General features: G+C 63.8%; 52 protein-coding genes and 1 pseudogene (2 of these 53 only partly in view). 27 read left to right on the top strand and 26 right to left on the bottom strand.

Annotation, left to right across the window (positions count from 1 at the left end; genetic code table 11):
• Nucleotides 1-63 carry the beginning of an extracellular catalytic domain type 1 short-chain-length polyhydroxyalkanoate depolymerase gene (locus AC04SH_RS16530; protein WP_488575816.1) on the bottom strand. The gene continues 1,083 nt to the left of window position 1, outside the view, so the window shows 63 of its 1,146 coding nt (coding positions 1-63); the start codon lies at nt 61-63; its stop codon lies beyond the left edge, outside the window.
• Nucleotides 64-632: 569 nt separating this feature from the next.
• On the bottom strand, nt 633-2,483 hold the full coding sequence (locus AC04SH_RS16525; protein ID WP_488575815.1) for a phospholipase D-like domain-containing protein: 1,851 nt from the start codon (nt 2,481-2,483) through the stop codon (nt 633-635).
• A 259-nt stretch (nt 2,484-2,742) separates the two neighbouring features.
• On the opposite strand from AC04SH_RS16525, the gene rsgA reads away from it, so the two are divergent.
• Entirely contained in the window at nt 2,743-3,795 is a 1,053-nt protein-coding gene (rsgA, locus tag AC04SH_RS16520) for a ribosome small subunit-dependent GTPase A (protein ID WP_488576038.1), read from the top strand.
• A 50-nt stretch (nt 3,796-3,845) separates the two neighbouring features.
• Here the strand turns inward: rsgA and AC04SH_RS16515 are convergent, their stop codons facing one another.
• Nucleotides 3,846-4,094, bottom strand: a complete 249-nt coding sequence (locus AC04SH_RS16515) for a hypothetical protein (protein ID WP_488575814.1) — start codon at nt 4,092-4,094, stop codon at nt 3,846-3,848.
• Between the two features lie 239 nt (nt 4,095-4,333).
• Nucleotides 4,334-5,518, bottom strand: coding sequence for a Gfo/Idh/MocA family protein (locus AC04SH_RS16510; protein ID WP_488575813.1), 1,185 nt, complete (start codon nt 5,516-5,518; stop codon nt 4,334-4,336).
• An 85-nt stretch (nt 5,519-5,603) separates the two neighbouring features.
• On the opposite strand from AC04SH_RS16510, the gene AC04SH_RS16505 reads away from it, so the two are divergent.
• The 8 genes from AC04SH_RS16505 (at nt 5,604) to AC04SH_RS16470 (ending at nt 14,889) form a co-directional block, all read left to right on the top strand.
• Complete coding sequence (locus AC04SH_RS16505) at nt 5,604-6,485, top strand: MurR/RpiR family transcriptional regulator (protein ID WP_488575812.1); 882 nt, start codon at nt 5,604-5,606, stop codon at nt 6,483-6,485.
• Nucleotides 6,486-6,563: 78 nt separating this feature from the next.
• Complete coding sequence (locus AC04SH_RS16500) at nt 6,564-7,346, top strand: SDR family oxidoreductase (RefSeq protein WP_488575811.1); 783 nt, start codon at nt 6,564-6,566, stop codon at nt 7,344-7,346.
• Nucleotides 7,343-8,878: a mannitol dehydrogenase family protein gene (locus tag AC04SH_RS16495; protein WP_488575810.1), complete on the top strand. Its 1,536-nt coding sequence runs from the start codon at nt 7,343-7,345 to the stop codon at nt 8,876-8,878. Before AC04SH_RS16500 ends, AC04SH_RS16495 begins: the two co-directional genes overlap by 4 nt.
• A gap of 35 nt (nt 8,879-8,913) precedes the next feature.
• Nucleotides 8,914-9,828, top strand: a complete 915-nt coding sequence (locus tag AC04SH_RS16490) for a sugar phosphate isomerase/epimerase family protein (RefSeq protein WP_488575809.1) — start codon at nt 8,914-8,916, stop codon at nt 9,826-9,828.
• A gap of 85 nt (nt 9,829-9,913) precedes the next feature.
• Nucleotides 9,914-10,948 carry an ABC transporter substrate-binding protein gene (locus AC04SH_RS16485; RefSeq protein ID WP_488575808.1) on the top strand — a complete coding sequence of 345 codons (1,035 nt, stop codon included), beginning with the start codon at nt 9,914-9,916 and terminating at the stop codon, nt 10,946-10,948.
• A 236-nt stretch (nt 10,949-11,184) separates the two neighbouring features.
• On the top strand, nt 11,185-12,735 hold the full coding sequence (locus tag AC04SH_RS16480; RefSeq protein WP_488575807.1) for a sugar ABC transporter ATP-binding protein: 1,551 nt from the start codon (nt 11,185-11,187) through the stop codon (nt 12,733-12,735).
• The gene (locus tag AC04SH_RS16475; RefSeq protein ID WP_477233219.1) at nt 12,732-13,703 is read left to right on the top strand and encodes an ABC transporter permease; all 972 of its coding nucleotides are present in this window, start codon (nt 12,732-12,734) and stop codon (nt 13,701-13,703) included. Before AC04SH_RS16480 ends, AC04SH_RS16475 begins: the two co-directional genes overlap by 4 nt.
• 205 nt (nt 13,704-13,908) lie before the next feature.
• Nucleotides 13,909-14,889: an ABC transporter permease gene (locus AC04SH_RS16470; protein ID WP_488575806.1), complete on the top strand. Its 981-nt coding sequence runs from the start codon at nt 13,909-13,911 to the stop codon at nt 14,887-14,889.
• Nucleotides 14,890-15,221: 332 nt separating this feature from the next.
• Here AC04SH_RS16470 and AC04SH_RS16465 read toward each other — a convergent pair whose 3' ends face one another.
• Nucleotides 15,222-15,662, bottom strand: a complete 441-nt coding sequence (locus tag AC04SH_RS16465; RefSeq protein WP_488575805.1) for a hypothetical protein — start codon at nt 15,660-15,662, stop codon at nt 15,222-15,224.
• 407 nt (nt 15,663-16,069) lie between these two features.
• Here AC04SH_RS16465 and AC04SH_RS16460 point away from each other — a divergent pair, with 407 nt between their 5' ends.
• Complete coding sequence (locus AC04SH_RS16460) at nt 16,070-17,818, top strand: adenylate/guanylate cyclase domain-containing protein (RefSeq protein ID WP_488575804.1); 1,749 nt, start codon at nt 16,070-16,072, stop codon at nt 17,816-17,818.
• A 73-nt stretch (nt 17,819-17,891) separates the two neighbouring features.
• Here AC04SH_RS16460 and AC04SH_RS16455 read toward each other — a convergent pair whose 3' ends face one another.
• The gene (locus tag AC04SH_RS16455; protein WP_488575803.1) at nt 17,892-18,989 is read right to left on the bottom strand and encodes a polyamine ABC transporter substrate-binding protein; all 1,098 of its coding nucleotides are present in this window, start codon (nt 18,987-18,989) and stop codon (nt 17,892-17,894) included.
• A gap of 337 nt (nt 18,990-19,326) precedes the next feature.
• Entirely contained in the window at nt 19,327-20,208 is an 882-nt protein-coding gene (locus AC04SH_RS16450; protein WP_488575802.1) for a transcriptional regulator GcvA, read from the bottom strand.
• A 126-nt stretch (nt 20,209-20,334) separates the two neighbouring features.
• Between AC04SH_RS16450 and AC04SH_RS16445 the strand changes: the two genes are divergently transcribed.
• On the top strand, nt 20,335-21,060 hold the full coding sequence (locus AC04SH_RS16445) for an SDR family oxidoreductase (protein WP_488575801.1): 726 nt from the start codon (nt 20,335-20,337) through the stop codon (nt 21,058-21,060).
• A 31-nt stretch (nt 21,061-21,091) separates the two neighbouring features.
• On the opposite strand, the gene AC04SH_RS16440 is transcribed toward AC04SH_RS16445, so the two are convergent.
• The 4 genes from AC04SH_RS16440 to AC04SH_RS16425 form a co-directional block, all read right to left on the bottom strand.
• Nucleotides 21,092-21,403 (bottom strand): hypothetical protein, encoded by a 312-nt coding sequence (locus AC04SH_RS16440; protein WP_488575800.1) that lies wholly within the window; start codon nt 21,401-21,403, stop codon nt 21,092-21,094.
• Between the two features lie 137 nt (nt 21,404-21,540).
• Nucleotides 21,541-22,689 carry an amidohydrolase gene (locus AC04SH_RS16435; protein WP_488575799.1) on the bottom strand — a complete coding sequence of 383 codons (1,149 nt, stop codon included), beginning with the start codon at nt 22,687-22,689 and terminating at the stop codon, nt 21,541-21,543.
• Nucleotides 22,690-22,786: 97 nt separating this feature from the next.
• Nucleotides 22,787-23,218, bottom strand: a complete 432-nt coding sequence (locus tag AC04SH_RS16430) for a type II toxin-antitoxin system VapC family toxin (RefSeq protein ID WP_488575798.1) — start codon at nt 23,216-23,218, stop codon at nt 22,787-22,789.
• Nucleotides 23,219-23,221: 3 nt separating this feature from the next.
• Complete coding sequence (locus tag AC04SH_RS16425; RefSeq protein ID WP_477233225.1) at nt 23,222-23,431, bottom strand: hypothetical protein; 210 nt, start codon at nt 23,429-23,431, stop codon at nt 23,222-23,224.
• A gap of 212 nt (nt 23,432-23,643) precedes the next feature.
• Between AC04SH_RS16425 and AC04SH_RS16420 the strand changes: the two genes are divergently transcribed.
• Nucleotides 23,644-24,633 (top strand): GlxA family transcriptional regulator, encoded by a 990-nt coding sequence (locus tag AC04SH_RS16420; RefSeq protein ID WP_477233226.1) that lies wholly within the window; start codon nt 23,644-23,646, stop codon nt 24,631-24,633.
• On the opposite strand, the gene AC04SH_RS16415 is transcribed toward AC04SH_RS16420, so the two are convergent.
• From AC04SH_RS16415 to eglC, 3 genes are read right to left on the bottom strand one after another with little or no spacing between them, the layout of a single operon-like run.
• Nucleotides 24,620-25,939, bottom strand: a complete 1,320-nt coding sequence (locus tag AC04SH_RS16415; protein WP_488575797.1) for an HlyD family type I secretion periplasmic adaptor subunit — start codon at nt 25,937-25,939, stop codon at nt 24,620-24,622. The two genes, AC04SH_RS16420 and AC04SH_RS16415, sit on opposite strands and share 14 nt — an antisense overlap.
• 3 nt (nt 25,940-25,942) lie before the next feature.
• Nucleotides 25,943-27,715 carry a type I secretion system permease/ATPase gene (locus tag AC04SH_RS16410; protein ID WP_488575796.1) on the bottom strand — a complete coding sequence of 591 codons (1,773 nt, stop codon included), beginning with the start codon at nt 27,713-27,715 and terminating at the stop codon, nt 25,943-25,945.
• Nucleotides 27,716-29,140: an endo-1,3-1,4-beta-glycanase EglC gene (gene eglC / locus AC04SH_RS16405; protein ID WP_488575795.1), complete on the bottom strand. Its 1,425-nt coding sequence runs from the start codon at nt 29,138-29,140 to the stop codon at nt 27,716-27,718.
• Between the two features lie 417 nt (nt 29,141-29,557).
• On the opposite strand from eglC, the gene AC04SH_RS16400 reads away from it, so the two are divergent.
• The gene (locus AC04SH_RS16400; RefSeq protein WP_488575794.1) at nt 29,558-30,001 is read left to right on the top strand and encodes an SRPBCC family protein; all 444 of its coding nucleotides are present in this window, start codon (nt 29,558-29,560) and stop codon (nt 29,999-30,001) included.
• 78 nt (nt 30,002-30,079) lie between these two features.
• Here the strand turns inward: AC04SH_RS16400 and AC04SH_RS16395 are convergent, their stop codons facing one another.
• From AC04SH_RS16395 to AC04SH_RS16385, 3 genes and pseudogenes are all read right to left on the bottom strand, one after another.
• Nucleotides 30,080-31,045: a hypothetical protein gene (locus AC04SH_RS16395; RefSeq protein ID WP_488575793.1), complete on the bottom strand. Its 966-nt coding sequence runs from the start codon at nt 31,043-31,045 to the stop codon at nt 30,080-30,082.
• A 144-nt stretch (nt 31,046-31,189) separates the two neighbouring features.
• Nucleotides 31,190-32,692: a helicase HerA domain-containing protein gene (locus tag AC04SH_RS16390; RefSeq protein WP_488575792.1), complete on the bottom strand. Its 1,503-nt coding sequence runs from the start codon at nt 32,690-32,692 to the stop codon at nt 31,190-31,192.
• Between the two features lie 136 nt (nt 32,693-32,828).
• Nucleotides 32,829-33,471, bottom strand: a pseudogene (locus tag AC04SH_RS16385) (glutathione S-transferase family protein).
• 152 nt (nt 33,472-33,623) lie between these two features.
• Here AC04SH_RS16385 and AC04SH_RS16380 point away from each other — a divergent pair.
• Together AC04SH_RS16380 and AC04SH_RS16375 are read left to right on the top strand one after the other, a co-directional pair.
• Nucleotides 33,624-33,854: a hypothetical protein gene (locus tag AC04SH_RS16380; RefSeq protein WP_477233234.1), complete on the top strand. Its 231-nt coding sequence runs from the start codon at nt 33,624-33,626 to the stop codon at nt 33,852-33,854.
• Nucleotides 33,855-34,006: 152 nt separating this feature from the next.
• Nucleotides 34,007-34,261, top strand: coding sequence for a DUF982 domain-containing protein (locus AC04SH_RS16375; RefSeq protein ID WP_488575791.1), 255 nt, complete (start codon nt 34,007-34,009; stop codon nt 34,259-34,261).
• Nucleotides 34,262-34,285: 24 nt separating this feature from the next.
• Here the strand turns inward: AC04SH_RS16375 and AC04SH_RS16370 are convergent, their stop codons facing one another.
• The gene (locus AC04SH_RS16370; protein ID WP_488575790.1) at nt 34,286-34,771 is read right to left on the bottom strand and encodes a hypothetical protein; all 486 of its coding nucleotides are present in this window, start codon (nt 34,769-34,771) and stop codon (nt 34,286-34,288) included.
• A 187-nt stretch (nt 34,772-34,958) separates the two neighbouring features.
• Between AC04SH_RS16370 and AC04SH_RS16365 the strand changes: the two genes are divergently transcribed.
• Together AC04SH_RS16365 and AC04SH_RS16360 are read left to right on the top strand one after the other, a co-directional pair.
• Entirely contained in the window at nt 34,959-35,324 is a 366-nt protein-coding gene (locus tag AC04SH_RS16365) for a RidA family protein (RefSeq protein ID WP_488575789.1), read from the top strand.
• A 29-nt stretch (nt 35,325-35,353) separates the two neighbouring features.
• Nucleotides 35,354-36,580 (top strand): amidohydrolase/deacetylase family metallohydrolase, encoded by a 1,227-nt coding sequence (locus AC04SH_RS16360; protein ID WP_488575788.1) that lies wholly within the window; start codon nt 35,354-35,356, stop codon nt 36,578-36,580.
• A 135-nt stretch (nt 36,581-36,715) separates the two neighbouring features.
• Here the strand turns inward: AC04SH_RS16360 and AC04SH_RS16355 are convergent, their stop codons facing one another.
• On the bottom strand, nt 36,716-38,521 hold the full coding sequence (locus AC04SH_RS16355) for an NAD(P)/FAD-dependent oxidoreductase (RefSeq protein WP_488575787.1): 1,806 nt from the start codon (nt 38,519-38,521) through the stop codon (nt 36,716-36,718).
• A 401-nt stretch (nt 38,522-38,922) separates the two neighbouring features.
• Here AC04SH_RS16355 and AC04SH_RS16350 point away from each other — a divergent pair, with 401 nt between their 5' ends.
• The 6 genes from AC04SH_RS16350 to AC04SH_RS16325 all read left to right on the top strand — a co-directional run bounded on the left by AC04SH_RS16350 (nt 38,923) and on the right by AC04SH_RS16325 (nt 47,122).
• Entirely contained in the window at nt 38,923-39,012 is a 90-nt protein-coding gene (locus AC04SH_RS16350) for a K(+)-transporting ATPase subunit F (protein WP_023669708.1), read from the top strand.
• Nucleotides 39,013-39,036: 24 nt separating this feature from the next.
• Nucleotides 39,037-40,740: a potassium-transporting ATPase subunit KdpA gene (kdpA, locus tag AC04SH_RS16345; protein ID WP_488575786.1), complete on the top strand. Its 1,704-nt coding sequence runs from the start codon at nt 39,037-39,039 to the stop codon at nt 40,738-40,740.
• Between the two features lie 220 nt (nt 40,741-40,960).
• The gene (gene kdpB, locus AC04SH_RS16340) at nt 40,961-43,054 is read left to right on the top strand and encodes a potassium-transporting ATPase subunit KdpB (RefSeq protein ID WP_488575785.1); all 2,094 of its coding nucleotides are present in this window, start codon (nt 40,961-40,963) and stop codon (nt 43,052-43,054) included.
• Nucleotides 43,055-43,066: 12 nt separating this feature from the next.
• Nucleotides 43,067-43,630 carry a potassium-transporting ATPase subunit KdpC gene (gene kdpC, locus AC04SH_RS16335; protein WP_477233242.1) on the top strand — a complete coding sequence of 188 codons (564 nt, stop codon included), beginning with the start codon at nt 43,067-43,069 and terminating at the stop codon, nt 43,628-43,630.
• Nucleotides 43,631-43,697: 67 nt separating this feature from the next.
• Complete coding sequence (locus tag AC04SH_RS16330) at nt 43,698-46,433, top strand: DUF4118 domain-containing protein (RefSeq protein ID WP_488575784.1); 2,736 nt, start codon at nt 43,698-43,700, stop codon at nt 46,431-46,433.
• Nucleotides 46,430-47,122, top strand: coding sequence for a response regulator transcription factor (locus AC04SH_RS16325; RefSeq protein ID WP_488575783.1), 693 nt, complete (start codon nt 46,430-46,432; stop codon nt 47,120-47,122). Before AC04SH_RS16330 ends, AC04SH_RS16325 begins: the two co-directional genes overlap by 4 nt.
• Before the next feature lie 24 nt (nt 47,123-47,146).
• On the opposite strand, the gene AC04SH_RS16320 is transcribed toward AC04SH_RS16325, so the two are convergent.
• Together AC04SH_RS16320 and AC04SH_RS16315 are read right to left on the bottom strand one after the other, a co-directional pair.
• The gene (locus tag AC04SH_RS16320) at nt 47,147-47,452 is read right to left on the bottom strand and encodes a hypothetical protein (protein ID WP_488575782.1); all 306 of its coding nucleotides are present in this window, start codon (nt 47,450-47,452) and stop codon (nt 47,147-47,149) included.
• An 87-nt stretch (nt 47,453-47,539) separates the two neighbouring features.
• Entirely contained in the window at nt 47,540-48,118 is a 579-nt protein-coding gene (locus AC04SH_RS16315; protein ID WP_488575781.1) for an invasion associated locus B family protein, read from the bottom strand.
• Between the two features lie 195 nt (nt 48,119-48,313).
• Between AC04SH_RS16315 and AC04SH_RS16310 the strand changes: the two genes are divergently transcribed.
• Together AC04SH_RS16310 and AC04SH_RS16305 are read left to right on the top strand one after the other, a co-directional pair.
• On the top strand, nt 48,314-48,616 hold the full coding sequence (locus AC04SH_RS16310; RefSeq protein WP_488575780.1) for a hypothetical protein: 303 nt from the start codon (nt 48,314-48,316) through the stop codon (nt 48,614-48,616).
• Nucleotides 48,617-48,738: 122 nt separating this feature from the next.
• Nucleotides 48,739-49,215, top strand: a complete 477-nt coding sequence (locus AC04SH_RS16305) for an NUDIX hydrolase (RefSeq protein ID WP_488575779.1) — start codon at nt 48,739-48,741, stop codon at nt 49,213-49,215.
• A gap of 3 nt (nt 49,216-49,218) precedes the next feature.
• On the opposite strand, the gene AC04SH_RS16300 is transcribed toward AC04SH_RS16305, so the two are convergent.
• The 5 genes from AC04SH_RS16300 to AC04SH_RS16280 form a co-directional block, all read right to left on the bottom strand.
• Nucleotides 49,219-50,070, bottom strand: a complete 852-nt coding sequence (locus tag AC04SH_RS16300) for a citryl-CoA lyase (protein ID WP_488575778.1) — start codon at nt 50,068-50,070, stop codon at nt 49,219-49,221.
• Complete coding sequence (locus tag AC04SH_RS16295; protein WP_488575777.1) at nt 50,067-51,245, bottom strand: CaiB/BaiF CoA transferase family protein; 1,179 nt, start codon at nt 51,243-51,245, stop codon at nt 50,067-50,069. Before AC04SH_RS16295 ends, AC04SH_RS16300 begins: the two co-directional genes overlap by 4 nt.
• A 15-nt stretch (nt 51,246-51,260) precedes the next feature.
• Nucleotides 51,261-52,784: a tripartite tricarboxylate transporter permease gene (locus AC04SH_RS16290; protein WP_192259134.1), complete on the bottom strand. Its 1,524-nt coding sequence runs from the start codon at nt 52,782-52,784 to the stop codon at nt 51,261-51,263.
• Between the two features lie 4 nt (nt 52,785-52,788).
• Entirely contained in the window at nt 52,789-53,325 is a 537-nt protein-coding gene (locus AC04SH_RS16285) for a tripartite tricarboxylate transporter TctB family protein (RefSeq protein WP_488575776.1), read from the bottom strand.
• A 126-nt stretch (nt 53,326-53,451) separates the two neighbouring features.
• The gene (locus AC04SH_RS16280; RefSeq protein ID WP_488575775.1) at nt 53,452-54,429 is read right to left on the bottom strand and encodes a Bug family tripartite tricarboxylate transporter substrate binding protein; all 978 of its coding nucleotides are present in this window, start codon (nt 54,427-54,429) and stop codon (nt 53,452-53,454) included.
• 255 nt (nt 54,430-54,684) lie between these two features.
• Between AC04SH_RS16280 and AC04SH_RS16275 the strand changes: the two genes are divergently transcribed.
• Complete coding sequence (locus AC04SH_RS16275) at nt 54,685-55,437, top strand: IclR family transcriptional regulator (RefSeq protein WP_488575774.1); 753 nt, start codon at nt 54,685-54,687, stop codon at nt 55,435-55,437.
• Between the two features lie 333 nt (nt 55,438-55,770).
• On the top strand, nt 55,771-56,734 hold the beginning of the coding sequence (locus AC04SH_RS16270; RefSeq protein WP_488575773.1) for an EAL domain-containing protein. Its footprint extends 1,523 nt past the window's final position; the window shows 964 of its 2,487 coding nt (coding positions 1-964); the start codon lies at nt 55,771-55,773; its stop codon lies beyond the right edge, outside the window.

Raw genomic sequence — 56,734 nt, 5'->3', positions numbered from 1 at the left:
GGAGCCGACAGGCCGGCCGCGCATCGCGCTGAGGCGAGCGATCGTATCGGACATATTTCGCAAATCAGTATCCTTGCGCGCCGGAATGGCAGTCGTGCACAACGCACTCGCAGCAATATCGTTGCTGCACTGCACAATAACAAGCTGCACGGCGGATTAATGGCCGATCATACAATCCGTTGTGCGACGCCGGAACCAACACTCAAAACGACAGCTGCCTGAGCACCTTCAACCGGCGCTTGCGCAACCCACGCAACCCACCGGAAAACCACCGGTTGCAGGGCCTTTGGCGGCACCGAAGCGGCGATGCGAAAGCGCTTTTGCGCCAGTTCCGCGATCACACCATATGAACCGATCCAACCTCTGATACCTTGTTCAGCAGCGGGACTTGTCCCGCTTTGGCCGGTGCTTCAGGCAACCCCATCCCAACCCCCCGCCCCCTGTGGCGCCGGCCATCCCCTCCTCTCGCAAGAAAGACAGCGCGCCCAGGCGAGCGATAGAGCAGTTCACCGTTTCACGGAAACGGCGACCCGCTCTAACTCCTTGTTTTGACGCAATTCCCAAGGGAAAGAGCTACGCGCTTTTCCCGGGAAAACCGTTTCACACTTTTCCTGGAATTGCTGTAACTCCGCTCACCTCTGCGGCGGTTTCTTCTTTTTCTTGGCCGCGGCGCGTTCCTTTTCGTCCGCGAACGGATCGGGGTCGGCGGCCGCTTGATCGCTCCACGTCCCGACATCCGCCTCGGGGAAGAACAGCTGCCGGCGATTGTTCTTGTAGTTGGCCTCCTTGAAATTCGGGCCGATCCAGGCGCCGGTGGTGTCGAGCTCCAGCCACTTGTTGTGCTCACCCGCCTCGGCATTGTGGTTGATGATGTCGCGCGAGCGGAAGTGGCGGAAAATGCGATCGACCTCGGTCATGTAGATGTCGGCGACCCGCGTGTTGCCACGGATCAGTAGCATGTTCTCGTCGTTGGAGGTCAGCGAGTTGGTGGAGAAATTCGTCGATCCCGAGCAGATCAGCGGATCGTCGGACAAGGGATCGATCAGCAGCACCTTGGAATGGATGAAAAAGACGTGGCCGTTGTTGGTGGGGCGCGCCAGCTCCTCTTCGACGAACCATTCATCGAGATCGGAATTGGCGATCGGCACCACCTTGGCGCCGCCCACCTTGTACTTGATGAAGGATTTTCCCAGGATCGCGCCGTTGGAGAAAGCGAGCTTTCCACGATTGGCCTTTTCGGCGGCGGTGACCTCGGCGGCCGGCACGTCCTCGAGCACCACCAGCCGCATCGCATCCCGCTTCTTGCCGAGTGCGGCGAGAATGGTCTTGGCCACATTGAACGGGATCGTCATCATCGCCAGCGTCGTGGTGTCGGTGATCCGCTGGCCGTACCAGTCGAGCATGTTGTCGGCGATGCGTGGCGAGAAGAATGCGGCGATCGATTTTTTTGCAATGACGTTCGGCGGGTTGGGCGTCAGCTTGGTCGCGTTCTTCAGCGCGACGCTGTGGGTCGGATCGACGGACAATTCCGTCCAGTAGTCGAGATAAATCTTTGCCGTGTCGGCGTCCGTCACCAGATGGCCGACATTGGTCTGGCCGAAAAAGCCGGTGTCGGTGAAATTGGTCGAGCCGGTCCAGACCCGTTTCGGCTTGCCGCCGACGAGCTTGACGATGAACTTGTTGTGCGGGATCGGCGTGCGCGTGCGCCGGGACAATACCTGCGTCTCCTGCCCCCCGTGGACCACCTTGTCGGGAAGCCCGGCCTTGCCGATCGCCGCGCGGTTGGCGTCGTCGTCCTTCTTGGTGTCGTGATAGACGATCTGGACGTCGACGCCGCGATCGAGCGCGCGTTTCAGCGCCCGCAGGATCGGCAGATAGGTGAACTCGTAAGCGCAGACCCGAAGCCCTTCGCCGGGGCCAGTTGCGTTGATGTATTTCAGGCAGGCTTCGGCCAGGCCGCGCGACAGCCACTCGGTTTCCGGATCGAGCAGCTTGCCGTCGTCGCTGACATTGTCCGTCATCTCCTCGGTCAGCCGCTTGTTGTGAAATTTCGTCTCGAAAGCGTGGCTGGCGATGGCGCCGCGGTTGAACCAGACGCCGTGATGCTCATTGTCCTCCGCCTCGGTGCGGATCGAGAATTCGAGCGTGTGGCGTTCCTCGAACGCATGGATGTCGCCATAGAGCGCGACGATGGTGAAATCATAGTCCGTATCCGCGAATGCCTTGTAGTCGGACCAGAGAAAAGTCTGGAACGGCTGCTCGCGCGACGAATAATCGTCCTCGGGGTCGGGATGCGGCACCAGATCCCTAAAATATTTGGTCCCGCGCAGCCAGGTCTGCTCGTGTCCCTTGATGCCGCGTTTGACCGCGAAGCCGAGCAGGCCCTCGCGGGACGCTTCGTCCATATCGAGTGCCAGCAACACGACACGCGTGCCGGCAACCGCCTTCACCTTGAGATGATCATTGCCCTTAGTGACACGCATGGCTGCTCCCAATGGCCGGAGTTGAATGCTGAACAATGCAAGAATTGGATGACAGCCTCGCAAAAAGACACTGCGGTGCTCCGGCATCTTACGCCTCGCAGCAGGTGCTCCATCTATGAATTCGCTCACGCTCCCAGCAGAACGGAGGCCCTCACGCTTTTGATGGCCCGGCTTGCCAAATCCCGCCATGCCGCCCATAGAACGGCTGGATCATTGCCCAGCCTCGAGAAGCTGTTGTGCGCGCCCATTTGCCAAGAATATCTCCGATGCCTGTGAAGCCGTCCCTTTGGTCAAAGCTGTGACGGCTACCCTCGCAAGCCTGGGCTGGACTGAGTTCTTCGGCGATCAACTTGAGGCCGATGAGGCAGACCTCGTCCCGACGCGCATCGCCTCGGTGCACCGTGACCGCCTGTCCGGCCTGTCCCAGGCAGGGCCGGCAGACCTGACGCTGCCGGCGAATGCGAACACCGGCGACTATGCCGTCGGCGACTGGGTGCTTGTCGCGCCCCACACGCACCTGCTGCGCCGCCGCCTGACCCGCAAGACGGTGCTGGAGCGTCGCACCCAGGGCGGCAGGGTGCCGCAGCTGGCTGCGGCCAATGTCGACACACTGTTCATCGTCACCTCCTGCAATGCCGATTTCAACATCGCCCGGCTCGAGCGCTATCTGGCGCTGGCCAACGAGGCCGGAACGACGCCGGTAATCCTGCTGACCAAGGCCGACACGGCTGACGATGCCGAGGCGTACCAAAGCCAGGCTGCAGCCCTGCAACGGGGGCTGGCCGTGGTGACGCTGAACCCGCGCGTCGCCGATGCCGCAACCGCGCTCGCCGCCTGGTGCGGCGCGGGCCAGACTGTGGCGCTGGTCGGCTCCTCTGGCGTCGGCAAATCGACGCTGGTCAACACGCTGGCCGGATCGGCGCAGCAAGCGCCGCAACAGACCGCGGGCATCAGGGAGCACGATGCCAAGGGCCGCCACACCACCACGGCGCGGTCGCTGCACGCCATCGCCGGCGGCGGCTGGGTGATCGATACGCCGGGCATGCGCACGCTGCATGTCAGCGACGTCGCCTCCGGCATCGACACGCTGTTTGCCGAAATCACCGAGCTCGCCCCACTGTGCAAGTTTCGCGACTGCACCCATGTTCACGAACCGGGCTGCGCGGTGCAGGCTGCCCTGAAGGCCGGTACGCTCGATCCCGAGCGCCTGGCCCGCTGGCGCAAACTATCCGAGGAAAACCAGGGCAACACGCCGGTTCAGAGCGGCCCGCGCGGCAACAAGTCCCCCGGCAGTCGCCCAAAGCGGCGTTGAGCGGATAAGGCATTCCAGAAAGAGGATTCAGGAAGCCCGGCGATGTGCCTTCAAGTGCCCGGCTTGCGCCCGCAGATCAGAACGTAGCAATCATAGAAGCTTATATAGTCGGGCGTACCCTTGTCCGGCCATTTACCGCTGTCGAAATGGATTTTGAGAAGGCTTCTGCATTGCGCCACCTTCGCTGCATTGCTGTCTGGAAACAGGGTGACCAGCAGGCTTTGCGGCGCGCCAAAGGAAAACGCCGAGAGAACGAGGCAGCCAAGACTGGCGGCAAGGAACAGTTGGAAGTTGCGCATTGTTACCGAATACGGTCGGGCCGGTGTCCTGACAATGAACAAGCCAAATCATGATTAACACATGCGTAGCAGTGTTTTGTTTTTATCCAGTAAAGCCTCCGAAGAGTACTTGGCACCCAGATGCAGCCAGGTCAGCTGAACCGCTGTAGCGCCTTCGGCAGGACAATCGCGTAGGGCAGCGCCAGTACGCCTTCAGCGATTGCATATGCCGCTAAACCACAGCAGCCCACTATCTCGCCTCACCCAAACCGCGCCGCCGTCCACACCCCACCCGCTGCATTCGACTCCACTGCCGCCGCGACAAACTTCACGCCGCGCGCCCCGTCAACCACATCCGGCACCTGCGCCGCGCGCGCCGCATCGACCACCCCACCGGACCGATGGGCGCGGATGATATCCGCGGCGTCGCGGTAGAAATTGGCGAAGGCCTCGATATAGCCTTCGGGGTGCGCCGCCGGCATGCGTGACACACGCTGGGCTTCCGCCGTCGAGCCATGGCCGCCGCGCACCAGCGTGCGGGTTTCCTCGCCATAGACGGAGAAGCGCAATTCCTCCGGCCGGCCGCCCGACCATTCGAGCCCGGCTCTGTCGCCATAGATGCGCACGGAGAGGTCATTGTAGTGGCCGGGCGAGGTCTGGCTGGCGAGGATCGTGCCGCGGGGCCCACCGGTCCAGCGCACCAGCACATGCGCATTGTCGTCGAGCCGGCGCCCGGGCACGGCGGTGAACAGATCCGCCGAAACAGCCTCGGCCTCGCAGCCGGAGATATAGCTTGCCAGGTTGAACGCATGCACGCCGATATCGGCCAGCACCGCCGATTGCCCGGCGCGCGCCGGATCGGTGCGCCACTCCGCCTGCTTCTGGCCTTCGGCGTCGATCGGCTTCGTCAGCCAGTCCTGGATATAGGCGCCGTGCACGGAAACGATCCGCCCAAGTTCACCCGTCGCCACCATCTCGCGCGCCTGCCGCACCATGGCGTAGCCGGTGTTGTTGAGGGTGACCACGAAGCGGCGCTTCTTCGTCTTCGCCAGCGCCACCAGCGCCTCGGCGTCGCTGAGCGTCGTCGACAGCGGCTTATCGCAGATCACGTCGATGCCGGCTTCGAGAAAGGCGGTCGCGATCGGCGCATGCAAGTGGTTGGGCGTAACGATGACCACCGCCTCGATGCCGTCCGGCCGCGCCGCTTCGGCTCGCGCCATCTCGCGATAATCGGCATAGCTGCGCTCCGGCGCGATGCCGATCTCGGCAGCGGAAGCGGTGGCATTTTCCGGGTCGGACGACAGCGCGCCGGCGACCAGAACGATCTGGTCGTCCAGCCGCATGGCGAGCCGATGCACGGCGCCGATGAAAGCATTGCGCCCACCGCCGACCATGCCGACCCGCAGCCGCTTGCCCGCCGATCCGTCCGATGTTGCGTAGACCATTTCAAGCTCCTCCCGGCAGACCGCTTTCGAACACGATTTCCAATTTTCATATTGTAAAACGATCGTATCGCGCTAGCCTGAAATCATGAGTGGGGCAAGCAAGGGACGATCGATCGCCGACGAGGCGGCGACGCGCAAGCGCGGGCGCTCGCTGGCGGCACTCGGCTACATCCAGCCACAGACTTACGAGGAGCTGCGCGCGGTGCTGTCGTCGGGCACGGTGCATTTCCCCAAGCGGCTGCGGCAGGTGGCGATTTTCCTGTGGCAGCATCCGAGCGATGTCGCGCTCGGCACCATCGCGCAGGTGGCGGCACAGGCCGGCGTGCAGCCCTCGACGCTGGTGCGCTTTGCGCAGATCTTCGGCTATTCCGGCTTCTCCGATTTCCAGGGCCTGTTCAAGGAGCACATCAAGGGATCATGGCCGGAAGGACGCGGCGAGCCGCGCACCGAGACCGAGCCGAACCTGCATTTCCTGCATGGCATGGTCGGGGCGTCGCAGGCCTCGCTCGGCCGCATCGAGACCGGCTTCGACGCCGCGAGTTTCGACAAGATGGTGGCGCTGCTGGCGGATGCCGAGCTGATCTATGTCATCGGCTCCAAGCGCGCCTTTCCCGTCACCGCCTATCTGTCGCTGACCCTCTCGCAGCAGGGCGTGCGCAACGTGCTGGTCGACAATGTCGGCTCCTCAGCGCTCGACCAGATCGGCTGCATCGGCACAAAGGATGCGGTGCTCGCCGTCTCCTTCAGCCCCTACAATTCAATCACTCCCGATCTGGTCGCGGTGGCGCATGAGCGCAAGGCGCGCATCGTCACCGTCACCGACAGCACCTTCAGCCCGCTGATCCCGCTGTCGGATGCCTGGCTGGAAGTGGTGGAATCCGACTTTGCCGGCTTCCGCTCGCTGGCGGCGTCGCTCGCTGTGGGCATGGCGCTGGTCCATGGGGTGGCGGCACGGCGCGGGGAATGAGCCGCCGCTGGCACAATTGACTATCGGGAATTACCGTTCCATATCTAGAAAAATAGAAACTTTGTTCCGGGAGGAGGAATGGAGATCCGGCTTGACGGCAAGGTGGCCTTGGTCACCGGGTCGACGCAAGGCATTGGCCGTGCCATTGCCGAGACGCTGGCGCGTTCCGGCGCCGCCGGCCTTCTCGTCACCGGGCGCGAGATAACGCGTGGCAAGGCCGTGGCGGCAGAGCTTTCGCAATTGGGCACGCCGACCATCTTCGTTGCCGCCGATCTTGCCGACCCGGAGGCCCCCGCCCTTCTGGCGCAAGCCTGCATCGAGCGCTTCGGCCGCATCGATGCCCTCGTCAACGCTGCCGGCCTGACCGACCGCGCCTCCTTCCTCGACGCCAGCCTCGACGACTGGGCGGCGCTGTTTGCCGTCAACGCGCGAGCGCCGTTCTTCCTGATGCAGGCGGCCATTGCCGACATGAAGACGCGCGGCCAGGGTGGCGCTATTCTCAACATCCTGTCGATCAACGCCCATTGCGGCTCACCGGAGCTTGCCGTCTATTCCGCCACCAAGGGTGCGCTGGCGACACTGACCAAGAACGCCGCCAATGCCCACCGCTTCGATCGCATCCGCGTCAACGGCATCAATGTCGGCTGGACCGACACGCCGGCCGAACGCATCATGCAGGCCGAGACTTTGGGCAACGGCCCCGGCTGGCTCGACAAGGCCAACGCCGCGCAGCCTTTCGGCAGGCTGCTGACGCCGACCGATATCGCCAGCCTCGCCGTCTTCCTGCTGTCCGACGCTGCCGGCCCGACGACCGGCGCGGTGATCGACCAGGAGCAAGCGGTGATCGGGGCGAACCGGTGAGTGCCTCCGCCGAGACACTTGGGCCGGGGCTGCTCGACCGTTTGCCGGCATCGGTCCAGACACCGTCCTACGACCGCACGATGCTGGCGCCAGGCATGGCCCATCTCGGCGTCGGCGCTTTCCACCGCTGCCATCAGGCCGAATACACCGACGATCTCATCTCGCTGCGCTTCGACCGCTGGGGCATCGTCGGCATCAACATCCGCCCGCCCAGCCTTGCCGAAACGCTGGGACGGCAGGGCGGGCTCTATACAAGGCTGATCCGCGAAAACAGCCATATCGAGGCACGCGTCATCGGCAGCATCGTCCGGGTGGTCGACAGCGAGGAGAGTGCGGCACCGGCGCTCGGCGTGCTGGTGTCGCCTGACATCGAACTGGTGACGATGACGGTGACCGAAAAAGGCTATTGCCACATCCCGTCGAGCGGCGAGCTCGACCTTGGCCATTCCGACATCGTCCACGACCTCGCCAACCCCGAGAACCCGCGCAGCGTGCCCGGCCTGTTGGTGCGGGCGCTGGAGCTGCGCATGGCCACGCATGGAAGGCCGCTGACGCTGCTCTCCTGCGACAACATTCCGACCAATGGCGTCATCCTCGGCAATGTCGTGCGCAGCTTTGCCGAACGGCGCGGCAATGGCCTGGCGGATTGGATCGCGGCCAATGTCGCTTTCCCCTCAGCCATGGTCGACCGCATCGCGCCGGCGGTGACGCAGGCCGACCTCGACAGCGTCGAGCAGTGGTTCGGTTATCGCGACGGCGCTGTCGCCGTCGGCGAGCCGTTCCGGCAATGGGTGATCGAGGAAAAATTCGCCGGCCGCATGCCGCGCTGGGATCTGGTCGGCGCCACCTTCGTCGACGATGTCACGCCGTTCGAGCATCTCAAGATGCGGGTGCTGAACGGCGCCCAGACGACGCTTGCCACACTCGGCGTGCTGGCCGGGCTCGAACACACATCGGATGCCATGGCCGACCCGCTGCTGTCGGACTTCATCAGGCGCATGCTGGTCGAAGAAACGCTGCCAACGCTGATGCCGGTGCCCGGCATCCTGCCGCTCGCCTATGTCGAGCAGAGCCTTGCCCGGCTGAAGAACACAGCTATCCGCCACCGCAACCACCAGGTCGCCACCGACGGTTCGCAAAAGATCGTCCAGCGCCTGCTCAACCCGATCCGCGACCGGCTGAGCCAGGGCGCCAGCATCGGGCTGCTGTCTGTGCCGGTCGCCGGCTGGATGGCCTATCTCATCCAGGCCTCTGACCGCTTCGGCAAACGCTGGCCGGTGTCGGATCCCTATGCCGATAAGGTCGCCGACATCGCCGACATGACCGGCCATGATGCGCAGGCGCTGGCGTCCGCCATCCTCGCCATCGACGGGATATTCGACCCCGGCCTCGCCGCTGACGAGACGTTCCGCGCGGCCGTCACATCGGCGCTGGGCGACCTGCTATCGGACGATCCGACGGCGGCCGTTCGGCACAGTCTTGAACGAGATGAGGTCGCACGGTTGAAGCGATCCAAACAATCGGCATTATAGGTTCCGGTCGTGAAGCCACGACCAGGGGAGGCACTATGAAACTTGGACTGCTGACCGCACCGTTTGCGGAGACGCCGCTTGCCAAGGTCGCCGGTTGGGCGCACTCCGCCGGCTTCGAGGCGCTGGAGATTGCCTGCTGGCCGAAAACTTCCGGCGCGACGCGACGCTACGCCGGCACCAGCCACATCGACGCTGCTTCGACCTCGCCTGCACAGGCCAAGGAGATCGTCGCCTCGCTGACGGAGAAGAAGCTGACCGTCTCCGGCCTTGGCTACTATCCGAACCCGCTGCATCCGGACCCTGTGCATCGCGAGGCCGTCATTGGCCATCTGAAGAAGGTCATCGCGCTGGCCGTCAATATGGGCGTGCCTGTCGTCAACACCTTCTGCGGCGGCGATGCCTCGAAGACCGTCGACGTCAACTGGCAGGATGCACTGAAAGTCTGGCCCGAAATCGTCGCCTATGCACGCGACCATGGCGTCAAGCTTGCCTTCGAGAATTGCCCGATGATCTTCAGCTATGACGAGTGGCCGGGCGGGCACAACATCGCCTATTCGCCGCAGGTCTGGCGCCGCATCCTGGAGGCCTGGGGCGGCGAGGTCGGCATGAATTTCGACCCCTCGCATCTGGTCTGGCAGATGATCGACCAGGGCCGCTTCATCAGGGAATTCGGTCCCTACATGCTGCATGTCCATGCCAAGGACCTGATGATTGATCATGATGGACTTTATGAGCGCGGGATCCTCTCGGCCGGGATAGGGTGGCAGGTGCCGCGCATGCCGGGGTTGGGCGATGTCGACTGGAGCGGCTTCTTCTCCGGCCTCTACCGCGCCGGCTATGACGGCTCGGTCATCATCGAGCACGAGGACCGACGCTTTGAAGGCAGCGATGATCAGGTCAAGCGCGGTTTCCTGCTTGCCCGCGACGTGCTGCGTCCCTTCGTCAAATGACGAGGCAACAACTTGGTTTTGATCCTGTCGCAATCCGGCGGGAGCAAAACCCTGGAACTGAAAAACAATGTGGAGGAGTACTGACATGAAGAAGATACTGACCATGGTCCCGCTGCTTGCGGGCGCTGCCTTGCTGGCCTCGATGGGCGTCTCGTCGGCCGAAGGCAAATACACGATCGGCATTTCCAACACCGTGCAGGGCAATGGCTGGCGCGAGGAAATGGTCTGCGCCATGAAGGCGCAGGCGCTGGCGTCCGGCGAAGTGACAAAACTCAACATCGCCCACCGCAACACAGACGCCGCCGGTCAGCTCGAAGACATCCGCAATCTGATCAGCGCCAAGGTCGACGCTATTGTCGTCAACCCCGCTGACCCCGCCGGCATCAAGGCGGGCCTGGAGGAAGCCACCAAGGCCGGCATCGTCGTCGTCGCCGTCGACCAGGCGGTCACCGAACCGTCGGCCTACATCATCTCCAACAACCAGGAGCAGTATGCCTATCTCGGTGCCAAATGGCTGTTCCAGCAGATGGGCAGCAAGGGCGAGGTGTTTTACATGCGCGGCGCCGCCGGCGCTTCGGCGGACTCCGATCGCGACAAAGGTTTCAAGAAGGCGCTGGCCGAAAACCCCGACGTGAAGGTCGCGCAGGAAGTCTTCACCGGCTGGCAGCAGGACCAGGCCAAGCAGCAGATGCTGTCGTTCCTCGCCACCGGCACGCCGTTCAACGGCATCTGGACCTCGGGCATCGACAACGTCATCGTCGACGCGCTGGTCGAATCGCAGGCGCCGCTGGTGCCGGTGGTCGGCGCCGACAATGCCGGCTTCGTCGGCCAGCTGAGCTCGGTCAAGGGTCTCGTCGGCGCTGCCGTCACCAACCCCGGCTCGATCGGTGGTGCCGGCGTGACGCTGGCGCTGCAGATCCTCGACGGCAAGAAGCCGGCACAGCAGACCGTGCTGGTCGACCCGCAACTGTGGGACAACGCCACCGACGAAGGCAAGGCCAAGCTGAAAGCCGCCGCCGACCCGTCGCTCAGCCCGGAATGGCCTGTCTCGATCTCGATCCCGGAGTGGACGACGTACACCAAGGAGCAGATCATCGCGTGCAAGGGGCCGGGGGAGTAAGCAGGTTTTTGCTGACGACTATCCGTCGGCGCTGCCCCCCGGCATCCTCTCCCCGTATAGTGACGGGGAGGGGACGCTCGTCGCCGATTTCGCCAACCTTCAACGTTGCAGGAAGGGCGCCGGCGCTGCGGCCAGCTTCTCTCTCCCCGTTCACGGGGAGAGATGTCCGGCAGGACAGTGAGGGGCGGCGCTGACATTCGCAATTATTTGAGCACAGAAATCGAGACCCAAACCATTTGACCACCAGCCCCCTCCTCGACGCCACCGGCGTCGCCAAGAACTACGGCGCGGTTGCAGCGCTGCGCAACGCGTCGCTGTCGGTGCTGCCGGGCGAGGTGCACGCCTTGATGGGCGCCAACGGTGCCGGCAAGTCGACGCTGGTAAAAATCCTGACCGGCGCCATTCCGGCCAATGCCGGCCGCATCCTGATCCGGGGCGAGGCGCGCGACATACGCTCGCCCGCCGCCGCGCGCCGCGCCGGGCTGCTGCCGGTCTACCAGGAGCCGTCGCTGATCCCCGATCTCGACGTTCTGTCCAACCTCAGGCTGACCAGCACGCCGGTCGAGCCGTTCCGCGCCTGGGTGCGCGAGCTCGGTATCCTTGACCTCGACCTGCGCGACACAGCGCGCGATATTCCGCTGGCCGTGCTGCGCGTGCTCGACCTGGCACGCGCGCTGGCCGTCGAGCCCGATGTGCTGCTGCTCGACGAGATCACGGCGGCGCTCCCCGCCAACCTCGCCGAAAAAGTGCTGGAAGTGGTGCGCCGCCAGGGCGACTCGGGCCGGGCCGTGATCTTCATCTCGCACCGCTTCGTCGAGATTTCGGCACTGTGCGACCGCGCGACCGTGCTGCGCGACGGCGAGACCGTCGGCGTCGTCGACATCGTGCCGGGCGTCGAGGAAAAGATCGTCGAGCTGATGCTCGGCACCCGCATTGTCAAAACCCATGTCGCCGCCCGCAGCGCCGCCGAGAAGGCCGCGCCCGGCCCTGCCCGTCCGCGCATCGCCGTGCAAAACTTACGCGTCGGCACCAAGCTCAGCGACGTCTCCTTCGATCTCGCCGATGGCGAGGTCGCCGGCGTCGTTGCGCTCGAAGGCCAGGGCCAGGACGAATTGTTCGCCGCCCTTGCCGGCTCGATCCGGCCCTCCGGCGGCACGATCGAGGTCGATGGCGCCCCGGTTAAATTCTCGCACCCGATCGACGCGATCCGCGCCGGCATTGCCTATGTGCCGGGCGACCGTTCCGAAGCGCTCGCCATGCAGCGCTCGGTCCGTGAAAACATCGCCCTGCCCTTCTCTGCCGCGCTCCGCAACTGGGGCCCGATCAACATGCGCCGCGAGCGCGCCACGGTGCTCAGCGCCATCGAACGGCTGCAGATCGACACCCGCGCGCAAGGCGAAGTGCAGCGCCTGTCCGGCGGCAACCAGCAGAAGGTGACCATCGCCCGCTGGATCGCCGCGGACGCCCGCACCATCCTGTGCTTCGACCCGACGCGCGGCATCGATGTCGGCACCAAGCAGGAGATCTACAAGCTGCTGCGCGAACTCGCCGGCAACGGCAAGTCGGTGCTGTTCTACACCTCGGAACTGGAAGAGGTGCAGCGCGTCTGCGACCGCGTCATCGTCATCTTCGGCGGCCGCCTGGTCGACATTTTCCCGGTCGAGGAGGCCGACGAGCCGGCGCTGATGCGCGCCGCCTACGGCCTGCCGCGTGGCGCCAAGGCCGATATCGGCATTCTGGCGGATCCCACCGCCCATGCCTCCGATGCGCCGGAGGCGACGCCATGAGCCATTTCCTGCGCCGCCAGGGCTGGGTCGTCGGCCTGTTCGCCCTGCTCATCGTCCTGTTCATCGCCACCCGGATCATCCAGCCGGCCTATGGCAGCAATGATTTCGGCTCGCTCGCGCGCGCTGTGCTGCCTTACGCTTTCGCCGTCGCCGCGCAGACCGTCGTCGTCATCGCCGGCGGCATCGACCTGTCGGTCGCCGCCATGATGGCGCTGACCAGCGTCACCGCCGCTTCAATGATGAATGGCGCATCGGAAGAATACGCGCTGTTCGTCGTGCCCTTCGTGCTCGCCATGGGTTTCGTGCTCGGCGCGCTCAACGGCCTGCTCATCGTCGTCACCCGCGTGCCCGACATCGTCGTCACGCTCGCCATGCTGTTCGTGCTGCAGGGCGCCGCGCTGCTGGTGCTCGACGCGCCGGGCGGTGGCATCGCCGAATGGCTGAAGGCGCTGATCTCCGGCACCGCGCCGATCCCCGGTCTGCCCGACGCCATCGACGCCTGGCTGCCCAAGGCGCTGCTGGTGCTGATCGTCTGCCTCTGCATCATCTGGATCCCGCTCAGGCGCTCGCGTCTCGGCCTCTCCCTCTACGCCATCGGCTCCAGCGAACTGGCGGCGTTCCGCTCAGGCGTGCCGGTCAAGCGCACCCGCATCATCGCCTATGCGCTGTCGGGCCTGTTCGCCGCCTTTGGCGGGCTGGCGCTGACCATGAGCACCGGCATCGGCGCCCCCATCCCCGGCCCCTATCTGCTGGCCAGCGTCGCTGCGGTGGTGCTGGGCGGCGTCGCGCTCGGCGGCGGCAAGGGCGGCCTGCTCGGCCCCATCGTCGCCGTCTTCGTGCTGCGCCTGGTGCGCACGGACCTGACGCTGCTCGCCATCGATCCGAACGTCACCGCCATCATCGAAGGCTTGATCATGGTGGCGGTGGTGATGTTCGGCGCGTTTATCACGATGCGGGGGCGGCAATGATGGGAGGGCGCGCCCTTCTTCCTTCCCCCCTTGTGGGGGAAGGTGGCCTCGCGAAGCGAGGTCGGATGAGGGGTGTTCCAGGGAACGCCGCCGTCTCGTTCCATCACGCACCCCTCATCCGTCTCGGCGCTGCGCGCCGATCCACCTTCTCCCACAAGGGGAGAAGGCAAAGATGCGTCGCGCCACCCCAATCGCGAGCCACCCCATGAGTATATCAGCTGTCACCCCCGTCCCCTTCGGCCGCCGCCTAAAACGCTTCATGGCCGACCGGCCGCTCATCCCGCTGGTCATCCTGCTCATCATCCTGGTGGTGATCCTGCAGATCCTGCGCCCCGGCATCGTCAACGAGCGCTGGATCGCCAACACCATCAAATTCGCCATTCCGCTGGCGATCCTGGCGGGCTGCCAGACCATGACCATGCTGACCGGCGGCATCGACCTGTCGGTCGGCACGGTGGCGACGATGAGCGCCTTCATCATGGCGACGCAAGTGGTCAACCAGGACCCGGCGGTGGCGTTCCTTTTGGCGATGATGCCGGCCGTGCTGATCGGCTTCGTCAACGGCATCGGCGTCGGCGTCTTCCGCGTTCACCCGCTGATCATGACGCTGGGCACCAGCCTGATCGGCACCGGCTGCCTGCAGGTCTACCAGCGCACGGTGATCGCCTCGGGCGCCAAAATCCCCGACTTCCTCGCCTGGCTCGGCACCGGCGTCACATGGGGCTTCCCCAACGCGCTCTTGCTGTTCGTGCCGCTGGCAGCCCTCATCGTCTTCACGCTCGCCCGCACCGGCTTCGGCCGCCTGCTCTACGCCGTCGGCGACAATGAGCGCGCGACCCGCCTGTCGGGCGTGCAATACTGGCAGGTCATCACCGCGCTCTACGTCACCTCCAGCGTGCTCGCCGGCATCACCGGCCTGCTCTATGTCGGCCTGATCAAGGCCCCCTCGCTGTCGCTCGCCGAACCGCTGGTGCTGCCCTCCGTCGCCGCCGCCGTCATCGGCGGCACCTCCATCTTCGGCGGCCGCGGCGGCTACACCGGCACCATCATCGGCGCGCTGATCCTCACCGTGCTGACGACGCTGCTGACGATCCTGCAGATGCCGGAGGGCGCGCGGCGGATCCTGTTCGGGCTGATAGTGCTGTTCGTGACGGCGGCGTATCTCAGGATTGTCGAGGAGAGGTAGGCTGGCGTTGCAGTCGAGCGCGACGCTGCAAGCCAAGTACCCGCCCAGATGCAGGCCAACCGCCTATGGCAGCGCCGGCCCCCACTCCGTCTCGGCTTCGCCGAGCCACCTCTACCCCCACAGTGGGGGAGAGGAAAGCCCAAGCTTTTTGACGGTGAGGAAACCCAAGCTTTTCGAAGCCGCGACCTCGGAGATTAGCATTTCCTCTCCCCCACGAATGTGGGGGTAGAGGTGGCTCGGCGAAGCCGAGACGGAGTGGGGGAGCACCCTATGCGATTGCCACGGTCCAGGACGGTCGTACCAACCCAGGACGCGACGAACTGGTGTCACCCCTACTTCAACGAAATCGCCATCCCGCTCAAATCCGCATTCACCTGCAGGCCCACCTGCCGGCCCGTGAGCTCGAGCGTGGCGCCCTTGTCGTTGGTCATGACGATCACCTGCGCGCCCTTGCCGAGCGCGCCGCCACCGCCCGCCGCGCCGTAAACCCCGGTCGCATCGCGAACCCTTCTGATGTGCCGCACGGTGCCCCGGAAATAGGTCTTGGAAACGCCGAAGGCGAAGCCGCCCGAGACGCCGCCGATCGAGATGGGATAGGTGCGGCCGTGGAAGGTCAGCGTGCCCTCGCCGCCGGAGCCGCCGACGAAGAAGGCCGCCTTGTAGACGGCAAAGCGGATCGTGCCGCTATCGGCATGCGCGGCACTGGCAGCGCTGACGGCAACGGCGGCGATGGCCGCAACCGCAAGCGAACGAAAGCTGGATGAGATGGTCATGATGCAAGCTCCTCAAGTGCGCCGCTTACCCAACCGGCAGGCGGCGTCGAATCAAACTTGAACAGTTTAGGCTGGGATTTGGTTCCAGGGAGGGAGGCTGGATGCGGGAGATCGCCACGAAACAAGGACAAGCGCTTATGCGGGCATACACTGATTGGAACGCCGGCGACGCCAGCGGAGGGGAAAGGTGTAGAGGATGGTAGGGGGACGGACGAGTTAATGGCTGAACTGGGCCGACAGCGGACTGGCGGCTTTTGGTGTCCGAAGAACGATAGCGGACGTTCAGCTGGTGGGACCAAGGTCTGAGCTGGCCCAAAGCGGGCGTTCTATGGCGACTAGTTGCGCATAGACGCGAGTGCTACGTTCCCAGCAAACCCACGTGACGTCTTTGTAGTCCAGGAGGCATCGTGGCGCGCCCGGAACGAAAGCTTGTGGCGGTTTTGGCAGCGGACGTAGCTGGCTACTCGCGTTTGATGGGGGCCGATGAGGCCGGGACTCTCTTCCATCTAAAGGCACTGCGCGCCGAAGTGATCGATCCAAAGATCGCGCAATTCAGGGGTCGACTGGTCGGCACCGCGGGTGACAGTTTGCTGATCGAGTTTCCCAGCGCCGTCGATGCGTTGCAGTTCGCAGTCGAGACGCAAGAACGCATAGCGACACGCAATACGGATCTTCCTGAAGACCGGCGCATGGCCTTCAGAATGGGGGTCAACGCTGGTGAGGTTATCCTGGATGAGACGACGATCTACGGTGACTGCGTAAACGTGGCCGCCAGGCTGGAAAAGGTCAGTGAGCCCGGAGGTGTTGTCATTGGACGCAGCGTCTATGATCAAGTGAAGGGAAAGATTCCCTATACGCTCGTCGACCTGGGCGAGCATACGATGAAGAACATTGCTGGGCCTGTGCGTGCCTACCGGGTTCAAACAGAACAGCGCGATGATCCAGAACCTTCAGCGTCAATTGCTTCAGCGGAGGATTTGCCGCTCCCGTTCAAGCCATCGGTGGCGGTCCTTCCGTTCACAAACATGTCTGCAGACCGCGAGCAGGATTATTTCTCGGATGGAATAGCCGAGGACCTGATCACCGAGCTCAGTCGCAGTCAGAGTCTGTTCGTGATCGCGCGCAATTCCTCGTTCGCTTTCAAGGGTCAATCCGTAAACATCACCGAGGTCGGAAGGAAGCTCGGTGTTCGGTATGTCGTCGAGGGAAGCGTTCGAAAGGCGGCTGCACGCGTCAGGATCACTGCGCAGTTGATAGAAGCCGCCACTGGCAATCATGTCTGGGCCGAGCGCTACGATCGAGACCTCGATGACCTTTTCGCCGTTCAAGACGAGGTGACAGAGAGGATTGCCTGGGCACTGGTGGGCAAGGTGGGCGCTGCTGAGATCGTTCGAACCAGGCAAACGCAAACGAACCTCAGCGCATATGACGCGTTCTTGCGCGGCATCGATGCTATGCACCGATTCACCGAGAAGGACACCGTCGCTGCTGTCGAGTTCTTAAAGTTGGCTCTTGGCTGGGAGCCTAATTTGGCGCGGGCGCATGCATGGCTCGCGGACGCCTACGCGACCCTTTCCGTTTTCCGAGCGGACGGAGACATGAAGTTGTTGGCTATGCAGTCGGCCCTGCGGGCCATCGAACTGGGCGACGCCACCGGAGTGGCAGAGGCGGTCGTTGCCGCTCTGCATGGATGGAAAGGGGAGTTCGAGGTTGCCGAGACCCATTGGCAACGCGCACTCGCGACAGGCCCGACAAACCCGAACGTACTCGTCTGGGTCGGGTACATCTGCCTTTGGAGCGGTCAACTCACGAAGGCCCGCGAGATCGGCGAGCGGCTCAGACGGCTGAGTCCGCTCGAACACCGCGATGTCCACGAGCTACTCGCATTCGCTTACTATCTGCTCGGTGAATACGAGGCTTCGCTGGATTCGTTCCGCCGTTGGGACAACGACAACTATGATCGCGGGTTCGCCAATCTGGCTGCGTGTTTGGGACAGCTAGGACGCATCAACGAGGCAAGATTGGCGTGGGGGAGGTGCCTCGAGCGCAAACCTGGTTTCACTCTGGGTGAGTACAAGCGCGGCTCTCCATATCGCCGCGAGAAGGACGTGGAGCATTGGCTAGATGGCCTGCGGAAAGCAGGCATTGCGGATTGACGGATGACCGATGACCGATGACCGATGACCGATGAACAATCGGGCGGTTCGCCGGAAGTGTAACTGCGGTCAATCACTGACCCGTGACGATTTTAGTCCACGTGCGCGTCGCCACGCGCTGCGTCTTCCGGTCGTACGGAAAGACGGTGAAAAGCTTCTTTAGCGTGGAATCGTCAGGATAGATCGACTGGTCTCCGAGAATGCTTCTTTCAACGAAGTTTTGTGAGGCTTTGTTGCCATTGGCAAAGAATACGTAGTTTGTGTTCTTGGCGGCGACTTCAGGCTTCATGAGGTAGTTGATGAAGGCATCCGCTTCGTCCACGTGCGGTGCATCTGCGGGGATTGCCAGCTGATCGAACCACATCACAGTGCCTTCCCGAGGGATCGAGTAGGCGATTGTGACGCCGTTACCGGCTTGAGCGGCTCGATCGCGCGCCTTCAGGACGTCGCCCGACCAGCCGATCGCCAGGCAGATGTCGCCGTCCGCCAAAGCGTTGATGTATTCGGATGACTCGATTTTGCGCACGTCGGGACGGATGCGCATCAATGCCTCTTTGGCCTTGTCGAAGTCTTCCGGCGAGGTGCTCTCAGGGTTCAGCCCAAGATAATTCATCGTGATGGGCAGGATTTCGGTAGGCGAATCAACCACGTAGACTCCGCAGTCGGCGAGCTTCTTCAGCTTCTCGGGATCGAAGAAGAAATTCCAACTGTCGAGTCTGTCGACACCAAGCGCGGCTTTGACCTTCGACGTGTTGTACCCTAAGCCCACCGTGCCCCACATGTAGTTCACCGAATATTGGTTGCCCGGATCGTACTTGGCGGTGCGCTGCTCGATGACGTCCCACATATTGGCGATGTTGGGCAACTTCGACCTGTCCAGCTTCTGGAAGACGCGGGCCTCGACCTCGCGGGCCAGGAAACTGGCGCTTGGCACGACGACATCGTAGCCGGAGCCGCCAGTAAGCAACTTGGTCTCGAGGATCTCGTTGGAGTCAAAGACGTCGTAAACGACCTTTATGCCAGTGTCCTTGGTGAAGTCGTCGATGATCGAGGGATCCAAGTAGTCCGACCAGTTGTAAAGGTTGACGACCTTGTCGGCAGCGTGCGCGGACAGCGTGATGACCCCGGCGAGCAACGATGCAGCCGACCAAAGAAGCGCCTTGCGGATCATGTGCTCCCCATTGGTTGCAGTTCCCAACATGCGAATGCCGTACTTTGCACACAGCGGCGCACGGTTGCAATATTAGCACATTCTGAAATTAGTAAGAGTTGAATGGGCAAACTCGGTCGTCGAATGCCCCCCACCATGACGTGCAGTGTAATCAGATCGTCTGGTTGGCAATGTCGGGAACTGGCGCAAACGTGCCGCCTCGGCTGTTCGTTCAGATGTCCGCTTTTGGGATGCGGCTAGGGTCTGCTCAACGTCCGACTTGAGGCGCAAAGCTGACGTCGCAGCTGACGTGCTCTCCCTGTGGTGCCGTCCTACCCCCGCTCTCGCCGCTCCACCCCTATCCCATCTCCGCAAACAGCCAATCCCTGAAAGCCTTCACCTTCCGTTGCCGGATCGCCTCCGGCGGGTACACCACGTAAAAACTCGAAACCGCTTTCAGCGCATGGTCGAAGGGGCGCACCAGCCTGCCCGTGGCGAGGTCGGCTGAGACCAGCATGGTGCGGCCCAGCACCACGCCTTCGCCTTGCACGGCCGACTCGACCGCGAAGGTGGCGGAATCGAACGTCAGCCCGCTGTTGGGGTCGACGCCTTCGACGCCGGCGCTGGCCAGCCACGCCGCCCAGTCGATGCGGTAGCCGTCGCGGATCAGCGTGTGGTGTTTGAGATCCGCAGGCGTGCGCAGCGGATGCGGTCCTTCGAGCAACCTCGGGCTGCAGACCGGAAACACCTCCTCGCCGGTGAGGAATTCCGAGGTCAGCCCGGGATAGTGGCCGCCACCATAACGGATGGCGATGTCGATGCCGTCGCCGAGGAAATTGGTGAGCTTGCCTGACGTCGACACGCGCACATCGATGTCGCCATGCGCGCGATGAAAACGGTAGAGCCGGGGCACCAGCCACTTGCCGGCAAAACCATCCGAGGTGCTGACGTTCAGGCTCGTGTTGGAATGGCGCGATGTCGCCACTTGCGTCGCAACCGTCAGCTGGTCGAGCATCGCGCGCACCGCCCGCGCATAGGGCTCGCCGACCGGGGTGAGGCGCACCGAGCGCGTCGCGCGCTCGAACAGCTGCACGCCGAGCTGCTCCTCCAGATGCTTTATCGCCCGGCTGATGGCGCCATGGGTGAGGTTGAGCTCGTCGGCCGCCCTGGAGAAATTCAGGTGCCGGGCGGCGGCCTCGAAGGCCGGCAATGCGTTGAGCGGTGGCAGTTTGCGGGGCATGTGCGTGCGCCGGCATTTGTGAGTGTTGTTAACAAATACTTGCCAAATTTTGGTTTGTCCACGCGGCTTTTACCGATCACAAATCCTCACAAGATTTGTGATCAAACCTCACTTCGGGAGGAAGACATGGCATCGCTCAACGGACAAAAAATCGTCATCGTCGGCGGCAGTTCCGGCATCGGTCTCGGCGTGGCGAAGGCCGCGGTGGAAGACGGCGCCGAGGTGGCAATCGTCGGCCGTTCGGCGGACCGGCTGAAGGCGGCGGAAAAGGCGCTTGGCGGCCGGGCAATAAGCATCGCCGCCGACATGACCAGGGAAGCGGAGATCGCCCGCCTGTTCGAGGAGGTCGGCGCCTTCGATCATCTGGTGTCCACCGCCGGAACGCCGCCGCCGAACTATCCGATCTGCGATGCAGACATGGATTTCGTGCGCGGCTTTGTCGACAACAAGCTGATCGGCGCGGTGATGCTGGCCAAGCATGCGGTGCGCGGCCTGAAGAAGGGCGGCTCGATGATTTTCACCTCGGGCATCAACAAGGACCGACCGCCGGTGCCCGGCGGCTCCGTCGTCTCGGCGATCGCCGGCTCGTTCAGCTATTTCGCCCGCGCATTGGCGCAGGAGCTGGCGCCCAGCCGCGTCAACATCGTCTCGCCCGGCTGGGTCGACACGCCGATGTGGGATGAACTCGTCGGCGACGCCAAATCCGGCTACTTCGCCGCCATGGCCGGGCGCGTGCCGGCGGGCAAGGTCGCGGCAGCGGCGGATGTGGCGCCTGCGTATCTCTATCTGATGGAGGCCGAATTCATGACCGGCGAGACCATCCATATCGATGGCGGGCAGCGGTTGGTGTGAGCAGCAAAGGCGGGGGCAAAAAGTGCCGCCGCTACGGATATTTCGCCGGCTTTGGTGCGTAGATTTGCGGATCGAAGTCCAGACCCTTCGGCAGCGGCAGGCTCGAGCACTGCAGATGCACCTGGCGGGCAAGCAGCCTTCTCTGCTGCTGCTGATGTTCCTTTGCCGCCGCGACGAGGCCCATACTGTAGGGCCCAAGCAGCACGCCGAAGCCCCATCCCGGCTGCCCCTTCTCGCGCTGGTCGTAATTCATGGCATCGGTGCGGGCCTGCTGACATTCCGGCGTCGCCCATTTCGGGTCCTGCGGCGAAAGCGATGCGCCGTACTGGACTGGAGAACTCACGCATCCTGCCACTGTCGCGGTCAACGCGACGACCATTGCAATTCTCATCCGCAAGCCCCTCCTAATTTAGGTCGGCGACTACAGGATGATTCGAGCCGCAAAAAGGCAGCTTCGGCGTGCGGATTTCGCACAGCCGCTCAGCCCAGCAGGTTGCGCGCCGTGCGCATGAAGATCTTCGAGCCGATCGGGATCAGGTCGTCGGGAAAATCATAGTCCGGATTGTGCAGCGAAGGGGTGCGCTCGCCGGCGCCGAGGAAGAACATCGCCGACTTGGCCTTGTGGCCGAAAATGCCAAAGTCTTCCGAGGCGCGCATCGGCAGGGCCTCCTCGCTTCGCGCGACACCCTCCTCGTCCAGTGCGCGGTTGAGATGCTCCACCGCATCCGGCGCATTGACGCTGGCGACGAAGATCTCGTGGTAGTCGCAGCGGACCGACAGGCGGTGCTCGACCGCGGTCCTGGCCGCAAGCACTTCAGCGGCCGCGACCAGCTCCGCCATGCGCTCGTCGCGCCTTGTGCGCAGCGTCGCCCACACCTCGGCGTGAGCAGGCGAGATGCCGAACACGGCCTCACCCATCGTCGCATGGGTGACGGTCACCATGCTGAAATCGTCATCGGCGAAGGTGCCACGCCCGAGCGCGGGCAGCGCCGGCATCAGCTGGCTGATCGCCAGCATCGGCGACACCCCGGTTTCGGGCATGGACGAATGCGCGGTCTTGCCCTCCAGCACGATGCGCATGCCGCGCGAGGCGCAATTGACCACGCCTTCCCTGAGGCGCACCTCGCCGAACGGCACGCCGGGCATATTGTGCAGCGAGAAGGCGAAATCCGGCGCGATCTCGCCAAAGCGTGGATCGGCGACGACACCGGCCGCACCATTGCCGGTCTCTTCCGCCGGCTGGAACATCAAGACGACGCGGCCGCGCGCCGGCCTTTCGCGCCCGAGCTGGCGGCCGAGTGCGGCGAGGATCGCGGTATGGCCGTCATGGCCGCACATGTGCGATTTTCCCGGCACCTGCGAGGCATGCTCGACGCCCGATAGCTCCTCGATCGGCAGCGCGTCGAGCTCCGAGCGAAACAGCACCGTCGGCCCTGCTCTGCCGCTGTCATAGACCGCCGCCACACCATGCCCGCCGAGGCCGGTCAGCACCTTGTCCGGACCGGTACCGGCGAGGAAGGAGACGACTTCCTTGGCTGTGTTCTCTTCTTCGTTCGAAATCTCCGGCTGCTGGTGCAGCTTGCGCCGCCACGCCGTCAGCTCGATGATATCGCGATTGGTCAGGGTCATGTTTTCCGCTCCGGTGGCGCTACAGGTCACACAAACACGATAGGGTTTTTCTCGCGCCGCGCCGATCAATGCCTGAGGTGATTGGCACACAGCAAACTCAGCACACAATGACCCGCAGATAGTCCGTCGAAGCAAGCTCCAACATGATTGTGTCGCGGGTGATGATGGGAATTTTTCTTACTCGCGCCGTCGCTATTAGATAGCAATCGCCAGGGTCCTTATGCCCGGTATCGGTCGCAACAGCCGCTGCCTCGCAGGCGATCCGTAGCTTGATTGGGATGATCTTCGAACCCGTAGCGGCAACCGCTTCCGAGAACCACCTCGCGGGTGTCCCTGCACCCAGGTTTGGCGGATCCTTATGCACTGGCTTGCGGGAGGCGATCGTCAGTTCCCATGCAGTAATCGGAGATACATAAAGTTTTCCGGCGACTTGGCTTTCAGCGATTGCGATGAGGGCTTCTTCAGAAAGGGTGCGCGCAGCCGTTACCAGCCAATAGAGCGTATGGGTGTCGAGCAGCGCCCCCGCCAAGGATCAGTTCTTTATGGAGGACTTGCGTTCCTTTGGGGAGACGCCTTTGAAGGCCTGCTCGGCGATTGGCTTCGTGAGGTCCACGCTCTTTTTCAGAGGCAGCTGTGAGGACTTCATCGAATCGGCGCCATGGACTTCTATGAAGCGACCGCTGCGCGAATCACGCACCACCCACTTGCCGGTCGGTTCCTGTTTGATCAGTGCTTTTGTCATACCCACAATATAACGACAAATTGTGGCCAATGCGAGCGGTCTCGGCCTGCTGAAGCCAAAGGCGATGCCGTGACGTCCACGGCGGATCAGAAAGTCGTCGATCTCATCTCCGACATTCGGCGACCGCTCCTGAGGAGCACGGGGCGCACGCCTGTGCCAAATCCTTGGCGATATCAGACTCCATCCAGCCGAGGGACGGTTCCGGAACAACAATGGCCAGGCGGTTTGCGTTTCTCTTGGTTCGCGACTTCACGCTGTCGCCGCTGTCGCTGTTCATCGACACGCTGCGGTTGGCCGGCGATGAGGGCGACCGCAGCCGCAGGATCGAGTTCGATTGGGAGATCGTCGGCGAACGCGGCCTGCCGATCCGGGCGAGCTGCGGTGTCGAACTGCTGCCGACCAAGGCGATGGGCAATCCGGAGGAGTTCGACAATGTCGTCGTGGTCGGTGGCCTGCTCGACACCAACCGCAGCCTGAGCTCCGAAAAGGAGGCCTTCCTGTTGCGCGCCGCCGAAAAGGGCGTGCCGCTGACGGCGCTCTGCACCGGCAGCTTCGTGCTCGCGCGCTACGGTTTGCTCGATGGCTACAGCGCCGCTGTGAGCTGGTTCCACATCAAGGATTTCCGCAGCCAGTTCCCTGACGTGAACGCCCATGCCGACAGCCTGTTTTCGGTCGACCGCGGCCGTTCGACCTGCGCCGGCGGCACGGGTGCGGCCGACCTCGCCGGCCATTTCGTGTCGCAGTTCATCGGCCGCAAGGCGGCGGAAAAAGCCGCCAAGATCCTGGTGCTCGACCGCATCCGCTCGAGCCGCGACGTGCAGCCCGTCGGCGACCTCTTTCCCGCGGCGTCGAGCCGCGCCGTGAAGCGGGCCCTGCTGCTGATGGAAAGCAATCTCCAGGAGACGCTGTCGGTCGCCGAGATCGCGAGCCGGCTGAATTTATCGCGGCGCCAGCTCGAGCGCCTGTTCGGCGCCGAGCTCGGCATCGGCCCGATGGCGGCCTATCTTGCGCTGCGCGTGCATCAAGCGAAGTCGCTGCTGGAAGGGAGCGACTTGGCAATCGGCGACATCGCCTACCGCTGCGGCTTTCCCAATGCCGGCCATTTCAGCCGTGTCTTCCGCCAGCAGACCGGCATCACGCCGACCCATCTCAGGCATCCGGGCCGAATGCCGGGTGGGGCACCCTCGCCTACCGCTCCGTGAAGGCCCGCGCGAACGAATCCAGCATCGGGCGCGCAAGATATTCGAAGAAGGTGCGGTCGCCAGTGCTGATAAACGCCTCGACCGGCGTTCCCGGGTAAAGCTGCCCGACCTTCACCCCCTGCGGCAGCGTGTCCGTAATCTTCAGCCTGGCGCGGAAATACGCCTCGTGCGTGGTTTCATCGATCAGCCGGTCGGCGGAGATTTGGGTTACCGTCGCCGGGACCTCAGGGGTGAGGCGCGCGTTGAGGGCCGACAGTCTGAGCTTCGCCGGCTGGCCGACGCGAACCAGATCCACGTCCTTCGGCCGCAGCTTCGCGTCGACGATGAGGCCTGATGCGGTGGGCAGGATCTCCATGATCTTCTGTCCCGGCGCAATTACGCTGCCCTTGGAATTGTAGGTCGACGACACCACGATGCCGGCTGCCGGCGCCTTGATCGTCGTGCGCTTCAGCACCGCTTCTGCCGCGGTGATCTGTTCGCCGATGTCGGCCAGATTGGTGCGAACCTCGTCGAGCTTGGTCAGCGCCTCCTCGACGCGTTGCGTGGTCGCGCGCTCGACCTGCGCCTGGGCTTCGACGATCTGTGTCTTGGTCGCCGCAAGGTCCGCCTCCAGCGCCCCGGCCTGGCCGACCAGATCGGCCTCGCTGCGCAGAAGCTGCGAATATTCGCTGCGGTTGGTGAGGCCCTTGTCGAGCAGGCTGGCCTTGATGCCTAGCTCCTTCTTCACGATGGCGGCCTGCTGCTGGATGGCCCGTTTCTGTGCGTCCAGGCCCAGTGCCGACTCGCGATGCATGGCGACGCGCTGCGCCAGGATCGACTGCTCGGACCGGAACCGGGCGAGCCTGGCGTCGAACTCCTTCTGTTGTTCGCGTACCAGATTGTCGAAATCGCTCTGGAACTGCGCGGGGGCTGCATCGGTGATCGGCGCCAGCCTGTCCGATCCGTCGCGCTCGGCCTCCAGCCGCGCAGCACTTGCCCTGAGCGTGATCGACTGTCTGGTCAGCCGGTTGAGATCGGCCTCGGCCGCCGTGCGATCGAGGAGGACCAGCGGCTCGCTTTGTTGCACGCGGTCGCCCTCATGCACCAGCAACTGCTCGATGATGCCGCCCTCGGGGTGCTGGATGAGGATGTTGCCGCCGGTCGCCGAGATCGTGCCGGACGTGATCACCGCGCCGGAGAGCGGCGCGCTCGCCGCCCAATAGCCGAAGCAGCCGGCAAAAAGCGCTATGGCCGCGTAACCGACGACGGCCGTGCGCCGGAAGTCGGTGCGCGGTCGGCTTTCGAAGGCAAGGCTCTGCTGCATCATCGTCTATGATCCGAAGCGGACGCTGTGCGGGCGCACGGTCGGCACGAACGAGCCTGTCACCACCGCGCTCCCGGCAACGCCCTTGCCGGCCGCCGATTGCCGCAGCACCTCGCTCGCGGGGCCGAAGGCTTCGATCGCGCCGTTGCGCAGGACCATCACGCGGTCGCAGGCCGCCGCGATCGACGGGCGATGCGTGATCACCAGCACCGTGACGCCGGCGCCGCGCGCGGCCGACAGCATCACCTCGAGCGCCGTTTCGCCACTGCCGTCAAGATGGGCGTTGGGCTCGTCCAATACCAGCATGCGTGGCTTGCCGTAGAAGGCGCGCGCCAGCCCGATCCGCTGCCGCTCGCCGCCCGACAGCACGGTGTGCGACGGGCCCATCATGGTCTGATAGCCGTCGCGCAGCGTAAGCACCAACTCATGCGCCTCGGCATGCCTGGCCGCTTCGACGATCGCGGCATCATCGGCGGCGGGGTCGAAGCGGGCGACATTTTGCGCGATCGATCCGGGGAAAAGTTCGACCTCCTGCGGGAGATAGCCGATATGCCTGCCAAGCTGGGTTTCGTCCCAGCTCCTCAGGTCGGCGCCGTCGATCCTGACCGCGCCGCCGGTCGGCTGCAGTGCCCCGACAAGCAGTTTCGCCAGCGTCGATTTGCCGGCGCCGCTCGGGCCGACGATCGCCACCGCTTCACCGGCGCCGATGGCAAAATTCAGCCGCTTCAGGATGGGCTCCGTGCCGAAAGCCGCATTCGGCGCGATGAAGAACAGATCCTGCACCGAAATCGCGCCAGAAGGATCGGGCAGAGCAAGCTTGCGCGCTTGCGCCGGTTGCGCCGCAAGCACGGTGTCCAACCGCCTCCAGCATCGCCTGGCGTCGACGATCTGCCGCCATGATCCGATCAATTGGTCGAGCGGCTGCAGCGCGCGCGACGACACCAGCGAGGACGCGAAGATCATGCCGGCGGTCATCTGCCCTTGCAGCACCAGCCACGCGCCGGCGCCGAGGATCGCCAGCTGCAGCATCATGCGCAGCGACCGCGATGTCGCGCTGAAGATGGCGTTGGCGCTTCCGGAACGGTCGTGCAGGGTCAGCGCTTCAGCGACGTGCTGCCCCCAAATCGCGGCCGCATTTTGCACCATGCCCATGGCGCGCAGCGTGTCCTTGTTGCGGGCAAAGGCCTGCTCCGCCTGGCTGGCAACGGCCGAGCGTTCCGCCGACATGGCATCGTTCCTGCCGATGGCAGACTGGTTGGCCACGACGAGGAGAAACAGAAGCGCGGCACCGGCGAGCGTCAGCCAGAACAGGACGGGATGGATGAAATAGAGTAAGGCGAGGAAGACGGGAGCAAACGGCAGGTCGAACAGCACCGCCACGCCGCGTGACCTGATGAAGGCGCAGGCCGTGGCAAGGTCGTTCAGCGGCGACAGCGCACCGCCGGCATATCTGGCGCCAAGCGAGGCAGCGAATGTCCGCGCGCCCAGTTTCTGGTCGACGGTAGCCGCAACACGCTGCGCGTAAATAGCGCGAACCGCATCCAGCAGGCCGAGGAAGGCGAGCGCGACGACCGCCATGGCCGAGAGATAAATCAGCGTCTCGACGCTGGAGGACGGCAGCACCCGTTCATAGACCTGCAGCAGATAGAGCGGAATCACCAGAAGCAGGATGTTGATCAGCAACGAGAAGACGCCAATATCGGCGACGGCGCGCAGGAAGACCGGGCGCAGGCCGGGCCGGATGGCCGCATCCCTCAGCGGCGCGCGGTCCCGCGACATCTAGACCGCGTGCTCGCCTGTTGCGCTCAGATGGCTCTGCTGCAAATCGTTCAGCGTATAGGCGTGGATATAGTCAATCTTCATCTGCGCGGGCGTGGCGAGATGGTCGGGCGGCGCGCCGGCTTGACCGCCGATCGCAAGGTCGACCAGCATATACATGGGCTTGTTCATATCGGACGGCGTCGCCGCTTCCGCGACCTGGACACCATCATAGGTCCAGACCAGCTTGTCCGGCGCCCACAAAAGGCCATAGGTGTGGAAGCCGGCGGTGTCCGAGACATTCACCGTCGACCCGACCGTGGTGTGCTGCCCTGTCGCATTCGTGTGCGCGGTCATCAGAAGCTGGTTCGGGTTCTGGCCGTACATTTCCACGACGTCCAGCTCCGGCGGCCATGAGCCGTCTTCCGGCAACAGCCAGAAAGCCGGCCAGGCCCCGGTGTTTTCGGGCAGGTCGGCCCGCATTTCGAAATAGCCATAGGTCTGCGAGAAGGAGTCGTGTGTGGTCAGGAGCCCGGAGGTGTATTCGTAGTTGTTGATCAGCGGCTTGATGTCCGCCGGCGTCTGCGCCGCGGTGATGGTGAGAACGCCGCTTGCCACACTGAACGGATGGACCGAGCTCGTCGGCGCGTAATTGGCGTCGATATACCACTGCAGCTCGTTGTTCTGGGTCAACGTGCTGCCGTTCGGCGCGCCCCACCAGAAGTTCGTGTCCCACGTGCCGCCCTGGCTATTGTGAAGGCTCAGCGTGTTGAAGTCGTCGGAGAACGACAGCGTCATGCCGGACTTGTCGATCGGCAGCTCGAACTGGCCGGGCTGCAGCTTGTCGATGGTGGTGTTGTTGAACACCAGCACCTCGTCGGATCCGAGGGTCAGCGCAACGTTCGCTCCCGCCTGCGTCATATGCGCCTTGACGGCGTCGAACGACATGAAGTCGTAGCCATTGAGGCGAATGGTGTCGTCCGCGCCGAAATCGGTAATCAGGTCGCTGCCGTGGCCCTTGGTGATGATGAAAGTGTCAGCGCCGCCACCGCCGATCAGCACGTCGTTACCCAGGCCGCCGTCGAACGTCTGGCTGCTGGTGCCGCCCTTGATGATGTTGTCGAGCGAATTTCCGAACGCGTAGTGATTGGCGCCGGTGACGACGAGGTTCTCGAAATTGTCGGGGAGCTTGTAGCTCATCCAAGTGTCGATCGTGTCGATACCCTCGCCGGGCAGCTCGACCGCTTTGTTGATCGTCGAATAGAGGTGGTAATAATCGTCGCCCGCGCCGCCATACATGGTGACCTTGACGCTGGTGTCGCCCCAGAAGGAATCGTTGCCCGAAGTGCCGTAGAGCTGCGGCCCGGCCCCGGTCGCCGAAAACCAGTGGGTGGAAGCCCCGGTGTAGGGAAGCGGAATGCCTTTGGCGTTGAGGACGGTGCTCATTCGGACACTCCTTGCGCGTGCTGCCTTGGCCGCTCGACAACCTTCGAGCGATCACCTCGGATCAACGTTTAGATTAATTCCTGGCTCCAGGGAATCATCCTATAGTACACGAAGAAGATCGTCACTCGTGAAAATATATCAAGCTGAGTATAATAAGACACCTCTAATACAATTTAAGGGTGAGACTTGATAAATTTTAATAAATATTGTGAAATTTGTGCCGAAAGATTAGGCAAATTGTCGATGATGCATGCAATTCGTCGCGCTGCGGCTGCATGATCGAAGCAGCGCTCCGAAATCGCGGGATGGATGGTCGCAGGCAACGGGCCCAAGAAATTTGACAGGCTGTGTCGGACCGGGTGAAGTCCACCCGTCCTTGAGGCATCGACCAACGAAACCACAAAGGATACCGAGGACATGCCAAGCACCGTACGTTTGCACCGCGTTCTGACGACCAGCCCGGAGAAGGTCTACCGCGCGTTCACTGAAGCCGATGCACTGGCGAAATGGCTTCCGCCTAACGGTTTTACCTGCACGGTTCATCACTTCGAGGCGAAAGTCGGCGGCACTTTCAAGATGTCGTTCCGCAACTTTACCACGGGCGGCAGCCACGCCTTCGGCGGTGAATATCTCGAGCTCGTTCCCGGCGAACGCCTGCGCTACACTGACAGGTTCGACGATCCCAACCTGCCCGGCGAGATCATGGTGACCGTGACCTTGAAGAAAGTGTCGGTCGGCACGGAACTCGATATCACGCAGGCAGGCATTCCGGACGCCATTCCGGCCGAGGCTTGCTATCTGGGCTGGCAGGAATCGCTGCGCAACCTGGCAAAGCTCGTCGAACCCGAGATCAATCAGTAGAGCTACCCACCCCATCGCAATCGACGGCGGCGCGGCCCAGCCCGCGCCGCGACAATGCCGAGCCGAGCTCTCATCGCCTCACGGCCCGCTGCAGATCGGCAGCGGCTGCGGCGGCGGTGGCGGGTTGTCCTTCTTGTATTGCACGATGATCGGCTCGAGGCGCTGGCGCGGCCAGAATTTCGGCTTGCCGATCTCCTTCAGGCAGGACGCGTTCCAGTAGGCGCCGGCTTTGCCGACGGCGGCGATGTCGCGCGATTCCGGGTAGATGTAGAGCGTCGTCGGATTGCCCTTCACCATCGAAATGATCTGGTCGGCATCGGCCGGCGACCAGCTGGTGCAGCCATTGCTGCGGCCGCCGGCATAGTCGACCAGCTTGCCGTAGGGCACAAAGCCGTCATGGTCGGCGTAGGAGCTGTTCGACTTCTTGCGCAGGCACATGCCGCGCAACAGCCGCGCCGCATGGCCGCCGATCACACGCTGCCTGGCATTCGCCGTCTCACCCTCGCCGTCGAACTGTATAAAGGTGCGTTGCAGAATCTGATCCTGCTTCGCGCCGACGCGATAGAAACCCTTGAATGACGTTTTTGCTTCGCTGGTCATATAGGCGCCGCCCATCGTCAAGGACGAGTCCAGGGCATTGCCGAAGTTTTTCGCACAGCGTTTCCCGTTGGAGAAATCGACGACGCCCTTCAGATTGCGGCCGCCGCCATGCCCTGACGAAATCGCACGAAACGACTGCTTGGCTTCGCAGATGACGTAGTAGCGCCGCCCCAATGCACCGCCGCCGAGATCGCCCGGACGCGTCGCATCCATGGCGAAATAGCAGCCATTGTGGACAGCGCCCTGAGACACCTTCTCCTGATAAAGCGCGCGCGCCCGTTCCAGCACCACTTGAGAGATTTCGCCGTCGCCATCGCCGACATGGGCCTGCAACCATGCCGGGATATCGGAGGACGCGGCAAACGACCGGGCCGACACCGTGATCGCAATGACGGCAACGGCAAGGATGCCGAGGACAAAGACAGCCAGAAATTTCAACCGCACCCCGACAACCCTCCCGCCCCAACCGTTCTGCGATTCTCAGAAAGCCATCATAATTCGCCGCGCACCGATCGGCGAAACACATCTTGTTCAGAACCGCCTACATAAGCGATGTGCTACGCCCGCGAGCGACCGTCATGGCGTGCCTCACAGTGCCAAACTGCCCTGCTCCGCCTCCACGGCATTGGGGTCGCCGGGCGCCGTTGCCCAGGCGAGTTCGACCAGCGTCACCGTGCGGCGGCCGGTGCCGTCGAGCTGGCAGACGATGAGACCCTGCTCCTCGATATAGGTGAGCAGCCGCCTGGCGCGGCGCAGCGAGTGCGAACCGTAGGCGCGCGCGATCGCCGCGTCGCTCGGGCACGGCCAGCCCTCCTTGGCGGCGCGCGCGATCATCATGAACACGCCCTGCATGTCCTCGGGCAGCAGCGAGGCGCGCACCGAGACATCCTGCCAGGCGTCGTCGCCTGCCATGTCGGCGCCGAGACCGGCGCGGGCGCGCGTCAGCATGCGGCGGAATTCGGAGAGGTCCGGCACCACCGAAGCAAGCCCTTCGATGCGGCAGCGGACCACGAACTCCTGATAGAGCACGCCGATGACGCGAAAGCCCGCATCGGGCTGCGCCAGGATGGCGCGCAGGACACGGTCCACCCGCTCTCGCCGCTCGGCCAGATCCTCGGCGCTTACCGCCGGCTCCGCCGGTTCGGGGCGGATCTCCAGCGCCGCAGACTTGGCCGCCATCAGCTGGTCGAGCAGGTCGGGCGATGCCACCCGGCGCGGTGCGCGCATCGTCTCGGGCGGCGGCGCCGCGAGGATGATCGCGCGGGCGTCCTCAAGTGCTGATTCCGGCATCGCCATCAGCCGCGGCGTCCCGTTGCGCGGACTTGTCTCGGTTTGGCCGATGCGCACGCCGAGCGGACGGCGTGACAGCGCCGGCCCGAGCGCCATGAAGTGCCCCCGCTCCAGGTCACGGAACGCCTCGGCCTGGCGCCGCTCCATGCCGAGAAGGTCGGCGGCGCGCGCCATGTCGATGTCGAGAAAGGTGCGGCCCATGAGGAAATTTGAGGCTTCCGCCGCGACATTCTTGGCGAGCTTGGCCAGCCGCTGGGTGGCGATGATGCCGGCAAGGCCGCGTTTGCGGCCACGACACATCAGATTGGTCATGGCGCCGAGCGAGAGCTTGCGCGCTTCGTCGGAAACCTCGCCGGCCACCGCCGGGGCGAACAGCTGCGCCTCGTCAACCACCACCAGCATCGGGTACCAGTGCTCGCGGGCGACTTCGAAGAGGCCGCCGAGAAAGGCAGCGGCGCGACGCATCTGGTTCTCGGCGTCGAGCCCTTCGAGATTGAGCACGGTGGAGACGCGGTGGATGCGCGCGCGCTCGCCGGCCGCCTGCAGGCCGCGCTCCGTATGCTCCTCGGCATCGATCACCAGATGGCCGTAATGGTCGCCCAGCGAGACGAAATCGCCTTCGGGATCAATGATGGTCTGCTGTACCCAGGGCGCGCTCTGCTCCAAGAGCCGGCGCAAAAGATGCGATTTGCCGGAGCCGGAATTGCCCTGCACCAGAAGCCGGGTCGCCAGCAGCTCCTCAAGGTCGAGCGCTGCCGGCGCGCCCGCCGACGTCTGTCCCATCTCGATGGCTACGGTCATGTCGCGACTCTCCTTGAGGAGAGGGCTTATCAACCCGACCGCAAGCCGTCGAGCGCGCCGAGGCAACGGGCCCGGTGTTCCACACCTATGCTGCCAAAGCGCCACACTTGGCCGGCCTGGTCGGTTGAAAAGCTGGCTAGACCGGCTTCACCGGCGGCAAAAGCGGCGCATCCAGCCCGTCAAAGGGATCGCGCCAGGCGTCGATGGCCTCGAGCCGGCGATACCAACTGAGGACCGATGGATAATCATCCAACGGCAGGCCGGCGACATCGTTGAAGGGCAGGAACGTCGCCATGCGAAAATCGGCATAGGAAAGTGAGCTGCCGACCAGCCACTGCCGTTGGGACAGTTCGGCCTCGAGAATCCCTGCCGCCCTGTGAAACTCGCCCGTTCCTTCCTCGACCTTACCCTGGTCGATCGGGCCAAATCCCGTAGCGCTGCTTGGTGCCGCGCTCGAAATGCACGGTGTCGCGGGCCCTGACGAAATTCTCCTTGCCCCAGCTCAACCAGCGGATCATGTCGGGTTGGTCGTCGCCATTGCGCCAGAAATCCGAACCCGCCTCGCGCGACAGCAGTCAGGCTATGGCGTCGGCCTCCCAGAGGCTGCCGCCGGGCCATGCCAATGTCGGCAGGGTAAGATTGGGATTGAGCGGTCGGAACCGCTCGGCCTGCCCCGGCGCCATGGGTGCCGCGAACTCAAACTCGACCTTGACCCTGAGATGACGCGCCGTTGCAACCGCGAGGCGCGGATTGGGATTGCGGCTGAAGTACAGTTTCATGTTCGGGCCGGTTCCTGGACACTGTTGGCTCGACCTTATCAAACACGCAAACGTGCCCGCTCGGCAATCTGGTCGGACCACGATTCCGCTGGCGGAAATCGCCGTTCGGCGTATCATTCCTGCGGGTGAGGGTTCTTGGCAGGAGGAAGCCAATGAACGCAGTATCGAGCGTACCTGTCATCGATCTGACAGCTCAAAATCTTGTTTCCTCTGCGCTTTCCAAATTCCGCGCCGGCGATACCGTCTCGACCAGGGCGGCGCTCGACGCCATCCGCCGCATGGCTCCGACTTGCATCGACAGCGACGACGATCTGGTCGAACTGATCGTGATGGCGGCAATTGGTAAGACCATGGCGGTCGTATTCGACCACCGCAAGCAGTGACGCTGGAACGAAACGAGCATTACGCCGTTTCTGACGTCTTCAAGTTCGAGCAATTCCAGGAAAAGTGTGAGCGGCTTTCCCGGAAAAAGCGCGTAGCGCTTTCCCTTGGGAATTGCGTCAAAACAAAGGGTTGAGTTCCAGGAGTAGCGTCAATGCGTGATGAACAATTCGACGTTCCCGTGACCATCGAAAGCGAAGGCAGCGGCCTGACCGTTACCAGAACGGTCCAGGCAGCCTCCCTGCTGGTCGACGGATGGCCGGACGAAGAGCGCGGGCCAAAATACCGCTCCGCGTTGAAAGCGATGATGGATGCGATGGAGCAGCGCCGCGCGGTTGGCACGGCGCGCCGCGCCTTCACCGCCGCAGCCCGGGAAGCAAACATGTTCGTGCGCGAAGGCCGGCATTAGCCTACTGACGTTGCGGAGCGCGCCTCAGCTCCCCAGGGGGTGCGGCATGTAGCCGACGAAGCCGGCAATCTTCCAGCGCCCCGCCACTTTCCTGCAGAAATACAAGGTCTGCCATTTCAGCCTGTCGACCGTGCCGTCGGCCTTGGCCACCGAACCGTTGAACTTCTTGTGCAGCACCGCGCGATCGCCGTCGACATCGATGTCGCGCATATTGGTGACGCGAAACAGGGCTTCGCGCAGCGGCTCGGCGAATTTGGTCGCCGCCGTCTCCTTGGCCTGGCGCAGCCATTCGTCGCGATAGACGGCAAGGCTCGGGAATTGCAGCCGCCAGGCATCGGCATCGCTGAGGAAATGCGCGTGCATGCCGAAGAAACTTTCGGCGACGAAATCATCCTCGACCATCGACCAGTCCTGACCGATGAAGGCGTCGATGTCGCGCCGCACCAGCATTTCCCAGAGCGCGTGACGATCGGCATCGCCTTCCGGAAACGGGTTCTTGTCGAAGGTCATTTAAAAAATCTCCTGTCGGGAAATGCGACGCGCAAGATGCTGGCCGGGCCCTGATAAAGCAACACGCATCTGGAAAAATCTTGCTTTCCCAAAAGCCCCCTATGAGGATCATGGGGAGAGGCGTAGAGCGGTCGGCTGAAACGCAACCGCAGGCGTGATCCGCCCAAGTCTGAACAGGAGTTTTCCCTTGCCCAAGCAGTGTTTTGGAACATCGCATGTGCCGCTGTCGCCAGCGGTGCGCGCTGGCGATTTCGTCTATATCTCCGGCCAGGTGCCGGTCGACAGCGACCGCATCGTGGTCAAGGGCGGCATTACCGAACAGACCGAGCAGGTGCTGCAGAATGTGAAGGCAGCACTCGCACTGGCCGGCTGCACCATGGACGATGTCGTCAAGACCACCGTCTGGCTCGAGGACGCGCGCGATTTCGGCGCCTTCAACACCGTCTACGCCAAACATTTTCCCAGCAACCCGCCGGCTCGCACCACGGTCGAGTCGCGGCTGATGATTGACATCAAGATCGAGGTCGAAGCCGTCGCCTACCGGCCGGTTTGATCAGTAGATAAATACCAGCGGAGGCGCCGATGCAGTTCGATCTCCTGATCAAGGGCGGCCGCCTGATCGATCCAGCCTCCGGCCTGGACGCCGTGCGTGACGTCGCCATCGCCGATGGCCGCGTCGCGGCGATCGAAGCCGCCATCGATGCCGAGCATGCCACGCAGGTCGTCGACGCCCGGGACTGCATCGTCACGCCCGGCCTTATCGACCTGCACAGCCATGTCTACTGGGGCGGCACCTCGCTCGGCGTCGACGCCGACCGGCTGGCGGCCAAGAGCGGCACCACCACCTTCATCGACGCCGGCAGCGCCGGTGCGGGCAATTTCCTCGGCTTCCGCCGCCATGTCATCGAGCGCTCGAAGGTGCGCATCCTCGCCTATGTCAACATCTCTTTCGCCGGCATATTCGGCTTTTCGCAGACGGTGTCGGTCGGCGAATGCAGCGATCTGAGGCTCTGCGAGCCGCGCGAGACGGTGGCGGCGGTGCGAGAACACGCCGACGTCGTCGTCGGCGTCAAGGTGCGCTCCGGCAAGCATGCCGGCGGCACCAGCGGCATTGCGCCGGTGGATCTCGCGCTCGAAGCCGCCGACCAGGCCGGCCTGCCGCTGATGGCGCATATAGACGAGCCGCCGCCCGGCCGCTCCGAGGTGCTGCCACGCCTGCGCAAGGGCGATATCCTCACCCACTGCTTCCGCCCGTTCCCCAACGCACCGGTCTTCGCCTCCGGCGCCGTGCGGCCGGACATGTATCTGGCGCGCGAACGCGGCGTCATCTTCGACATCGGCCACGGCATGGGCTCGTTCGACTTCGCGGTGGCGAAAGCGATGCTGGCCGAGGGCCTGGCGCCCGACGTCATCTCCAGCGACGTGCATCTCTACTGTGTCGACGGTCCCGCCTTCGACATATTGGTCTGCATGTCGAAGCTGATGGCGCTCGGCATGCCGCTGGTCGAAGTGCTGCGCGCGGCGACGCAGCGCCCGGCCGAGGCGATCGCCAGGCCGGAGCTCGGCACGCTGAAGGTGGGCGGTGTCGGCGATGTCGCGGTGCTCAGGCTGCGCCGCGGCCGCTTCACCTTCGTCGACGCCGTCGGCGCAGCACTTGTCGCCGACCAGCGGCTAACTTCGGACGGCATCGCCATCGGCGGCGTCTGGTGGCCGAACGACGCCGGCGATTTCAATGAGACCGAGAGGTTCGAGCCGCACGCACCGCATACGCATGTCGAGGTTGCAGCCAGGCATTTCGGGCGTGGGTAATCTCCCCCCTTGAGGGGGAGATGGCCGGTAGGCCAGAGGGGGTCGGTTCGACCGGACGCGACCTGCTCGCTGCGGATGAAAGTCGGCGCTCCACGCGCGGCGACCCCCTCTGTCGCCGAAGGCGACATCTCCCCCTCAAGGGGGGAGATCAGCAGCGCCCGCATTACTCACCGCCCCATAAACCGGCGTCGCGATCCCCTCCATCCGCGCCTTGATCTGCAGCGCCACATATTTCGAATAAAACCGCGACAGCGCCAGATTACCGCCGTGGAACCATAGCGCCTCCTGCGCTGTCGGCTTCCACATGTTGCGCAATTCGCCTTGCCACGGTCCGGGATCGCCCTTGACGCCGGAGCCGAGGCCCCAGCATGGCCCGACCTTGTCGGCGACCTCGCGAGAGACGATGGCCGCCACCGTCTCGTTCATCGACTGATAGCCGGTGCACGAGATGATCGCATCGACCGCCAGCTCGCTGCCGTCGTCGAAGGCAATGCCGGTCGGCGTCAGCGATTTGATACCGAAGCCGCTCTTCACCTTGATCTCGCCATTGATGATCAGTTCGCAGGCGCCGACATCGATGTAGAAGCCGGAGCCGGTGCGGTAGGCTTTCATCAAAAGCCCGGTCTCGTCGTCGCCGAAATCGATGGCGAACCCTGAAGCGCGCAGCCGGTCGTAGAACGCCGCGTCGCGTTCCTTGATCACCTCGTAGAGGTCCCGCTGGCCCTTGGGCACCAGCGCGAATGGCGTCGAGGCGACGATCATGTCGGCTCTGTCGGTGGTGATGCCGCGCGCCAATGCGTTTTCCGAAAAGATCTCGAAGCCGACTTCCATCAGCGTGTCGGACTTCACCACCGTCGTCGGCGAACGCTGGATCATGGTGACGTCGGCGCCGCTCTCCCAGAGGTCGACGCTGACGTCATGGCCGGAGCTTGCCGCGCCGATGACCGCGACCTTTTTGCCGCGGAATTTCTCGCCGCTCGCATACTGGCTGGAATGCAAGAGCTCGCCCTTGAAAGTCTCGGCGCCGGGCAGTGCGATCTTCCGTGGCGGACCGTAGGCGCCGGTGGCAAAGACGATGTGCTTCGGCTTCAGCGTGATGTGTCGGCCGACACGGTCGACCACCACCGTCCATACCTTCTCGGCCTCGTCATAGCTGGCGCTGACGCATTTGGTGGCGACCCAGTAATTGACCTCCATCACCCTGGTATACATCTCCAGCCAGTCGCCCATCTTGTCCTTGGGCGTGAACACCGGCCAGTTCTCCGGGAACGGAATGTAGGGCAGATGGTCGTACCAGACCGGATCGTGCAGCACGAGCGAGCGGTAGCGGTTGCGCCAGGAATCGCCGGGACGCGCATTCTTCTCGATGATGATGGTGGGCACGCCGAGCTGCCTCAGCCGCGCGCCGAGCATGATGCCGCCCTGGCCGCCGCCGATGACCAGGCAATAGGGTTGCTCGGTGGCGCCGAGGTCGCGCGCCTCGCGCGCCCGCGCCTCCGCCCAGGTCTCGCGCTCAGGATCGGCCTTGTGGCGGATCCCCAGCGGCCGCGCCGGACCCTTTTGTTCCTCGAACCCCTTGAGCTCGCGCATCGCCGTGAACAAGGTCCGGCAGCGGCCATCCCGAAGCCGCAAGATCCCTTCGCCACGCGCGACAGAGGTTTCGAAGGTGAACCAGGCCTCGACAGTGCCCTCGTCCGAGGTCGCCTCGCTGGAGAGGGTCCAGTGTGAGGGCTTCGCTGTCGCCAGCGTCGCTTGCAGCATGTCGCGGATGGCGTCGCGGCCTTCCATGGTCGTGATGTTCCAGGTGAAGGTCAGAAGATCGCGCCAGTAGCAGTCGTCGACAAAGAGATTGGCGGCGGCCTCGGCGTCGTCAGCTTCCAGCGCCCGCGCAAGGGCGGAAAGCCATGTGGACGCCTGTTTCGATGGGGCCATGTCGAGCATCTGTTCTTCCTTGTTCTCCCGCTCTCATTGTTTCGAAAGACGGCGCCGCCGCAAGAGGCCGCAATATCAAGGCATCGGTTTTTGAGCGACCCGAAACCGAGCCATCCGCCGGAAATCTTTATAGGAATTTTATATCTTTCCTCCCGGCCCCGTCTCGAACCTTTATGGCGATCGGGTCCATATTCCACCACGAGCAAAACGCTCCGGCCGTCGGGACCGATCGAGGTACGGCGGGTCGTTCTCATGGAATTTCTGGCTCTCCAGCAGCTGGCGCCAAATACAAGCAGAAGCAAGGACCAATATAATGGACATTGTCGTCATCGGGATCGACGTTTTGTTTTTCGCTCTTTCCCTCGCCTACATCAAAGCCTGCGACGCGCTTTAAGCGGAAGGATCACACAATGCTTGTCGATTACATCCTCGGTGGCGGCGTAACCTTGTTCCTGCTCGTCTACCTGACATACGCCCTCGTTCGCCCAGAACGCTTCTGACGCAAGGCACGGAAAGCTATTCTCATGACTCTCAACGGATGGATACAGATCCTCGTCTATTGCGGGATCGTCGTTTTGCTGGTGAAGCCGCTCGGCGGCTACATGTATCGCGTCTTCAACGGCGATCGCACCTTTCTCTCGCCCATACTTGGCCCGGTTGAACGCGGCCTTTATCGCATCTCGGGAACCAGTGAACGCGAAGAGCAGCACTGGACGACCTATTCGGCAGGCATCATCTTCTTCAGCCTCGCCAGCTTTCTGGTGCTTTATGTCCTGCAGCGCCTGCAAGGTGTGCTGCCTTACAATCCGGCGGGCATGACCGCTGTCGAGCCCAACCTCGCCTTCAACACCGCCGTCAGCTTCGTCACCAACACCAACTGGCAGAATTACGGCGGCGAAAGCACGATGTCCTATCTCGTGCAGATGGCCGGTCTGACCGTGCAGAACTTCATGTCGGCGGCTGTCGGCGTCGCCATCGCGGTGGCGCTGATCCGCGGCTTCGCCCGGCACTCGGTCAAGTCGATCGGCAATTTCTGGGTCGATATGACCCGCTGCACGCTCTACATCCTGCTGCCGCTCTGCATCGTGCTCACCCTCGTCTATGTCTGGCTGGGCATACCGCAGACGCTGGGGCCGTATGTCGACGCCACCACGCTGGAAGGCGCCAAGCAGACGCTGGCGCTCGGCCCCGTTGCCTCGCAGGTCGCCATCAAGATGCTCGGCACCAATGGCGGCGGCTTCTTCAACGCCAATGCCGCGCATCCCTTCGAGAACCCGGATGCTATCTCCAACCTGATCCAGATGGTGACGATCTTCGCGTTGGGCGCGGCGCTGACCAACGTCTTCGGCCGTATGGTCGGCAACCAGCGCCAGGGCTGGGCGATCCTGGCCACGATGGGCGTGCTGTTCATCGCCGGCGTCGCCATCTGCTACTGGGCCGAAGCCGCCGGCAATCCGCTGGTTCACGCGCTTGGCATCGACGGCGGCAACATGGAAGGCAAGGAGAGCCGCTTCGGCATTGCCGCTTCGGCACTGTTCGCGGTCATCACCACGGCAGCAAGCTGCGGCGCCGTCAACGCCATGCATGACTCGTTCACCGCACTTGGCGGCCTGATCCCGATGGTCAACATGCAGCTCGGCGAGGTCATCGTCGGCGGAGTCGGCGCCGGCTTCTACGGCATCATGATGTTCATCATCGTCGCCGTCTTCGTTGCCGGCCTGATGGTCGGCCGCACGCCGGAATATCTCGGCAAGAAGATCGAGGCCAAGGAGGTCAAGATGGCGATGCTCGCCATCCTGTGCCTGCCGCTGGCAATGCTGACCTTCACGGCCATCGCCCTGGTGCTGCCTAGCGCCGTGGTCTCGATGGCCAATGGCGGGCCGCATGGCTTCTCCGAAGTTCTCTATGCCTACACGTCCGCCGCGGCCAACAACGGCTCGGCCTTCGGCGGCCTTTCCGGCAACACGCCCTGGTACAACATCACGCTCGGCATCACCATGCTGATGGGCCGCTTCCTGGTCATCATCCCGGCGCTGGCCATTGCCGGCTCGCTGGTGGCCAAGAAGACAGTGCCTGCCTCGGCCGGCACCTTCCCGACCGATGGTCCGCTGTTCGTCGGCCTGCTCGTCGGCGTCATCCTGATCGTCGTTGGCCTGACCTTCTTCCCGGCACTGGCGATCGGACCGATCGTCGAGCACCTGGCTGCCATCCACGGGCAGACCTTCTGAGGCTTGTCATGTCCTGGTTCAACCCAAAACGCAGGAAGGGCCGGCCGCGAGCCGGCACTGAGGAGGAGGAAACGCCCCCTCCCTTCCCCAGCGTGTCCACCTTCCTCGGCCTCGCGGCAGTCATGATCGTGATCTGGCTTCTGGCCTACAGGCCGCCGCATCTCTTCTCGGCATCCGATCGATCGGTGCCAGCCAACAGTTCAGATACTGGAGCCACCAAATGAGCCAGTCCAAATCCGCTGTCATCATGGATGCCAGCATCCTGTGGCCCGCCATCGGCGGCGCCTTCAGGAAGCTCGACCCGCGCACCCTGGTCAAGAACCCGGTGATGTTCGTCGTCGCCATCGTCTCACTGCTGACCACGGTCCTCTTCGTCAGGGATCGCTTCACTGGTGGCGGCGATTTCGGCTTCACCCTGCAGATCATCATCTGGCTGTGGTTCACCGTGCTGTTCGCCAACTTCGCCGAAGCCGTTGCCGAAGGCCGCGGCAAGGCGCAGGCAGACTCGCTGCGCAGGGCGCGCACCGAGACCCAGGCCAAGCTGCTTGCCGGCGAGGACCGCTCCAAATTCAAGCTGGTGCCCGGCACCAGCCTGAAGGTCGGCGACATCGTGCTGGTCGAAGCCGGCGACATCATCCCGTCCGACGGCGAAGTGATCGAAGGCGTGGCGTCGGTCAACGAGGCCGCGATCACCGGCGAGTCCGCACCCGTCATCCGCGAATCCGGCGGCGACCGTTCGGCCGTCACCGGTGGCACGCAGGTTCTGTCCGACTGGATCCGCGTGCGCATATCGGCCGCTTCCGGCCACACCTTCCTCGACCGCATGATCTCGCTGGTCGAAGGTGCCGCGCGCCAGAAGACACCGAACGAGATCGCGCTCAACATCCTGCTGGTCGGCATGACGCTGATCTTCGTGCTCGCCACCGCAACGATCCCGAGCTTTGCCTCCTATTCCGGCGGCTATATCTCGGTGACCGTGCTGGTCGCGCTGTTCGTCACCTTGATCCCGACCACCATCGGCGCCCTGCTGTCGGCCATCGGCATTGCCGGCATGGACCGCCTGGTGCGCTTCAACGTGCTGGCCATGTCGGGTCGTGCCGTGGAAGCCGCCGGCGACGTCGACACGCTGCTGCTCGACAAGACCGGCACCATCACGCTCGGCAACCGCCAGGCCACCGAATTCCGCCCGGTCAAAGGTGTGACCGAGCAGGAACTGGCCGATGCGGCGCAGTTGGCTTCGCTTGCCGACGAGACGCCTGAGGGTCGCTCGATCGTCGTGCTGGCCAAGGAGAAATACGCCATCCGCGCCCGCGACATGGCAACGCTGCACGCCACTTTCGTGCCCTTCACCGCGCAGACCCGCATGAGCGGCGTCGACGTCGATGGCTCGTCGGTGCGCAAGGGCGCGGTCGATTCGGTTCTCGCCTATGTCAACCAGTCGACATCGGCCACCCATGGCGCGCGCCCCGGCAGCGACACCGTCAGGGATCTCCAGGCGATCGCCGACGAGATTGGCAAGTCTGGCGGCACGCCGCTGGCGGTCGAGCGCGACGGGCGCCTGCTCGGCGTCGTCCACCTCAAGGACATCGTCAAGGGCGGCATCAGGGAGCGCTTCGCCGAGCTGCGCAAGATGGGCATCCGCACGGTGATGATCACCGGCGACAATCCGATGACGGCGGCGGCGATCGCGGCGGAAGCCGGCGTCGACGACTTCCTTGCCCAGGCAACGCCGGAGGACAAGCTGAAGCTGATCCGCGACGAACAGGCCAAGGGCAAGCTGGTCGCCATGTGCGGCGACGGTACCAACGACGCGCCCGCCCTTGCCCAGGCCGATGTCGGCGTCGCTATGAACACCGGCACGGTTGCCGCCCGCGAGGCCGGCAACATGGTCGACCTCGATAGCGATCCGACCAAGCTGATCGAGATCGTCGAGATCGGCAAGGCGCTGCTGATGACGCGCGGCTCGCTGACGACCTTCTCGATCGCCAACGACGTCGCCAAATATTTCGCCATCATCCCGGCGATGTTCGCCGTCTTCTACGTCGCGCCGGGGCATACCACCGGTCCGTTGCAGGCGCTCAACATCATGCACCTGGCGACGCCGCAGAGCGCCATCCTGTCGGCCATCATCTTCAATGCGCTGATCATCATCGCGCTGATCCCGCTGTCGCTGAAAGGCGTCAAATACCGCGCCATCGGCGCCGGCGCCCTGCTCAGCCGCAACCTGCTGGTTTACGGCCTCGGCGGCATCATCGTTCCCTTCGTCGGCATCAAGGCGATCGACATGATCGTCACCGGCCTCGGCCTCGCTTAAGGAAACACGTCCATGCTCACCCAGATACGACCCGCGATCATCATGATCGTCTTCTTCACTGTCCTGACCGGCCTGGTCTATCCCCTGGGGATGACCGGCATCGCCCAGGCGCTGTTTCCGCACCAGGCCAATGGCAGCCTGATCGAAAAGGACGGCAAGGTCGTCGGCTCCGAACTGATCGGCCAGGGCTTTGCCGGCGACAAATATTTCCATGGCCGCCCCTCGGCTGCCGGCGACGGCTACAACGCCACAGCCTCCAGCGGCTCCAACCTCGGCCCGACCAATCCCAAGCTGATTGACCGCATCAAGGGCGACGCCGACAAGCTGAAGGCGGAGAATCCGAACCAGCCGGTGCCGATGGACCTGGTCACCACCTCCGGCAGCGGCCTCGATCCCGATATCAGCCCTGAGGCCGCCTATTTCCAGGTCGCCAGGGTGGCCAAGGCCAGGGGCTTTGACGAAGCCAAGGTCAAGGCGCTTGTCGACAGCCATGTCGAAGGCCGCGAACTTGGCTTCCTCGGCGAACCGGTCGTCAATGTTCTGGCGCTCAACCTGGCGCTGGACGATACCAAGTGAGAGACAGTCTTTGAAGCCTAGTGCCGGGGATCGACAGCATCCCCGGCGCCGTTCATGATCGAGCCTGATGCCGGACGACAGAAGCAACGACAACAGACCCTCTCCGGACGCACTGCTCGAGCATGCGGAGCGGGAAGAGCGTGGCCGTCTGCGGATATTCCTGGGCGCGGCACCCGGCGTCGGCAAGACCTATGAGATGCTGATGGCCGGCCGCGCCAGGCTGGCCGACGGCGTCGACGTGGTGATCGGCATCGTCGAAACCCACGGCCGCAAGGAAACCCTGGCGCTGGTCGAAGGCTACGAGGTCATCCCACGCCAGAAGGTCAGCTACAAGGACCGCGTGCTGGACGAGATGGACATCGACGCCATCCTCACCCGCCGTCCGGCGCTGGTGCTTGTCGACGAGCTTGCCCACACCAATGCGCCAGGCAGCCGCCACCCCAAGCGTTATCTCGACGTCCAGGAACTCCTGGCACGCGGCATCGACGTCTACACCACGCTCAACATCCAGCATGTCGAGAGCCTGAACGACGTCGTGGCGCAGATCACTCGCGTACGAGTGCGCGAAACCGTCCCCGACTCCATCATCGACCAGGCTGACGACATCGAGATCATCGATCTCACCCCCGACGACCTGATCAAGCGGTTGAAGGAAGGCAAGGTCTATTTCCCCAACACCGCCCAGCGCGCGATCGAGAACTATTTCTCGCCCGGCAATCTGACGGCGCTTCGCGAACTGGCGCTGCGCCGCACCGCCCAGCGCGTCGATGAGCAGTTGCTCAACCACATGCAGTCGCACGCGATTCCTGGCCCGTGGGCGGCCGGCGAAAGGGTGCTTGTCTGCGTAGACTCGCGTCCGGGCGGAGCCTCCCGCATCCGCTATGCGCGCCGGCTGGCCGACCGGCTGCGCGCGCCCTGGACGGCACTGCATGTCGACACGCCGCGTTCGGCCACCATGTCCGAGAAGGACAAGGACCGGCTGGCGACGCTGCTGCGCCTGGCTGAGCAGCTCGGCGCCGAGGTGACGACCATTCCGGGCCAGAACGTTGCCCAGGACATCGTCCGCCACGCGACGGCCAACAATTTTACCCACATCGTCATCGGCAGGCCAACCCGGTCGCGCTGGCGCGAGCTGATCGAAGGCTCGCTCACCTACGATCTCATCCGCAATGCCGGCGACATCAGCGTCCATGTCATTTCGGGAACCGAGCACGGTAACGAGGCGGCCTCGCGGAACGTCAAGGCAGCGGACGAGCAGTGGCAGTTCGATGTCTGGCCCTATCTCAAGGCGACGGCCTTCGTTGCCGGCTCGCTCGGTTTCGCCGCCCTGCTCGACCAGTTTCTCGACGTTCGCAATCTCGCGATCATCTTTCTCATCGGCGTGCTGACATCGGCGGTGGCCGGTGGTCTGTGGCCGGCTCTATATGCCTGTGTGGCCAGCGCCCTTGCCTTCAACTTTTTTTTCCTCGAGCCGCGCTACACGCTCACCATCCGGGATCCGGAGAGCATTGTCGCGCTCGCCGTCTTCCTTGTCGTTGCCGTCATCGCCAGCAACCTGACGGCGCGCGTGCAGCGCCAGGCGGTCGCTGCCCGCTCACGCGCCCGGGCGACGGAGGATATCTACCTATTCTCCAAGAAGCTCGCCGGCGCCGGCACGCTCGACGACGTGCTGTGGGCCACCGCCTTCCAGATCGCCTCGATGCTGAAACTGCGCGTGGTGCTGCTGCTGCCAGAAGATGGCACGATCACCGTCAAGGCCGGCTATCCACCCGACGACACACTGGCCGAGGCCGACATCGCCGCCGCCCGCTGGGCCTGGGAGCACAACCGTGCCGCCGGCCGTGGCGCCGACACGCTGCCCGGCGCTAAGCGCCTCTATCTGCCCTTGCGGACAGGCCGCACCGCCATCGGCGTCGTCGGCCTCGACAACGACAAGCAAGGGCCGCTGCTGACGCCTGAGCAGCAGCGCTTGCTCGACGCGCTGGCCGACCAGGCGGCGGTCGCCATCGAGCGCATTCAGTTGGTCGCCGATGTCGACCGCGCCAATCTGGCGGCCGAGGCCGACCGGCTGCGCTCGGCGCTGCTGACCTCAATCTCCCATGATCTGAAGACGCCGCTTGCGGCCATCATGGGTGCTGCCGGCACACTGCGGGAATACGCGCCCTCATTGCCCGAGAGTGATCGAGCCGAGCTGCTGACCACCGTGCTCGACGAATCAGAGCGGCTGAACCGCTTCATCGCCAACCTGCTCGACATGACCAAGATCGAGTCCGGCGCCATGGAGCCGAATTTCGCTCTTCACTATGTCGGCGATGTCGTCGGCTCGGCCTTGCAGCGGGCGCGCAAGATCACTGCCGGGCACAAGACCGAGGTCGATATTCCGCCCGATCTGCCGATGCTGAAGCTCGATCCCGTCCTGTTCGAGCAGGCGCTGTTCAACCTTCTCGACAATGCTGCGAAATACGCGCCGCAGGGATCGACGATCCGGCTGCAGGGCTGGGTCGACAATGGCTCCGTCGCGCTGCAGGTCATGGATGAAGGTCCGGGCATTCCATCCGCCGACTTGGAGCGGATCTTCGACAGCTTCTACCGGGTGCGCAAGCGCGATCAGGTCCAGGCCGGCACCGGGCTCGGCCTGTCGATCTGCCGCGGCTTCATCGAAGCAATGGGCGGCACGATCACGGCGGCAAATCGCAGTGACCGCGCCGGTGCCGTCTTCACCATCCGCATGCCGAGACCGTCACAATCGCCCGGCATGGACGAACAAAGCGCGGACGGGCAAACATCCGGTGATCTGGCATGACAAATTCCAACGTCAGCATATTGGTGGTCGATGACGAGCCGCCGATTCGCAAACTGCTGCGCGTCGGCCTCGGCAGCCAGGGCTATGCGGTCAGCGAGGCGCCCAACGCCAGGGCGGCGATCGAGATCGTCGATACGCAAAAGCCGGATCTGATCCTACTCGATCTCGGCCTGCCCGGAATGGGCGGCCTCGATCTTTTGCGCAAATGGCGCGACGACGGGCTCGACGTCCCCGTGGTCATCCTGTCCAGCCGCACCGACGAGGCCGGCATCGTCGCCGCACTGGAACTGGGCGCCGACGATTACATCACCAAACCATTCGGCATGAACGAGCTGGTCGCCCGCATCCGCGTGGCGCTGCGCCACAAATTTCAGCAACAGGGCGAAAAGCCGGTCTTCAACACCGGCGATCTCAGCGTCGACCTGGTCAAGCGTATCGTCAAGGTCGAGGGCAAGGAGGTAAAACTCTCGCCGAAGGAATACGACATATTGCGTATTCTTGTGCAGCACGCCGGCAAGGTTCTCACCCACCATTTCCTGTTGAAGCAGGTTTGGGGCGATTCCACCGATGTGCAGTATCTCAGAGTCTATGTCCGCCAGCTCAGGCAGAAGATCGAAAAATCGCCCGACCAGCCGCGCTACATCACCACCGAGACCGGCGTGGGGTATCGGCTGCGCGAGGTTGAATGACCCCGCCGACCAGTTTTTCGCACCCTACTGCTCAAAAAACCGTGCCTTGAGGGCCAAAATCAAGAACAGAATTAGGATGGCCATCCCCACATAGAGATTTACCAGCCAGGTGATGGTCAGGGGAATGGCGATTGCGAGGCCAAATATGAGCCCTATCAAGAACCACCGAGGCTTGCTTCTGAGCTGCCAGCTCATCACTACCGTTGTGGTAAAAAAGACCAGGAAGATAAATGTTGGCGGCCCAAGATCAGACCGCCAGAAATCGCGGAAATAAACGCCGGCGGCAATGCCTACGCAACTGAACAAGAGCCGCAGGGCGAAGTGCTTCATGGACTTAGGATAGAAGGCGAATCTTAACGGACCGCCGCTCAGCTTTGCGGCCCGTCCGACTCCGTATTCGCAGCCAAGAAGCCAAGGTCAGTCGGCCGACAATTCCGCCGTCCGAGCCAGCGCGCCGCCGAAGCCGTTGAGCGGGATGGTAAAGCTCACCGCTTGCCCGGTGTCGGCCGCGAAGGCGCCAATCTTCAGCGTGGTGGCTCCCTTGAGCAGCGGCGTGACGCTGGCGTCGAACGCCACCGGAACCAAACAACCGACGGCCTGGCAGGTGTTGAACGGCAGGCTGCCGTCCAGCTTCTGCTCGTCGATGGTCAGGCTGACGCCCTTGGCCAGCGCCAGGCCGAATGGCAGCGCCAGCGTTCCGGCCGCATCCTCGCCGCTCTTGCTCGACAGCTCTATTGCCAGCAGGCGCTGGTTGGTTTGCTTGTTGAACTGCTGATGCGACAGGCTGCAGGCCTTATTGGTCCCCGTTATCTGGCAATTGACCGTCCAGTCGCCATGGGTTTCGGACAGCGCCGACGCGCCGCCAGGCAGTGTCGGGCCAGCGGCAGCGGCGGCAGGCGCTGCCTTGTCGGTCTTGGTCTGCGCGGTGACCGCCGCCGGGCCAAGAATACAGACGCTGCCCAGTAGCGCTGCGAAATATACTTGCCTGCTTTTCATCAATATCTCCCGATTGTGCCTCGAGCCAGCCGCCATTGCGCTCAAGGACCGCGCCCGATAGAGCGTTCAATCGATCTTTTCTGTCAAGTGCGGGCAGGTCCCATCCGCCACTGGCTCCGCCGATTTCGCAACCATGGCGGATCGGGACGAACGCCCTATATAGAAGGGAGGCTATGTCTGTGCGGGAATGAACGAATGTCGACGCTTCGTCTATCGACAATTCTGATGTCGGCGATGCTGGCGGCGGTGACGCTGCCGGGCATGGTGCAATCTGCCGCGGCGCAGGCCGTCAATCCCGGCACAAACGGGCTGATCCAGCAGAACGAGCTGCAGCAGTTGCGCAACAGTCTGCAGCGGCAGCAGTTCCAGCAACAGCAGCAGCAATATCGCGAGCAGGACCGCCGGATCGTGCCGCAGCCGCGCCCTGAAGTGCCGGTCGTCAGGCAAGCTTGTCCGATTCACATCGTCGGCAACCAGATTGTGCGTGTTTGCCGTTGATATCGGTCGCTTGCGATTTACTTAGTCGACTTATCTAATAAAAATGCTTCATTGCCTCGCGGGCATTTTTGGGGTTTGCAGGCGGCGTGCGGCGGTGCGCCAGTCGACCGGGTTATCAGCAAATGGCGACGACGAAGAAAAAGGCGGTGCGCAAGGCAAGGCGAGGTGAACGGATTCGCCAGGTCGCCGCCATACCGTTTCGCCTGGACGCTGACGGTAATTTCGAAGTGATGCTGGTGACGTCGCGCACGACGAAGCGCTTCATCGTGCCAAAGGGCTGGCCGATGAAAGGCAAGAGCGGGCGCAAGGCCGCCACCATCGAAGCACGCGAAGAGGCGGGCGTGCTCGGCAAGACCCGCAAGGCGCCGGCCGGCAGCTATTCCTACTGGAAACGATTGGAAAACAATTTCGTCCGCGTCGACGTCGTCGTCTACCTGCTCGAAGTGTCCGAGGAACTGGCCAACTGGCAAGAGGCCAAGAGCCGCCAGCGGGCCTGGCTCAAACCGCAAGACGCGGCGTTGCTCATAGATGAGCCCGATCTTTCGACATTGATGGCAAACCTGGCGACTACGCAGCCAGCGGCGCCAGACCAGGCCTGAGCCTCACTTGCCCTCGTCGCCTTCAGCGGGAAACGGCCGCACGGGCGTGCCTGTATAGGCCCACAGCCATTCGCGCGGCAGCGGCCCCTTGTTGCGGTCGCTCTGCTGCGACTGCTCCCAGGCATGCGCCAGGATGCCGACCGAGCGCGACAACACGAACAAGCCGCGCGTCAGCGGCGGCGGAAAGCCGAGTTCGCCATAGATGACGGCGGTGGCGCCGTCGATGTTGAGCGGTATCTTCTTGCGCTTGCGCCGCGCCACCTCCGCCTCGACCGCCTCGGCGATGTCGGCGAAGCGTCCGCTGACGACGCCGCGCGCGGCAAAATCGCGGGTCACCTCGATCAGCCGCGGCGCGCGCGGATCGATCGGATGGAAGCGGTGGCCAAACCCCGGCACATAGCCCTTCTCGTCGGCGAAGAAGCGATCGAGCCGGGCCGATACGGCTTCGCTGAGCGTCGCGCCCTGGTCGAGCGCCACGGCAATGTCGCCGTAGAAGGACAGCGCCTGTTCGCCCGCGCCGCCATGCACGTCACCCAGCACGTTGACGGCCGAGGCCATGGCGCTGTTGATGCCGACGCCACAGGTGATGGCCATGCGGGCAATGGCGATCGACGGCGCCTGCGGCCCGTGGTCGACGGCTGCCCCCAGCGCAATGCCAAGCAGCGCCGCCTGGTCCTCGCTTGGCAGTTCGCCGCGCAGCATCAGCCAGATCGTTGCCGGAAAGCTGACGCGGCCGATCAAATCCTGGATTTCATAGCCGCGTAGCCGGATGATGCCCGGGCTCATCTCGATGATGCCGGTCTGCCACCATTCCTCACCGCGCTCGCGGCCGGTTTTTTTCTCAAGCTCGCTCACGCGCTTCTCCTGGTGCGCGGCGGCAGGGTGGAAAAAACCTCGTCCATGTGTTCGCCGAGTACAGGCGGCGGCAGGACCGGCAAAGGGGCCGCGCCATCGACCATGAAGCCGCCGCGCACGACGGTCAGCGGCTGGTCCATGCCGGGCAGGCCCTGGAAGCGGGTGGTCATGTCGCGCTCGACCACCTGGCGCTCGCCCAGCACCTGCGGGATGGTCAGCACCCGGCCTGCCGGCACGCCGGCGCGGTTGAGCTTTTCTTCCCAGGCGGCGGCCGAGGCACTGGCGAGCGCCGTCTCGATCAGCCCCTTCAGGGCAGCGCGGTTCTGCTTGCGGGTCTCGCGTTCCGCAAAGCGCGGATCCGACGCCAGCTCCGGCTGGCCGATTAGCCGGCACAGCGTGACGAACTGCTCCTGCTTGTTGGCGGCGATGTTGAGCAGGCCGTCGCCGGTGCGGAACGCGCCGGAGGGCGCAGCCGTCATGTTCTCATTGCCCATTGGCTTTGGCTCGACCCCGGCCGTCAGATAGTTGGACACCGGCCAGCCGAGCGCCGACAGCGTGCATTCGAGCATCGAGACATCGAGAAACGCGCCCTCGCCTGAGGTCTTCTGCTTCACAAGTGCTGCGGCAATGGCAAAGGCCCCGACCAGTCCACCCAGCGTGTCAGCGACGGGATAACCGACCCGCAAGGGTGCGGTCTCCGGCGTGCCGGTGATGCTCATAATGCCGGAAAGCCCCTGGATGATCTGGTCGTAGGCTGGATTGTCGCGCATCGGCCCGGTCTGGCCGAACCCCGATATCGCGCAATAGACGAGGCCGGGGCGAACCTCTTTCAGCTTCTCATAGCCGAGCCCAAGGCGCTCCATCACGCCGGGGCGAAAATTCTCGACCAGCGCGTCGGCCGAGGCGACCAGGTCGAGGAAACGCTCGCGATCCACCTCCTTCTTCAGATCGAGCATCACCGATCGTTTGCCGGCGTTCTGCGCCAGGAACGAGGCTCCCATGCCGGCTTTGTTGAGCGCCGGCGAGGCGCCGAGTTGGCGCGCCAGATCGCCGCCTTGCGGCGCCTCGACCTTGATGACGTCGGCGCCGAGCAACGCCAGCTGGTAGGCGCAGTAAGGCCCGGCCAGCACATTGGTCAGGTCGAGAACGCGAATGCCGGCAAGCAGATCGGTCATGATGCTCCAGGTCGTTCACGCATCGCCCGGCACATGCTCCGGTCCACGCCGGCGCCTATGCTCAATGAAGGCCCAGATATGCGGACCGGCCAGCCCGATGAAGGCGAGGATCAGCAGCACCAGCGACAGCTTGTGGGTGTAGAACACCGACCAGTCACCATTCGAGATCGTCATCGCCCGGCGGAACTGCGTTTCGGCGAGCGGCCCCAGAATCATGCCGATGATCACCGGCGCGGTCGGGAAATCGAAGCGCCGCATCAGGAAGCCGGCTGCCCCCAGGAGGTAGAGGATGATGAGATCGATCGGCGATTGCGAGATGCCATAGGTGCCGACGGTGGCGAACACCAGGATGCCGGCGTAGAGCTGCGGCGCCGGAATTTTCAACAGCCGCACCCACAGCCCGATCAGCGGCAGGTTGAGGATGACCAGGATGACGTTGGCGATGAACAGGCTGGCGATCAGGCCCCAGACCAGATCGGCTTGCGTCGTCAGCAGCAGCGGTCCCGGATTGATGCCGTAGCTCTGGAAGGCCGACAGCATGATCGCGGCTGTCGCCGAAGTCGGCAGGCCGAGCGTCAGCATCGGCACCAGCACGCCGGCGGCCGAGGCATTGTTTGCGGCTTCCGGGCCAGCCACGCCCTCGATGGCGCCGACCGTGCCGAACTCCTCCTTGTGCTTCGACAGCTTCTTTTCGATGGCGTAGGACAGGAAAGTGGGGATTTCGGCGCCGCCGGCCGGCATGGCGCCAATCGGGAAGCCGATGAAAGCGCCGCGCAGCCATGGCTTCCACGAGCGCCCCCATTCGGCCGCCGTCATGTAAAGTGAGCCCTTGAGCGGCACGATCTCGTCCTTGCCCGCATAGCGGCGCGAGGCCATGTAGAGCGTCTCGCCGACGGCAAACAAGCCGACCGCGGCAATGATGACATCGACGCCGTCGAGCAGTTCGTTCATACCGAAGGTGAAGCGCGGCTGTCCGGTCTGCAGGTCGACGCCGATCATGCCGATGACAAAGCCGATGAACAGGCTGGTGAGGCCGCGCACGGACGACGAGCCGAGCACTGCCGAGACGGTGATGAAGGCGAGCACCATCAGCGAGAAATATTCGGCCGGCCCGAAAGCCAGCGCGAACTTCACCACCACCGGTGCCAGGAAGGCGACGCCCAGCGTGCCGATGGTGCCGGCGACGAAGGAGCCGATCGCCGACGTCGCCAGTGCCGCGCCGCCACGGCCGGAGCGGGCCATCCTGTTGCCTTCCAGCGCGGTGACGATGGTGGCGCTTTCGCCGGGTGTGTTGAGCAGGATCGACGTCGTCGAGCCGCCATACATGGCGCCGTAATAGATGCCGGCGAACAGGATGAAGGAGGCCTCCGGCGCCACCTGGTAGGTGATCGGCAACAAAAGCGCGATGGTGAGTGCCGGCCCGAGGCCGGGCAGCACGCCGATGGCGGTGCCGAGCGTGGTGCCGACCAGGCACCACAGCAGGTTCATCGGTGAGAAAGCGACGGAAAATCCGTGTCCGAGATGACTGAGCGTCTCCATGGCGTCAGCCCCTCAACGTCGTGATGATCGCGTCGATCACCGTGTTCAGCTGGTTTTCGATGAAGCCGGCGCCGATGTTGACGCCGAGCGCCCTGGCAAAGCCGAAATAGGCTGCCAGCGCCAGGATCAGACCAGTCAGCGCATCGCGCAGCGTGTGCCTGCTGCCGAAGCCGTAGCAGACGAGCACGAACATGATGACGGAGGCGGCGGTGAAACCGAGCGGCTGGATCAGCACCAGATTTGCGACCAGACCGGCAATGACGATGCCCATCGCCTTCCAGTCGGTCGGCGTTTCCTTTTCCTCCGGCGGCTGCCAGCCGCCGCGCACCGCGGCAAGGATGAGCAGCAGCGAAAGCACGATCATGCCGGTCATGGTGATGTAGGGAAAGACGGTCGGCCCGACCTTGGAATAGAGCGGCGACACCGGGATCGCCAGGGTCTGCCAAGCCACGGCCGCGGCACAGGCGAGAAGCCCGATGCCGATCAAGAATTCGGGCATGGCTAGGCGCGGGGGCGCCGGCTGCTGGTCGCTGCTGCTCATCAATGTCCTCCCAATATGGCCGGCATCCTCCCGCCGGCCGCATCCGCAGTTTCACTCCCACCGCATGATATGTCCATGCCGCAGGCGAAGTCGGAAGGGGGCGGTGTTGGCCGCCCCCTTGGAGGTTTAGGCGAGGCCGAGATCCTTGAGGATCGCGGTGATGCGTGCGGTGTCGTCGGCGAGGAATTTTGCATAGTCGTCGCCGGTCAACAGGATGGGCGTCCAGTTGCGGTTCTTGCACTCGGTTGCCCAGGCGTCGCTCTTGGCCATGGTTTCGATCATCGTGACCATCGCCGCCTTGTCGGCATCGGACACGCCGGGCGGTGCAAAGACGCCGCGCCAGTTGAACAATTCGACATCGATGCCGGCTTCCTTCATCGTCGGTGCGTCGATGCCGTCCTGGCGCTTGTCGGCGGAGATCGCCAACAGCCGAAGCGCGCCCGCCTTGATCTGCTCGGAGAACTCGCCGAAGCCGGAAATGCCGGCCGCCACCTGGTTGCCGAGCAGCGCCGACAGCGCCTCGCCGCCACCGGCGAACGGCACATAGGAGAGGTTGGTTGCCGGAACGCCGACCGTCTTGGCGATCAGGCCGAAGAGTATGTGGTCGGAGCCGCCGGCCGAGCCGCCGGCAACCGGCACCTTGGTCGGATCCGCCTTGAGCGCGGCAACGAAATCGCCGGCCGTCTTGAACGGCGAATCCGCCGGCACCACCAGCGCCTCGAACTCGCCGGTAAGGCGGGCGATCGGCGTGACTTCGGAGAGGTTGTTGGCCGATTTGTTGGCGATGATGGCGCCGACCATGACCATGCCGGCAACCATCAGCGAATTGCCCTTGCCCTTCCACTGGCTGATGAACTGCGGCAGGCCGACCGTACCGCCGGCGCCGCCGACATTGGTGATCTGCGAGCCGGAGATCAGTTTTTCACTGCGCAGCACCTGGTCGATGGTGCGCCCTGTCTGGTCCCAGCCGCCGCCGGGCGCGGCCGGCACGAAGATCTGGATCTGCGGTGCATCCTGAGCGAAGGCGGGCGTCAAATGCGTTGCGACGAAAACGGCAGCGCCTGCGGCTGCGGTGCTCATCAAAAATCTGCGTCTGTTCAGCATGGGATTCCTCCAAATCACGACACCTCCTCCGGTGCCTGCCAGAAACGTAGCCTGAAAACAGACCCGCTCGGTAAAAATTCATGCCGATTTCGGTACGTTCTGTCAACAGGAACGACGTTCTACTAGACAGAACATGGGATGTGCGGCACAATCGCGCCGATCGGCCTAGAGCAATTCCAGGAAAAGTGTGATCGGTTTTCCCCCCCCCAACCGCTCTGGTCCGAACGAGTAAACCGGAATGAAACCGTCCGTGAGATGACCGAAGCGCGATCCCAGCCGTTACAGGCAGGTGGCGTCGCCGCGCTTGACCGCGCGATCGCCATTCTCGACGCTTTCGCCACCGCCGACCGCTCGCTCAGCCTGGCCGAGATCGCAGCGCGCACCGGGCTCTACAAGAGCACAATATTGAGGCTGGCGAACTCGTTGCTGCGTGGCCAGTTGCTGGAGCGGCTCGACGATGGCCGCTACCGCATCGGGCCGGCCACCTTCCGGCTCGGCGCGCTCTACCAGCGCTCGGTGGTGGCGGTCGACATCCTGCTGCCGATCATGCGCGATCTCGCCGAGCGTAGCTGGGAAAGCGTGGCCTTCTATGTCCGCTCGGGTGACGCCCGCACCTGCCTCTACCGCGTCGAATCCAAGCATCCGATCCGCTACACGATCCGGGAAGGCGATGTGCTGCCGTTGCTCGCCGGCTCGGGTGGTCGCGTGCTGGCGGCGTTTTCAGGCCAGCCGGGCGAGCCTTACGAGACAATTCGCCAGGCCTGCCACTATCTGTCGATCGGCGACCGCGACCCGGAGACGGCCGGCGTGTCGGCCCCGGTGTTCGGACCGGGCCGTGTTCTGCTCGGCGCCTTGACGCTCGCCGGCCCGTCGACGCGCGTCGATATGGCCTTTCTGCGCCGCATGACGCCGGCCCTGCTGGAGGCTGCCGCCCGTGCCACGCGTGCCTTCGGCGAGGACGCGTCAGCCCTTGAACGCGCAGGCGAGAAAGCAGGCAACCTCACCTAGCGCAATCAAGCCCCGCAACGCAATCAAGCAAGCGGTCACACAGTGTTTCCACCCGCTCTTGCGGCCCCCCGACCGCGAATGTATTCTAGTAGTTCACTCGAATACAATGCAGCTTTTGCGAAAGATTGCACCCCTGACGCCGCGTAAGCAAATTTTACAGAAATCGGGCCAATCCGGTAGCAAATAGCCGAAGAATTTATTGGCTGTTAATGCCGGTAGGCTAGTCAAACAAGCGTCGCCGGATATGGGCGACATGGGGAGAGGGCGTCGGCCGGCCGGCATCTGGTCGGCAGGCAATTCGTGAGGAGCCATGGCTATTCCCATGGAAGCTTGATGAGGCTGTCACCAACAGACACCAGCCCCCGTCTTCTCGGGCTGGTCTGGCCATTCATCCTCGTGGTTCTTGTCCAGGCTCTGGTTGCCAGCGGCAGCCTTTACACGCTCTCGGCGGTACGCGCCTATGTCGGCGGCGAGAGCCACTGGTCCAAGGGACAGAAACAGGCCATCTATTTTCTCAGTCTCTATGCCGAAACCGGCAAGGAAGAATTCTTCAACGAGTATCGCGAGGCCATCGCCATTCCACTCGCCGATCGTTCGGCCCGACTTGCCCTCGAGCAGCCCGAACCCGACATCAGCGCCGCCCGCGCCGGCTTCCTGCAAGGCGGCAACCACCCTGACGATCTGGCGGGATTGATCTGGCTGTTCCAGAACTTCCGCAAGGTGAGCTATCTCGACATTGCCATCCAGCATTGGACGGCCGCCGACAGCATGATTCTTGAAATCGATCGGCTCGGCACCACGATCCACCAAGGATTTCTGGAAGGGGCAGTTTCGGCTGCGCAAATCAGCACCTGGAAAGCGCAAATCCATCAACTCAACCATCTGATCGGTCCCCTTTCCAAGGCCTTCTCCGACAGCCTCGGCGAGGGATCCCGTTTCATCAAGGTGGCGCTGACGCTCGCCAACCTGGCTACCGCCGCCTTGCTCATCCTGCTCGCCGTGTGGCGCACCCGCAAACTGCTGGCGCAGCGCCGGGCTTTCCAATCCGCCCTCAATGCCGAACGCGAGCGCGCCCAGATCACCCTCGCCTCGATTGGCCAGGCTGTCATCAGCACGCAAGCGGACGGACTGGTGGACTACATGAACCCCGTCGCGGAGCGGCTGCTGGCACACTCGCTCCACACGGCCAGGGGCAAGCCGATCGCCTCGCTGTTCCGCTTGCTGGACAAGGACACCGGTGTCGAGGAACTCGGGTTGGCGGAACGCCTGCTGGCTGGCGAGCCACGTCGCCCCAACG

This window comes from Mesorhizobium sp. CNPSo 4688, assembly GCF_057784295.1.
The sequence above is the reverse complement of the archived record's forward strand: the minus strand, read 5'-3'. Positions and strand labels throughout refer to the sequence as shown.

Excerpts from the sequence above, each read along its gene's own strand:
- AC04SH_RS16290 (WP_192259134.1), bottom strand. The coding sequence starts at position 52,784 with ATGGAGACGCTCAGTCATCTCGGACACGGATTTTCCGTCGCTTTCTCA.
- AC04SH_RS16445 (WP_488575801.1), top strand. The coding sequence starts at position 20,335 with ATGGCATCGCTCAACGGACAAAAAATCGTCATCGTCGGCGGCAGTTCC.
- AC04SH_RS16275 (WP_488575774.1), top strand. The coding sequence starts at position 54,685 with ATGACCGAAGCGCGATCCCAGCCGTTACAGGCAGGTGGCGTCGCCGCG.
- AC04SH_RS16455 (WP_488575803.1), bottom strand. The coding sequence starts at position 18,989 with ATGATCCGCAAGGCGCTTCTTTGGTCGGCTGCATCGTTGCTCGCCGGG.
- AC04SH_RS16485 (WP_488575808.1), top strand. The coding sequence starts at position 9,914 with ATGAAGAAGATACTGACCATGGTCCCGCTGCTTGCGGGCGCTGCCTTG.
- AC04SH_RS16280 (WP_488575775.1), bottom strand. The coding sequence starts at position 54,429 with ATGCTGAACAGACGCAGATTTTTGATGAGCACCGCAGCCGCAGGCGCT.
- AC04SH_RS16325 (WP_488575783.1), top strand. The coding sequence starts at position 46,430 with ATGACAAATTCCAACGTCAGCATATTGGTGGTCGATGACGAGCCGCCG.
- AC04SH_RS16500 (WP_488575811.1), top strand. The coding sequence starts at position 6,564 with ATGGAGATCCGGCTTGACGGCAAGGTGGCCTTGGTCACCGGGTCGACG.
- AC04SH_RS16490 (WP_488575809.1), top strand. The coding sequence starts at position 8,914 with ATGAAACTTGGACTGCTGACCGCACCGTTTGCGGAGACGCCGCTTGCC.
- AC04SH_RS16375 (WP_488575791.1), top strand. The coding sequence starts at position 34,007 with ATGCGTGATGAACAATTCGACGTTCCCGTGACCATCGAAAGCGAAGGC.
- eglC (WP_488575795.1), bottom strand. The coding sequence starts at position 29,140 with ATGAGCACCGTCCTCAACGCCAAAGGCATTCCGCTTCCCTACACCGGG.
- AC04SH_RS16515 (WP_488575814.1), bottom strand. The coding sequence starts at position 4,094 with ATGCGCAACTTCCAACTGTTCCTTGCCGCCAGTCTTGGCTGCCTCGTT.
- AC04SH_RS16330 (WP_488575784.1), top strand. The coding sequence starts at position 43,698 with ATGCCGGACGACAGAAGCAACGACAACAGACCCTCTCCGGACGCACTG.
- AC04SH_RS16310 (WP_488575780.1), top strand. The coding sequence starts at position 48,314 with ATGTCGACGCTTCGTCTATCGACAATTCTGATGTCGGCGATGCTGGCG.
- AC04SH_RS16315 (WP_488575781.1), bottom strand. The coding sequence starts at position 48,118 with ATGAAAAGCAGGCAAGTATATTTCGCAGCGCTACTGGGCAGCGTCTGT.
- AC04SH_RS16380 (WP_477233234.1), top strand. The coding sequence starts at position 33,624 with ATGAACGCAGTATCGAGCGTACCTGTCATCGATCTGACAGCTCAAAAT.
- AC04SH_RS16370 (WP_488575790.1), bottom strand. The coding sequence starts at position 34,771 with ATGACCTTCGACAAGAACCCGTTTCCGGAAGGCGATGCCGATCGTCAC.
- AC04SH_RS16350 (WP_023669708.1), top strand. The coding sequence starts at position 38,923 with ATGCTTGTCGATTACATCCTCGGTGGCGGCGTAACCTTGTTCCTGCTC.
- AC04SH_RS16510 (WP_488575813.1), bottom strand. The coding sequence starts at position 5,518 with ATGGTCTACGCAACATCGGACGGATCGGCGGGCAAGCGGCTGCGGGTC.
- AC04SH_RS16285 (WP_488575776.1), bottom strand. The coding sequence starts at position 53,325 with ATGAGCAGCAGCGACCAGCAGCCGGCGCCCCCGCGCCTAGCCATGCCC.
- kdpC (WP_477233242.1), top strand. The coding sequence starts at position 43,067 with ATGCTCACCCAGATACGACCCGCGATCATCATGATCGTCTTCTTCACT.
- AC04SH_RS16400 (WP_488575794.1), top strand. The coding sequence starts at position 29,558 with ATGCCAAGCACCGTACGTTTGCACCGCGTTCTGACGACCAGCCCGGAG.
- AC04SH_RS16450 (WP_488575802.1), bottom strand. The coding sequence starts at position 20,208 with ATGCCCCGCAAACTGCCACCGCTCAACGCATTGCCGGCCTTCGAGGCC.
- AC04SH_RS16410 (WP_488575796.1), bottom strand. The coding sequence starts at position 27,715 with ATGTCGCGGGACCGCGCGCCGCTGAGGGATGCGGCCATCCGGCCCGGC.
- AC04SH_RS16390 (WP_488575792.1), bottom strand. The coding sequence starts at position 32,692 with ATGACCGTAGCCATCGAGATGGGACAGACGTCGGCGGGCGCGCCGGCA.
- AC04SH_RS16355 (WP_488575787.1), bottom strand. The coding sequence starts at position 38,521 with ATGCTCGACATGGCCCCATCGAAACAGGCGTCCACATGGCTTTCCGCC.
- AC04SH_RS16305 (WP_488575779.1), top strand. The coding sequence starts at position 48,739 with ATGGCGACGACGAAGAAAAAGGCGGTGCGCAAGGCAAGGCGAGGTGAA.
- AC04SH_RS16415 (WP_488575797.1), bottom strand. The coding sequence starts at position 25,939 with ATGATGCAGCAGAGCCTTGCCTTCGAAAGCCGACCGCGCACCGACTTC.
- AC04SH_RS16320 (WP_488575782.1), bottom strand. The coding sequence starts at position 47,452 with ATGAAGCACTTCGCCCTGCGGCTCTTGTTCAGTTGCGTAGGCATTGCC.
- kdpB (WP_488575785.1), top strand. The coding sequence starts at position 40,961 with ATGAGCCAGTCCAAATCCGCTGTCATCATGGATGCCAGCATCCTGTGG.
- kdpA (WP_488575786.1), top strand. The coding sequence starts at position 39,037 with ATGACTCTCAACGGATGGATACAGATCCTCGTCTATTGCGGGATCGTC.
- AC04SH_RS16525 (WP_488575815.1), bottom strand. The coding sequence starts at position 2,483 with ATGCGTGTCACTAAGGGCAATGATCATCTCAAGGTGAAGGCGGTTGCC.
- AC04SH_RS16360 (WP_488575788.1), top strand. The coding sequence starts at position 35,354 with ATGCAGTTCGATCTCCTGATCAAGGGCGGCCGCCTGATCGATCCAGCC.
- AC04SH_RS16505 (WP_488575812.1), top strand. The coding sequence starts at position 5,604 with ATGAGTGGGGCAAGCAAGGGACGATCGATCGCCGACGAGGCGGCGACG.
- AC04SH_RS16475 (WP_477233219.1), top strand. The coding sequence starts at position 12,732 with ATGAGCCATTTCCTGCGCCGCCAGGGCTGGGTCGTCGGCCTGTTCGCC.
- AC04SH_RS16470 (WP_488575806.1), top strand. The coding sequence starts at position 13,909 with ATGAGTATATCAGCTGTCACCCCCGTCCCCTTCGGCCGCCGCCTAAAA.
- AC04SH_RS16295 (WP_488575777.1), bottom strand. The coding sequence starts at position 51,245 with ATGACCGATCTGCTTGCCGGCATTCGCGTTCTCGACCTGACCAATGTG.
- AC04SH_RS16465 (WP_488575805.1), bottom strand. The coding sequence starts at position 15,662 with ATGACCATCTCATCCAGCTTTCGTTCGCTTGCGGTTGCGGCCATCGCC.
- AC04SH_RS16425 (WP_477233225.1), bottom strand. The coding sequence starts at position 23,431 with ATGACAAAAGCACTGATCAAACAGGAACCGACCGGCAAGTGGGTGGTG.
- AC04SH_RS16435 (WP_488575799.1), bottom strand. The coding sequence starts at position 22,689 with ATGACCCTGACCAATCGCGATATCATCGAGCTGACGGCGTGGCGGCGC.
- AC04SH_RS16420 (WP_477233226.1), top strand. The coding sequence starts at position 23,644 with ATGGCCAGGCGGTTTGCGTTTCTCTTGGTTCGCGACTTCACGCTGTCG.